Origin of the sequence: Pseudoalteromonas sp. NSLLW24 (genome assembly GCF_015864725.1) — a bacterium.
GTDB lineage: Bacteria > Pseudomonadota > Gammaproteobacteria > Enterobacterales > Alteromonadaceae > Pseudoalteromonas > Pseudoalteromonas arctica.
This window is the reverse complement of record NZ_JADYWQ010000008.1, coordinates 57,672-115,342: the sequence shown is the minus strand read 5'-3', so window position 1 is coordinate 115,342 and position 57,671 is coordinate 57,672. Positions and strand designations below refer to the sequence as shown.

Here is a 57,671-nt window from a genome sequence, read left to right as displayed (position 1 = left end):
ATAGTGGGTTGTTATTTGCCTTACCTTTGGCTTAAGCAAGATAAAAGTATTTTACTTTTAATTCCTGCGGCTTTAAGTTTGGCACTATTTGCATGGTTGCTATCTTTACATCCTACAGCAGCAGGGCGCGTGTATGCAGCTTATGGCGGCGTATATATTTGTGTTGCGCTATTATGGTTATGGGTTGTTGATGGCGTAAAGCTTACTATGTGGGATATTATTGGTGGTTTAGTTGCACTGCTAGGTATGGCTATAATTATGTTCGCACCAAAAAGTGCATAGCTGGCTCATACTCAATAAATAAAAAGCGCCTATTTATAGGGGAAAACACATATAGGCCCTGTCTTGGCTAAAAACCAAATGCACAGCTGCAATTTCTACCTCCAAAGATAAACACGCCCTAGTGCTATTTAAAGTCCTATCTCGATTATTTTCAAACTGCCAATAAAATATAACAACTTCAATACGACAGGCAATACCTAACGCTACATATGCGCTAAGCAACTATTGAAGCTGGTGGATGTTATGCTGAGCGTTTTAGAAGTGCAGATTATATTCAATTTTAAAAATGCATAGGTATTACTTAAACACAACACGTTGGCTAAACTATGAGTAATATGAAGCGTGTAGAACACTCGGTTCTAATTCTTCAAAAGCAGATTCTATTATCAAAGTAACTCCAGATTAGTTTTATTGAATAGGGTGATTCATTTTTGCTAATAAAATTTATAATGAGTCATTTAAAAACAGCCATTTTTTACAACTTTTCTTATCTTTAACAATCATCAAAGTCCTATTTTATATACGCTGGAGGGCAATGCGTGATTGGTTGTTTTTTTAACATTAAAAATCACTCGTTACGAGTAAAAATACTTGTTGGACTTAGATCTCTATTTTTCTTTTAATGCGCGGCACTAGCCGAGTCGGCATTAATTAAATAAAAGAGAAAGATAAATGAAAGAAACAACATCACTAGAACAAGCTCGTACGAGCTACAATGTTCGTCATTGGAGCCAAGGTTTTTTTGGTATTAATGATCAAGGTGATGTGTATGTTGCGCCCAAGGCTCATGCACCAGAGCAAACTATTGCATTAACAGATATCGCAAAGCAACTACAAGATAAAGGTTTAAGCTTACCTGCTTTAGTTCGTTTTCCGCAAATTTTACACCATCGTGTACACAGCTTATGCGGCGCATTTAATACTGCGATTGAAAACTATGGTTACCCTAAAGACTACTTATTAGTTTACCCAATAAAAGTAAACCAACAACGTGAAGTGGTTGAAGAAATAGTAGCAAGCCAAGCACAAGTAGAAAAAAAGCAACTTGGTTTAGAAGCAGGCAGCAAGCCTGAACTACTTACGGTATTAGCACTGGCTGAAAAAACCAGCGCTGTTATTGTATGTAATGGCTACAAAGATAAAGAATACGTACGTTTAGCACTTATTGGCGAAAAGCTAGGTCATAAAGTGTATATCGTACTTGAAAAGCTTTCTGAGCTAGACATGGTACTTAGCCAAGCAAAAGAGCTTAACGTAAAACCACGCATTGGTATTCGTGTACGTTTAGCGTCGCAAGGTAAAGGTAAATGGCAAGCGAGTGGCGGCGAAAAATCAAAATTTGGTTTATCTGCATCGCAAGTTTTGCATGTAGTTAATCGTTTAAAAGACGCAGACCAACTTGATTTACTTCAGCTAGTACATTTTCACTTAGGCTCACAAATGGCGAACATTCGTGACGTACGTTTAGGTGTAAGCGAAGCGGCGCGTTTTTACTGTGAGCTACGTAAGTTAGGCGCAGAAATTGATTGCCTTGATGTAGGTGGCGGTTTGGCTGTTGATTACGACGGCACACGTAGCCAGTCGCATAACTCTATGAATTACAGCTTAGCTGAGTACGCAAATAACATTGTGTACACCATTGGTGATACATGTAAGCAATATGAGCAACCAATGCCGACTATTATTTCTGAGTCGGGTCGTGCGCTTACGGCGCATCATGCTGTGCTTATTTCTAATGTTATTGGTACTGAAAGTTACACGCCAGAAGAGTTAGTAGCGCCAGCGGCAGATGCACCCCTGTTATTAAAAAACATGTGGGCATCGTTTGTGCAGTTAACTGATTTAACGGATGACCGTGCATTAATTGAAATCTATCACGACAGTCAAGGCGACTTAGCTGAAGCACATAACCAGTTTGCACTCGGTTTATTAGACTTATCGCAACGTGCATGGGCTGAGCAAATTAATATCCGTATTTGTTATGAACTTAACAAGCACATGGATAATAAAAACCGTTTTCATCGTCCTATTATTGACGAGTTAAACGTACGTCTAGCCGATAAGTTTTTTGTAAACTTTTCGTTATTTCAATCGCTTCCAGACGCATGGGGCATTGATCAAGTGTTTCCGGTATTGCCATTAAGTGGCTTAACTGAAGCACCAAAAAAACGTGCTGTATTACTTGATATAACCTGTGATTCAGACGGTGCACTTGAGCATTACGTAGATGGACAAGGTATTGAAAGCACATTACCAGTGCCAGAATTTAGTGCCGATAAACCTTATTTAATGGGCTTTTTCTTGGTGGGTGCTTATCAAGAAATTTTAGGTGACATGCATAACTTGTTTGGCGATACGCACAGCGCAATTGTTAATATGGATGAGCAAGGCGTTGCAAGTATTACCGAGATAAACCAAGGTGACACTGTTGCCGATATGATGCGCTATGTACATTTAGATGTTGAAAGTTTTCAGCAATCATACGAGCAGTTAGTAAGCACTAAAATTGAAAAACACGAACAGCAAAGCGTTTTAGACGAGTTGCAAAGCGGCCTTGATGGCTACACTTATTTAGAAGAGTTATAAGCAATGTCGACTTTGTTTGGTCACGCAGATCACTCATTGTACTCAAATGGGATGACGTTTTTGCGTCGTCCTATGGTGCAAAATATTAATGCAATTGATGCAGACGTAGTCGTTTTAGGCTTACCGTTTGATTTAGCGACATCGGGTCGCCCTGGTGCACGTTTAGGTCCTGATGCGATTCGTCGTGCGTCGGTTCATTTAGCATGGGAAGACACTAAGTACCCGTGGACGTTCCCGTTGTTTGAGCGTTTAAAAGTGGCAGACGCAGGGGACTTTACTTACCCTGTTGGCGATCCTGAGTATTTTACTGCGCAACTAGAAATGGCTGCTGAGCAAATACTTCGCCAAGGTAAAACGCTATTAGGTTTAGGGGGCGATCACTTTGTGACGCTTCCGCTATTACGTGCTCACGCAAAAATACATGGCAAAATGGCATTAGTACATTTTGATGCGCACACCGATACCTATAGCAACGGCTCGCGATTTGATCACGGCACTATGTTTTATCATGCACCAATGGAAGGGCTGATTGATGTTGAGCACAGTATACAAATAGGTATTCGTACCGACTTTGATCAAAGTAAACATGAGTTTGCTGTGATTGATGCAATGCAAGCCAACGATTTACATGCAAATGATATTGCAGCGCAAATACTTGAACGAGTAGGTGACCTACCTGTTTACTTAACGTTTGATATAGATTGTTTAGACCCTGCGTTTGCGCCTGGTACAGGCACTCCTGTGTGCGGTGGTTTAACGTCAGATAAAGTACTTAAAGTACTGCGTGCGCTAAAAGGCATAAACATGGTAGGTATGGATGTGGTAGAAGTATCACCTTCGTACGACCAAAGTGAGCTTACCGCAATTGCCGCAGCAACCATTGCGAGCGAATTACTGCATTTGTGGACGCATAAAAACAAGTACTAATTATATAAGTTAAGTACTACAAAAAAGGGTATGCGCAGGCATACCCTTTTTTAGTTAGAGGTATCGATTATTCAGCAGCTTAATTTCCTTTAACCAAATAACGCTTAGCCCAATAAGAGGCAGGTTAGTAGTAACAGGGTTAAATGCTTCAATAAGTAATTGTGGCTGCATTGCAACTACAGCGAGTAAAAGGCCAATTAATGCTAAAATATTTAAAATTACTAGGTGTTTATTTTTATAAAACACAAATAAACACAATCCAAATATAATTTCGCCAACACCCGCCGAACGTGTAATTAAGTCAGACACTTCTGCTGAAAAACCAGCACTGCCAGTCATTAATTTTTCAAGTGGTGCAATATGATAAAGCTTTGGAAAAAAGCCATGATATATCCAACTTAAACTCACTATGTAGCGAGCAAGTTGAATATAACCGCGATTATTTCCTAGCATTGTCAATACGCTCTTGTGCACTTGGGTGGCTAGATAAGTACTCTAAAAAGTCATTTACTTTTTCGAGGTGCTCGTTTTCGCTGGTATGGCTTTCTTGTAGGGCCTCTATTGCATCAGCAAAGTCATTACTCGAATACCCAAGCGACTCTAATTGAGTGAGTGCAAAGGTATCTGCCTCGCGTTCCATATCTCGTGAAAACCCTTGCTGAGCAAATGATGCACCTGTACCTAATGCAACCTCTGCAACCCCTTCTAAATCACCAAATACAACCGCTAGCACAATCGTACTTGCGGCAGATTGTGCTGTAATACGTACGCTATGCTGGTGGACTACATGGCCCATTTCGTGTAGCAATACCGCTTTTAGTGCATTGGGTTTATCGGCAAGTAAATCTGCTAAATCATCTGTGACCACGATACGGCCATGGGGTAGTGCAAACGCGTTAGCACCAAAGCTGTCTGATTTATAAAACGATAATCTATAAACCGATTGATCAAGCGATAACGCATTAAGCATACTTGTAAAATGTGCTTGTACTTTAGTTTGCTGCTCTGCGGGGAGCTCACTTGGGTCAAGCGCAATCTTTTTAATAAGTGTAAAGCTTTGCTCCCCCATTTGTTCCACAACATTACGTGGCAGGGTATCAACACTGTAAACAGCAATGGCCGGTACCGCTTTATAAAGTACTAACCACATAAAAAGTGGTGTAAATATGACTGCGGCTAAAATTGCCCATTTACTTTTTTCAAGGCGCTCCATTATGTGATGGTTATTTTCTTTAAATGGCCATCTGTAACTTACATCTTGAGGAATAAAACGACTGCCATCTTCAAAGTTTAGTTCGTCGGCAAGTCCTGCCATCCCCGAACTTAATTTTAAACTTGAGATTGCGTGGCGAGCTATAACGTGTTCATCGTTAATAACTTCAATGTGTGTGTCGCTAATAGTTGCAACACACACTTGATAGTTACTCGATGCGATGGGGAAAAAATGTCCCTTTACATGCATAGTGAGCTCTTAAGTTAGAGAAAGGTCAATATCAAATACGTTTGCAGCTTCCTCAGCAAATGATGATTGCTGCTCTTGCGCGGTATCGATTAGGTTTAATGCACCAGGATAAATAGTGACGTTAGTTACATCAGCGAGCATTTTTGATGTACGTACTTTTGTCCATGGGTATGCAAGACCTAGAGAAAATACAATAGCCAACATATTAGTGAGTAGTAAAACAGCGAAAGGAATTGGTTTTAGCTCAGATTTAAATGTAGCAACGCCTTCAAAATAGCTGTTATCAAAAATGTGATTTCTAATAGCGGCGTGCCATACAGCAGAAACAATGGCAATCATTAGCACATAGGCAATCATCATAAAGATAGGAAGCATAACCATAGCTGCAGAGTTTTCTAAATTTTGTTGGTTTTCAATATCTACTAAGTTGAGGCCAAATAATCCTAAAATCCCCATAAATACCACCATGGTGATAGAGCTCACTACAAAGCAAATAAGCGCTGTTAAGTAATAGGTTTCGCCTTTTAGATTTACAGTAAGCGGTTTGTCACCGTAACTAATATTGCTATGGATATAGCTATCAATACGTTTTATAACGTAAGGCATTAATAAATAAAGCGTAAATATGCTTGCAATAGGTAAAAGTATAAAGTTAACAAAGGCTTCGCCATAACTGCCTTTAAAAGCAAAGCGAACATTACGATGGCGGGTCATACGCAGATTAAAACGTAAACCTTGGTTAATAATCCATGGCATTAAAAAGATAAAACCAAGAGCAATAAACAGGCCTAAAATAGGCATAAAGCTAATAGAAAATGTATAAATAAAAAATACAATAACCGCTAAAATCCGACCTTTTAAAATTTGTATTGGCGTTGCTAGGTAGTCAAAGCTATGACCATCTATACGGGTGTGGCCGTAAAAATAGCGATGCGTACGTACTTTAGCCCACGCTGAGTATATGCCAAGCGTAATAACGCTAAGTAATATATTTACAATCCAAATTCCAAAAAACTCACCGCCTTTACCACTAAACTGCACTTTTCCGCTAAAAATTGGTTCAGCAGGCTCATTTATTGGTGGGGTTGTTTCAGATGGGGTAGGGTGTATTGATTCCATTAAAATTATATCCATGTTGTTTTTTTGTTAATTTACCCATTTTTAGTGCAAAATTCAATGTTTATAATTATCTCACCCTTCTGTAAACAGCTATAAATAGGCGTTTTAAGTGTTGAGTTAAATACTCTAATACTTTTTTATAAATAAACCTCGCTGGTTTTATTTATTTGGCTGGTAACTGGGATCTTTAGCTTTTTAATATGCGATTTAGCTACTATACATAGTTAATGCTGCTTAAATGTAATGGCATTAATTATGTATTAAGCACACCTACGTACAATTAAGCTAATTGATTTATATGCCAAAATAATAGATTGTAAGAGTAGTGGCGATGTAAATTTATTTAGGTTTTACAGCTTTTATCACCGCTTTAAATAACATTAGGATATTTATTATGTTTCAAGCAGTCGTGTTAGGGGGATTAGAATTTAGCCCGCTGATTGTTTATTTCCCAATTGCGTTTATTTTAACAGCGCTGACTCGTTTTGCTTTGCATCGACTAGATTGGCATGACCGTATTTGGAAAGTGGCTTGGTTTGAAGTGTCACTATTTGTTTGTTACTTGGCACTGGCCGTCTATTTACTAAGTGGAAGATAAATTGAATGATTAAATATCTGCGTATTACTTTTACTATCTTGGTTGTTATAGCTGCGGTTTTTGCTGGGCGTTGGGTATGGACTGACTACATGCATACTCCTTGGACGCGCGACGGTCGCATTCGAGCAGACATAGTTACAGTTGCTCCAGACGTGTCGGGTTGGGTGACTGCTTTAAACATTAAAGATGGTCAAAACGTACAAAAAGGCGAAGTACTTTTTAATGTTGATCAAAAGCGTTATCAAGCAGCGCTTGATAAAAGTAAAGCCAATACAGAAAATACGCTATATACATGGGAGCTTGCTAAACATAAATACGAAAGACGTGTTGAGCTAAACACTCAACAGGCAATAAGTGAAGAAACGCTAGAATCAACACGTATCAATACTAAAATTGCTGAGGCAAATTATAACCTAGCTAAAACAGAGCAAACAATTGCGCAATTAAATGTTGATAGAACTAAAATTGTTGCGCCTGCATCGGGGCAAATAATTAATCTGAATTTACGCCAAGGTAACTATGTAGCTCAAGGCACACCTGTGTTTGCTATCGTGCAGTCAGATTCATTTTACGTAACGGGTTACTTTGAAGAGAGTAAAATACCGCTTATTTATCCTGATCAAAAAGCTAAAATAGCGCTTCTAAGCGGTGGTAAGCAATTAACGGGGCATGTAGTGAGTGTAGGTAAAGCAATTGCAAATACGAATACACAAAGTAACGGGCAGCTTTTACCACAAGTACAACAAACATTTAATTGGGTACGTTTATCGCAACGTATTCCTGTTGATATTAAGTTAGATTCATTGCCCGAAGATACACAGTTAAGCGCAGGAATGACCGCCACAATACATCTCGCTACACGTTAAGGGGAAGACAGTGGGCGTTGTATTACAAAATTTGTTTTTTCCTAAAAAACAGGCAATTATTTTTGCGACTAAGGGCGTTATAGCCATGGTAATGGCGCTTACTATTGCTATGTGGCTTAATCTTGAAAGACCTTATTGGGCGTTAGTCTCGGCTATATTTTTGCAATTACGCCCGCAAAGCGGATTAGTTATTGAAAAAGCAATTTGCCAAATAATAGGCACCATAGTGGGTGGTTTATTTGGCATATTGCTTTTAACTCAGTTAATTCTCTACCCTTATTTAGCGCTCGGTGCATTGGCATTATGGTTGGGGGTAAACTCTGCGTTATCGGCAATGGTACGCCAAGCAAACTTTGTTTATGCGTTTGCTATGGCAGGTGTAACAGCCGCTATTATTGTACTTTTAGTCATGGTTACTCCGGCAATGGTGAGCAGCCAAAGCATATTTGATATTGCACAAGCGCGCGTGAGTGAAATAGTAATAGGCTCGATATGTGCAGGCCTTGTGAGCCATTTATTTTGGCCTGTAAAAGTTAAACACTTACTGCAAGTACAAGCGCGGTCGGTTATAAACCAAACGTTAGATTATTTAGTAACTGAGCTTGATTCTAAAGGCTCGCACGAAAACCGCCATCAGCAAATTGATGGCATTATGGCAACATTAGGATCTATAAACGAAGACTCCAGCGCAGTAAGGTACGAAGGACCAAAAGGTCCAGGGCGCTCACGTGCTGCAAATCAATTGTCGCAAAAAGTACTTTCTTTACTGGCTTCAATTCAAATAATTGGTCGTCTGCAACGAAACCACGCAGACCTTATTACTCCCACATTAGACAAATTAATAAGTAAACTTAAACACGTATTCGCGCAAATTAAAGAATCTGACGATTTTGATTACTGCGCCGAACAAGTTAAAACGCTGCGTAAAGAGCTAACCGACTATAGATCAAATACGGTGTGTGATTCGCCATTTGAATCTCACATGCTCAATGTGAGTTTAGAAGTGGCAGCCGACTTAACAATTTTACTACGCGCATACAGAGCTTTAGAACAACGCGATAAAACATTATTAAATGCACCCAGTATGCTTACATATCGTGACCCATTAGCTGGCATTATTGTTGGATTTAGAACTGCTTTGGTGTTTTCTATCGGCGCATTTATTTGGATTAATACAGGTTCTTCAGCTGCATTATTAATTATGATTTTACCGGTCATATTTTCGATAATGCTGGCGCGAATACCCTTGGCTATTTTACAGGTTGTAATTAAACGTTTATTGGCAGGTATAATTGTTGCCACTTTTGTAACTATTTTTTATGCGTTAAATTTACTGTCGCAAAGTGGAGGGCAATTAGAAATATTATTACTTGTATTAGCTGGTCCGTATTTTTTGGGTTTGCTGTTACTCGCTGATCAACAAACGCTGCCATACGGCTTAGGGTTTTGTATTCCATTTACTATTTTGGTTAGACCCAGCATGGATATGAGCCTAGCATTTTCAATTGATTATACACTCAGCTCTGCAATCGCTATTTTTGCTGGCGTGAGTATTTTATTTTGGATTTTTCAGTTATTTACAGGACCAAGTGTTCAGTTACTTGTTCATCGTGTTTTTAAGGCTACCTATAAAGATTTACTCGAAATAAATACCCATCAAACTCCGAGTATTTGGTACAACCGCCGCATGGCAGATAGGTTAATCCGCTTAACTAATTACGATCAGGGCTCACACTCACGCGCTATTACCGATATGGCTCTTACCGGTCTAAACTTAGGGCATGCCTCAGTGCGATTAAACTCAATTTGCGAAAACCTTGCTGGTGACACAAAGCTAAAATACTTAAATGAGTGGCAACGCATGTTGGCTGATGCATTTATGCTGGCTACCAAAGGTAAGTTTGATGAAAACTTTAAGCAAGCGTCTGATAATCTTTATAACGAATTAGCCGTATCTGTTGGTGATTCAAACCAATTAGAGGCAATAAAAGGGATGTTTATTCGCATTAATCTGACCTTTGAAAGAAGTGCTAGCAAGATAAATTAACCCTATTCGCTGCTTTTCGAGTTCAGATGTTATAACGAAATCTGTTATACTTGATGGACAATTTTATGGGGCTGTTATGATTTCAAAAAACCAACTCAAACTTATTCGCCAACTTGGCCAAAAAAAGTACCGAAAGCAATATAATCAATACCTTGTACAGGGTGAAAAAAACGTACTTGAGTTATTAAACAGCCCATTAAATGCGGTTAATATTTTTGCTACTGATGAATTTATAAATGCGTACCAAGGTGAGTATCAGCACGCTAATTTTATTGAAGCGGATGAAGAGACCCTCACTAAAGCAAGTACATTAGTTAGCAATAATGCAGCCATTGCTATTGTTGATATGCCAAAGGCAGCTTTACCACAAGCAAGTGGCTTAATACTCGCGCTTGATGGCGTATCAGACCCTGGTAACTTAGGCACAATAATTAGAGTAGCTGATTGGTACGGTATTAAACATATAGTAACTAGCACCGACAGCGCAGACGCTTACAACCCTAAAACAATTAGCGCCACAATGGGCTCATTTGTAAGGGTATCGGTAAGCCAAGTAGATTTACCTGATTACCTACAGTCTTTAAATTTACCTGTTTACGGTGCTTTTTTAGATGGGCAAAGCGTGCATAAAACCCAATTTACGGGCTCAGGCGTTTTACTAATGGGCAGTGAGTCGCATGGTATACGCGAGACATGTGCAAATTTAGTGACCAATAAAATCACCATTCCCGCTTTTGGTGGAGCAGAGTCGCTTAATGTTGCAATGGCAACCGGTATTATTTTAGATAACTTTAAACGACAAGCTTAATCTATTAGTAAATTATGGGTTAAATTGTTTATGACAAATAACAATAATAAATTGGTAATAACAATAAGATGCGCTTAAGCACTATTAAATTAGCGGGCTTTAAATCGTTTGTAGAGCCCACTAAAATTCCATTTCCTGATCAAATGACGTGTGTTGTAGGCCCTAATGGCTGTGGCAAATCTAACGTTATTGATGCAGTACGATGGGTGCTAGGTGAAAGCTCTGCTAAAAACCTGCGTGGCGATGCCATGACCGACGTTATTTTTAATGGCTCAACTAATCGTAAAGCCATATCACAAGCTTCTGTAGAGCTTGTTTTTGATAACGATAAAGGTAGTCCTTCAAACACATTTGCCGATCGAAACCAAATTGCAATTAAACGCTTAGTAACGCGCGACGGGCTATCGCTGTACTTTTTAAATGGCAGTAAATGCCGTAAGCGTGATATTACCGATATATTTTTAGGTACAGGTCTTGGTCCGCGTAGTTACGCAATTATTGAGCAAGGGATGATATCGCGCTTAATAGAAAGTAAACCACAAGAATTACGCGTATTTTTAGAAGAAGCTGCTGGTGTTTCTAAATACAAAGAGCGCCGCCGCGAAACACAAACTCGCATTAAAAGCACCCGCGAAAACCTTGAGCGTTTGTTAGATGTGCGTAAAGAGCTGCAAAGCCAGTTAGATAAATTGGCTGTGCAGTCGGTTGATGCAAAAAAATACCGAGAGTTAAAAGCGCAAGAGCGCACGTTAAAAGGGCGAATTGCGGTTTTAAAATGGCAAAAGTTACATCAGCAGCAACTTGAAAAAAGTACTCTAATTAAAAAACTGAACGATCAAATTTCTTTTTTTAAAACCGCTAACTCAGGGCATGACGATGTACTTGCAAGCTTAGAAGGGCAAGTACAAGCTCAGCAAGATAAACTAAGCGATGCACAGCATCAGCAACATGTAATACACACCGAGCTTACCCGCGCTGAGCAACAGCAAATAAATGTAAAGCAACAAACTCAAACGCTTAAACAAAATTTAATTAAATTACAGCAACGCCAAACCCATAGCACTGAAGTTAAAACGCAGCAGCAAATTGTGTGTGATCAACTAAATGAAGCCCTGCAAGAGGCAAGTGAAAACGCGTTAATGTGCGAAGAGCAAGTTAGGAAGTTAACGCATGAGCTTGAGGAATTATTAGCACTGAAGCAGCGCCACAATACACACTGGCAAACTTTGTGTGAGCAACAGCAACAACTTAATAATAATGCGCAACTGCATAGCAGTCACATTAAACAAACTCAGCAGCAAATAAGCCACGTTAACGAGCAAATTGATCAGTTAAATGCGCAGCTTACTGACTTACAAAGTAGCGATGTAGAACAACAATTAATAGAGCAAACACAGCAAACACAAACATTAACCCAAGAACTTGCCGCTAAACAAACAGCGCACACGCAGTGCAGTGCTCAGCTTGAAGTGCAAAATGAGCGTGTTAATAACTCACAAAAGCAATATTCGACGCTTACTCAAACAATAAATGAGTTAAAAGCCAGTATAACGGGGCTTAAAAGTACATTAGGGTTTGATGAAGAAAGTGAAAGTACTAATGGTTTGTTTAATCAGCTAAGTGTTAAAGAAGGCTTTGAGCCCTTAATAGAGCAAGCACTTAAATCGCTAGAGCACTTAAATGTAAGTGAGCAGCAAGCTGATAATAGTGTGTGGCCAATTAGTGGTAAGCACATTGCTGAAAATAGCTTAGCGGCATTCATAACAAGCGGCGTGTACCCAGATCATTTAACGCGCATTGCTTATAGCGAGAGCGGTGATCTAACGCTGTTAAAAGATGCTTATTATACAGCCGTTATGGATAAAAACGGTGCTTTATATGGTCGTAACTGGCATGTAAGTGCCGATAGAAATGCCGAAAACTCATTACTTTTAAAACATAAGCAATTGCAGGATAAAGCTCAGCAGTTAACCAATGCCGAGGATGAGCTAAAACAAGTAACACACACTCGTGATGAACATACAGCTGATCAAATAAAGTTAATTAACGAGCAAAGCGAGCTAAAAGAAGCCATACATGAGCTTGCGCAAAATATAGCAGTAGCCGGTACACGCAGCGATATGCTCAAACAGCAAGTAGCGCACTTTAAGCTTCAACTAGAAAAGCTACAGCAACAAAAACAGCAATTAACCACTGCGCTTTTGCAATTAAATAACGTGCTTGATGAGCAAACAGAGCAATTTGAAGTGTTAAATGAGCAGCAACTTAACTCAGCGGATGAGGTAGACGCTGCAAATAGCCTGCGCTCACAAAGTGATAAAAGTTATAGCGAAGCATTAAGCATGCTTGAGCAATATAAAACGCAAGCGCATAAGGCAACGCTCTCAGAGCAAAAGGCACGCAGTGAATGGCAGTTAAGCCAAACCAAATTGAGCCATGCAGAGCAAGAGCACGTTAGTGCATCTGAAGGTGCGCAAGAATTACTCAATGAAATAGAAGAACTGCTTATACCAGAGCAAGAACTTGGCGATAAAATAACGCAGTTTTTAGCGCAGCATCAAAAAGGCGAGCAGGCACTAGTAGTGCTACAAAAAGAATTATCTCACGCTAAAGAAAGTTTAAACACCAAGCAAGCAAGTCTTAAAAACTCACAAGGTGAGCTGGTGGGCTTGCAAGAGCAGCATCAAAAGCTAACAATTGAAGAGCAAAGCTTACTAATAAAAGCGCAAGTTGCGCTCGAACCATTAGAAGAGCTAAAGCAAAGCTTAAAAGCAATACTTGATGAATTACCTGATTCATTGAATTTAAGTGCAGCGCAAAATCAGTTAACCGGATTTACTAATCAGTTAGATAAATTAGGTGCAGTAAACTTAGCGGCAATAGAAGAGTTTGATTTAGCTAAAGCTCGTAGTGATTATCTTGATAATCAATTAGATGATTTAACAAAAGCGTTAAGCACCCTTGAAGGTGCAATTCGTAAAATAGATAGTGAGACCAAAACACGCTTTAAAGCGACGTTCGATCAAGTTAACGAAGACTTTGCAGAGCTATTTCCTAAAGTTTTTGGTGGTGGTAGTGCGTATTTAGAATTAACCAGTGACGATTTACTCGAAAGTGGTGTTAGTATAATGGCACGACCACCGGGTAAGAAAAATTCAACAATTCATTTGTTAAGTGGTGGAGAAAAAGCGCTGACCGCATTATCATTAGTGTTTTCTATATTCAGGCTCAATCCAGCTCCTTTCTGTATGCTGGACGAAGTAGATGCACCATTAGATGATGCCAACGTTGTGCGTTTTTGCCGTTTGGTTGAAGAAATGTCACAATCAGTGCAGTTTATTTATATTAGTCATAATAAAATTGCGATGGAAATGGCTGGTAGATTAACAGGTGTTACTATGGCAGAACCTGGCGTATCGCGTATGGTTGCTGTAGATATAGAGCAGGCTGTGCAACTTGCACATGCATAAATTTTTATAACAAGTGTATTATTTTTTAATTAATATACAGGTTTTAGGCATATCAAATAATAAAAGGTGAGGGGATGGCCGAACAATTAAGATGGGTTTTAATCATTATCAGTGTAGTTGTCATTGGTGGTTTATTAATACATGGATTGTGGTCTGTGAGAAAAAAAGACCGCCCAGAAGTATCTGATAACGAGCGGGTTGAACCATTACAAGAAAGCGCATCAGCTTCATCTAAACCGTTTCGAACTGAGGCTGAACCAAAAGAGCCAATGCAAAACGAACGTGATGAGCCACAGTTTGGTGAGCTTAACTTTGATGCAAATGAGCCGCAAATAGATACAAGCGTGCCAGAAGTGCCGATTGAAGATGACCTAGAAATAGTTGATGACCTAGAAGCAAAAGAGCAAAGCGCTGAAGAAGCACCTGCCCAAATGTCTGACTTTGTTATTGTACATATTCAAATGCCGGAAGAGCTTAGTATGCAGGGCAGTAAATTATTGCCAGCAGTTAACACTTTAGGTTTTAAATATTCTGAGGAAGGCTTTTTTAATCGCCATTTAGATCCGGCTGGTCAAGGCCCTGTTTTATTTAGATTAGTAAATATGTACAACCCAGGTACGTTTGATATTGATAATATGGAACAGTTTAGTACCGCAGGGGTAAGCTTATTTATGACGTTACCGTGCGACGGCGATGGTCTAGCTGCATTTAATATGTTGCACAGCGCAGCTAAAAAGTTAGCGGATGAATTTGGTGCGCAAATTTTAGATGCTGAGCGAAATGAAATGACAGTAGATCGCGTAAGACAATATGTTGAGCAGGTTCGTTCTTTTTCAGCGTAAATAACGCATACATTATATTTTTATAAGCCACTGGACGGTGAATCGTCAAAGTGGCTTTTTTTATGTTTATTGAGGTTTAAATGTCTAGCAGCATTAGTGAGCAAGTTAATCATCTTCGTACTACATTAGAGCAACACAACTATAATTATTATGTGCTCGACACCCCCAGTATTCCTGATTCTGAATACGATAGGTTATTACGCGAACTAAGCGCACTTGAAACCGAGCATCCTGAATTTTTAACCGCCGACTCACCTACACAAAAAGTAGGCGGTGCAGCACTTAGTAAATTTGAACAAGTAGCGCACCAAGTACCCATGTTATCGCTTGATAACGCCTTTAGTGAAGAAGAATTCACTGCGTTTAATCGCCGTATAAAAGAGCGTTTAATGAGTACTGATGAGCTTACTTTTTGTTGTGAACCAAAACTTGATGGTTTAGCTGTATCAATTATTTATCGCGATGGTGTGCTTGTACAAGCGGCTACTCGAGGTGATGGTTTTACCGGTGAAAACATTACTCAAAATGTTAAAACCATTCGTAATGTACCGCTCAAGCTACGTGGTGATTACCCAAAAGAGCTTGAAGTTCGCGGCGAAGTATTTATGGACAGCGCTGGCTTTGATAAATTGAATACTGAAGCGCAAAAACGCGGTGAAAAAGTATTTGTTAACCCGCGTAATGCAGCGGCGGGGAGTTTGCGTCAACTCGACTCTAAAATTACCGCTAAACGCCCACTCATGTTTTATGCGTACAGCACCGGGCTTGTTGCTGATGGCAGCATTCCTGAGGATCACTATCAGCAATTAGAAAAGCTGACTGATTGGGGGCTACCTTTGTGCCCAGAAACAAAATTAGTTGAAGGTCCAAAAGCCGCGCTCGAGTACTACAGCGATATTTTAACGCGCCGTGGTGAGCTTAAATATGAAATTGATGGCGTAGTAATAAAAATAAATAAAAAGACCTTACAAGAGCGTTTAGGCTTTGTGGCACGTGCTCCTCGTTGGGCTATTGCGTATAAGTTTCCGGCGCAAGAGGAAATAACCCAACTACTTGATGTTGATTTTCAAGTCGGTCGTACTGGCGCCATTACACCTGTTGCACGTTTGAAGCCTGTTTTTGTGGGTGGCGTTACCGTATCAAATGCAACGCTTCATAACAGTGATGAAGTTGCACGTTTAGGCGTAAAAGTAGGCGATACAGTTATTATTCGCCGTGCTGGAGACGTAATCCCACAAATAACTCAAGTTGTACTTGAACGCAGACCTGATGATGCCAGAGATATTGAATTCCCGACGACTTGCCCAATCTGTGATTCTCATGTTGAAAAGGTTGAAGGCGAAGCTGTAGCCCGTTGTACGGGTGGACTTGTATGTCCTGCACAGCGTAAGCAAGCTATTAAGCACTTTGCTTCGCGCAAAGCGCTGGATATAGATGGTCTTGGGGATAAGATTGTTGATCAGTTAGTCGATAGAGAACTTATAAAAACGCCTGCTGATTTGTTTATTTTAAAACAGGGGCATTTTGAGTCACTTGAACGTATGGGACCTAAGTCAGCTAAAAACTTAGTAACAGCACTTGAAGAGGCTAAAGGCACTACGCTTGCTAAGTTTTTATATTCATTAGGTATTCGAGAAGCCGGGGAGGCGACAGCACAAAATTTAGCTAATCACTTTCTAACCCTTGAAAATGTAATAAATGCCAGCATTGATAGTTTAACGCAAGTAAGTGATGTAGGCGAAATAGTAGCTGCTCATGTTCGTGGCTTTTTTGATGAAGAGCATAATTTAGCAGTTGTTAATGCGCTGATAGATCAAGGTGTAAACTGGCCAGCGTTGAGCGCACCTTCTGAGGAAGAACAGCCGCTCGCTGGGCTTACATATGTACTTACAGGTACGCTTAATACACTTAATCGCAATGATGCAAAAGCACGATTACAACAACTTGGTGCCAAGGTGTCTGGTAGCGTATCGGCTAAAACAGATGCGTTAGTGGCGGGTGAAAAAGCAGGTTCAAAACTAACAAAAGCACAAGACCTAGGCATAGACATACTAACTGAAGATGAATTAATTGAGTTGCTTATAAAGCATAACGGTTAGGAAAATGACAATGAGCCGATATGGGCCAGAATACTGGGATAAGTACGGAAGTTACCGTACGCCTATTGCATTTCATTTAAGTGTGCTTGTGCTATTACGCAGTTATTTTATTTGGGTTATTGCGGCTTTAAGCCGCAGGCCTGAACTAGATTTAATGTCGTTATTTTTTAAAAATAAAAATGATTTTTTTATCGCAATAACGATTGGAAGTATTGCAATAATACCGACTATTTTATTTTGTTTACGCAGACCACGAGATTCACACAGTGCAAGCAACAGGTTAGCAAGAATATGGCGACATATGCGCTGGCCTCTTATTTTATGTGCAGTTGTTGATTTAACATGGTTAAGTGTTCAAGCAGCGCATAGCCATTATCGATTTTCATCATTTTTAGCAGTACAAATGATGATTGTTTTATGGGTATTATGGTATTTGGTGAAAAGCCGCTATTTAACTGTTTTCTTTAATGATTGGCCTGAGCCGACAGAAAAGGCATCAGAAGAAAAAAAGCGACTTAAAAGGGATTAGTTGTGGACGCCGTAAATAAAAAAATAGCGATAGCTATATCGATAATAGGCTTTGTGCTTATTATTTTAATGATTAGCACTGAGCTTTTAGAGTTTATGTGGTTTAAAGCGTTATTTGGGTTATGGGTATTTGTTTTTTGCTCAAGCGTTTATAGGTTAACGCCTTTATTTAAATCAAGAAACAGGCTAGAGGATTTTATTCAGCGAGACGCCCAACACTTATTACTTTTTAGTTTGATGGGATTTTTTGATAAAAAGCACGGTCCAGATTGGTTAGTTATTGAGAGTATTGAACGTATAACGACAAAGGATGATGAGCTAATAATTTACAGTAATAACGAGCGCCAAATGAGTGTTAGTTTACCTGTAAAAAAAGCAGAGCTAGATAGTTTTATTAAACGAATACTTAGCGATTCAGAAAAGCAAACCATTACCTTTAGCTAAGAAAATTACCTTTAAGATTGAACGAGTTTTAGTCTTAAACGGTCAACACTCCTTAGCTGATCTTTAGTGTATTAAATAACGTAACAATTAGCCGTACTTTTTATGACTTTATAAAGTATAGCTAATCAACTATTCAATGAGGCTATTATGTTGAAGTGGAATGATGTTATTAACTTTGCCACCAATGGCAATCCTACCCCAAGTAAAAAAGTAGTCAAAACTGACGAGCAGTGGCGGATGCAACTATCAGAAGATGAATATTACGTAACACGTAAAAAGGGAACAGAGCGCCCAGGTAGCTCGGGTAGTTGTACATTACTCGAACCTGGAAAGTATGTGTGTATTTGCTGTGATAATCTATTGTTTGATGCTGATGAGAAGTTTGATAGTGGTACTGGTTGGCCGTCATTTACGCAACCTGCGACAATTGAAGCGATTGGCTATGTAAGCGATACAAGTCATGGTATGGAGCGCATAGAGGTGGTTTGTAACGTGTGCGATTCGCACTTAGGTCATATTTTTCCAGATGGTCCATTACCAACGGGTTTACGTTATTGCGTTAATGCCGCATCAATGAAAAAGCTCTAATATTTTATTTACTAGCGCTTTGAATATCTAAATTCATTTCTTTTGCTATGTGCAAAATCTTATCTAAACGCTGCGTCTGATCTGCTTGTAATTTAGTTTTATCAAGAAGGGCGTAGCACCTTCTAGCAAGATCCATATTAAATGTGCTGCCAGATTGCTTAGTTGAATCAAATAGGCACTGTAATAAATTAAGTGCGATACTTTGATTACGAGGCATGACTCTAAACGCTTGTGTAAAAGCTTCCAACGCAGTATTTAATTGGCCTTTATTAAATTGACTAACGGCATGGTTGTTAAGCTCTTTTGGACCCATTTTAATATCGCGTCGCTCACTTTGTTGCTGCTGAATATAACGTAAGTAAGTTGTGTCGCTAACTGCGGGATGTCTTTCACAGTGGCTAATTATTTGTGTGAATAAGGTTTGCGCCTTTTGATGAAACCCCAGTTCATGAAATGCTTTTGCTTTATCAAGTGCGCCATCAACCGATCGGATATGAGTATCGTCATCATCAAGTTGTTCAATTAGCTTTTTAGCTTTTTGATGCTCGTCTTTTAAGTAATGGAGTCGTGCATTAAGTACATCAATTTGAGCTTGATTAGTATTATTAGGAAACTGTTTTTTTAAATCATTAATGTACTGATTGGTTTGCCTAGAAATTCGTTGAATTTGATCGGTTTGATCAGTCGTTAGCGCAAAGTCGATACCTGCACGTGCTGCATTCAAATATACATCGGGGTGGTCGTGTATTGAGTGTTTTGCAAAGGTGGCTATATCTTTTTGAGTTAAATAGCTTTTTTCGTAGTCGTGATTAATTAGCGACACATTACTTAGCGATTTTTGGCGTGTGATATTTCGCGGTGCAATTTCTGCAGCTTGGCTTAAAAAGCTTTGTGCTAGCTCAAATTGATTTAGCTTTATTTCTAATCTGCCCAACAAATCAAGGGCTACTAAACGAGTTTCTTGGCGCTCTAACATTGTTTTGAGCATTCGCTGCGCCAAAATATGTTCGTTATTCGCTATAAGTGCTTCTACTAAGCCTACTTTTGCCCAAGCAAATTTTTGAATGTCGAGAACAGATTTAAAAAAGTCTTTTGCATCTTGAGCGCGCTTTAAGCGAAGTAAGGCATCACCTTTTAAGCGAAGTAGGATAGGGCTGTAATTATTATTTTTTTTATCCAGAGCGGTATCAATAAACTTAATAGCTTTTGAATCGTTACCATCATCAATTAATGAATACACTGTTTGTAAGTCGTGTTTACGCTTTAAGATTCGTTCAATGCGTATTTTAAGCTCTTGTACTGTAAAAGGTTTAACTAAAAAGTCATCAGGTTGCAGCTCAAGAACACTATGAACGAGTGAGCCACTTGTTTCTGCTGAGATAAAAATAAAGCCAGTCGAGCTTTTTATGAGTTGCTTTACACGTAGCTCTTCATAAAGCTGGTAGCCATCTTGGTGTTTATTTAAGTTGAATGAGCAAACGATTAGATCAAATTCTTCACTTAAACACTGCTCTTTTGCAGAATTTGCATGATCAGCAAAGCGCAACTGCCGAAAGCCAAGCCTTTCTAACGATTGTTTCATATAGCTTTGAGCAAGTGGTTGCTCTTCTACTATAAGTATTTTGGCTTTTGAATAGATCTTAGTTGGCATTGGCTTAAGCGTAATTGTATTTAACACAGACTATAATCAACAGTTTAACTCCTTACAAGGGAATTTAAATGATAGCTGTATTTATTAGGTACTTAACTTTGCCTAATACGTTTATCTAACTACGAAGGTACTGAGCCGAATAACATAATTAAAAACTAAATAAGTAAAATTGATAACGCTATATTTGATGAGTGCTTTGATATGGAAATTTAGATTTTAATAAAAATATGAAATGTATTTAAGGTAAAAAGAGGAGTTAAACGTATTTAATATGGGAAAAGAGTTATTACTAGAGAAGTTGTCATTTAAAGAGTTGTCTGATGGTATTTATATGTGGTGGGTGATTACTTGGCTTGATACTAGTGACCCTCGCCATTATTTGTAAAGGGTGGCGATGCTCTTTTTCTTACGGCTAAGTTAATTACATACGATTTATATATTGAGTTTTTATAAAGTTCTTAAATGTATTTAATATGCGAAGAAAGAGTTATTACTAGAGAGGTTGTCTGATGGTATTTATATGTGGTGGGTGATACTGGACTTGAACCAGTGACCCTCGCCTTGTAAGGGCGATGCTCTCCCAACTGAGCTAATCACCCACATATAATAGGTATGCCTGTTATTTAATTCTTTATTATCAAATTAACCGCTTGATGTAATTTGGTGGGTGATACTGGACTTGAACCAGTGACCCTCGCCTTGTAAGGGCGATGCTCTCCCAACTGAGCTAATCACCCAAATTACATTTTAACATGCACCATTCTAGGAATGGTGGGTCGTACTGGACTTGAACCAGTGACCCTCGCCTTGTAAGGGCGATGCTCTCCCAACTGAGCTAACGACCCATATTACATGCTACTACCTATATAAATAGTACTGGACTTTAACCAGTGAACTTCGCCATCTTTTATAAAAGGCGGTGATGCTCTTTTTTCTTGTAACTGAGCTAACGACCCATATTACAATTTTAAAACACGACTATTATATAATAATAGGTTTTATATGTGGTGGGTGATACTGGACTTGAACCAGTGACCCTCGCCTTGTAAGGGCGATGCTCTCCCAACTGAGCTAATCACCCACATATAAATTAAAACACTACTATTAAAATAAATAGTACTGGACTTTAACCAGTGAACTTCGCCGTTACTTGTAAGTAGCGGTAATGCTCTCTATTTTCTAATTGAGCTTAGGACCCATATAGAATTTAGATGTGAACACTTTAATTAAAAAGTGGTGGGTGATACTGGACTTGAACCAGTGACCCTCGCCTTGTAAGGGCGATGCTCTCCCAACTGAGCTAATCACCCACATCTAAACAACATTGCATTGCTGCGTTGTTGTGGGGCGCTATTATAGATAGAGTTGAAAATGTGTCAACACTTGAATGATAAAAATGTGCTGAATGAAGGTTTTATAAACAATAGGATATGGTTGAAGTCTATTTTATCATCAAATTTGATATTGCAGTTCAATTAAGCACCTAATAAGCTCCTAAAAGTGAGTAGGGAATTGTATTTTATTAATCTTAAATTTAGCTTCACGATACTTATTGTTTTTTTTACTGGAGTCGTTTTTATGATTATGAGCAAGATGGATTAATATTAGGGCGAGTTATTTAGTGAATAGAGCGGTCCTTTAAAAATGAATTTAATCTAAACTCCCCAAAACAAATGCTATTTTCAGCATTCTAAACTCTATTTTTGTACTTACTTTATTTTTATAAGCCAACCTAGCCAAATCGTAAATACTCATACTTCACTAATAGCCTTCGGATTAAGACTAAATAGATCACATATAACTAGTGCGTGTTGACCTTTGTGGATTGAACCCAAAGGGCAGCGCATGTTTGGACTTTATGCGGCGTTATCGCCTATTCATGGGTAATAACCAAACTACATAGGCTCTGCCTTGCCTAAAAACCAAACATACTGCTGCAAATTCACCCACCAAAGATCAACACGCCCTGAAGTTTTGTACATAGCATTACGAAGCTACAATGCTCTTTAAAAAATGTTCTTCAAACAATAATCGAGTTTTTGAGTACGAGTTACGCTGGTTATTAAGCAAGTAAAGGCAGTGGGCACTCTCAAATCCACATTTAAGTTTTGGTTATTATAAGCAATTGTAACTTTTAAACTATTAAGGCGATTGGCGGGGCCTTAATTGGTAGTTTTTAGATAAGTTCAATTTGCATATAAATGTATACCTTTGCTTTGATGCAATTTTGTTGCATTAAATAGGGGTGTAGGGTGTTGTTAAGTATTCGCTGCGATATAGTGATGTTATTATAAGCAGTAGGGCTAGAATCTTATTCAAATTGTATTTTTTAGCACGCTTGATAGCCAGTTTGTTGAAAATTAAACCATTTAAATAAAGCTAGGTAAAAAACTGTTGACTTTATTTTGGGTGGTGCATAGAATGCGCCCCGCACTAAGCGATACACGATGTGTTTATCACGGCGGGTATTGATTAAGTTGGGGCCATAGCTCAGCTGGGAGAGCGCTTCGCTGGCAGTGAAGAGGTCTGCGGTTCGATCCCGCATGGCTCCACCAAAAATTAGTGTTTTGTCCTAGGGTAGCAGTTTTCTGTGTCCCCATCGTCTAGAGGCCTAGGACACCGCCCTTTCACGGCGGTAACAGGGGTTCGAATCCCCTTGGGGACGCCACTTACTTATTTTAAGTATTGTGTAAAGCAGTGTGACACCGCACTCTCTATGCACGACGTTATCAAGAGTACTAATCTCTTGGGGACGCCACTTACTTATTTTTAATAGGGAAGTGAAGTGTTATTAAGAAAGCTCGTCTGAAACGAGTCTAAAAATTCAGTTGTCCTAGTGACACATTTATGTGTCCCCATCGTCTAGAGGCCTAGGACACCGCCCTTTCACGGCGGTAACAGGGGTTCGAATCCCCTTGGGGACGCCACTTACTATTTTAAGTATTGTATAAAGCAGTGTTACATAACACTCTATATGCACGATGTTATTAAGAGTATCAATTTCTTAGCTATGTCATTTACTACTTAGATAGGGAAGTGCAGTGTTATTAGAATAAAACCACAAATTAATACCCTCATTTTACACTTCATTTTTATATCAATCTATTTACACTTTGTTACAAAACCAAACCCATAATCGCTCCATATTCCTTGTTGTACTTTTAATTAGTCTTTAAACTCATTGAGTTAATTTAAATATGGACTAAAAAATGAAACTCACAAAAATTGCACTTGCTGTTTTACTTGCATCAGGGTTGGCTGCATGTAATAGCTCAACTCAAGCTGTTGATAAAAATATTGTTACAGAAACATCAATTCCTGGCGTTACACTTATTGAATCAGTGAAATCTAATGCAGGTGAAATCAATATACCGTATAAAAAATATAAACTAGATAACGGTTTAACTGTAATTGTGCATGAGGATCATTCAGATCCCTTAGTACACGTTGATGTAACATACCACGTTGGTTCTGCTCGCGAAGAGTTGGGTAAGTCAGGCTTTGCTCACTTTTTTGAGCATATGATGTTTCAAGGTTCAGAGAATGTTGCTGATGAGGAACATTTTAAAATAATATCTGAAGCAGGCGGTACTTTAAATGGTACAACTAACTCAGATAGAACAAATTATTTTGAAACAGTACCTGTAAATCAATTAGAAAAAATGTTGTGGCTAGAAGCTGATCGAATGGGCTTTTTACTCGATGCTGTAACCCAAGAAAAATTTGAAGTACAACGCGAAACAGTAAAAAATGAGCGCGGCCAACGTGTTGATAATCGCCCTTATGGTCGTTTAGGTGAACGTGTTGCTCAAGCGATGTATCCAGATGGTCATCCATATTCATGGCCAGTAATTGGTTTTATGGACGATCTTAATCGCGTAAATGTAAATGATTTAAAAGCATTCTTTTTAAAGTGGTATGGTCCTAATAATGCAACGCTTACTATTGGTGGCAATATCAACGCTAATGAAATACTGCCATTAGTTACTAAATACTTTGCACCAATTCCAAAAGGCCCTGAAATCCCTACAGTAGAAAAAACAGCGGTAACACTCAATGCTGATAGATATATTTCAATGGAAGATAAGGTACATTTACCTTTATTAAGTATGAGTTTCCCAACGACTTACGCTCGCTCTGAAGATGAAGCACCTCTTGATATACTTGCTGAAATATTAGGTGGTGGTAATAATTCACTACTATACAAAAATTTAGTTAAAACTCAACTTGCTGTTCAAGCAAGTGCAAATCATCCATGCCAAGAGTTAGCGTGTTCAATTAGTCTTTATGCTTTACCAAATCCTACAGCAGGGAAAACGTTAGCTGATATGGAAAAAATCATTCGTGATTCATTTGTTGAATTTGAAGAGCGTGGCGTTACACAAGATGATTTAGATAAAGTAAAAGCTAAAATAGAATCGGGTGCAATTTTTGGTCTGCAAAGCGTATCAGGAAAAGTCTCTCAACTAGCCGCGTCAGAAACGTTTACAGGTAACCCAAATTCAGCTAAAGATGAGATTGCACGTTATAACAAAGTTACAAAAGCTGATGTTATGCGTGTTTTTAATCAATATATCAAAGGTAAATCTGCCGTTATTATGAGTGTTGTTCCAGAAGGGCAAACTCAACTTATAGCTGCTCCAGACAACTTTACGCCTAAATCGCATGATTTTGGAGGTCCATCTACAACTTCAGCTGATGATTTAGTGGCACGAAGAGCTGTTGATACATTTGATCGAAGTGCTCATCCAGAGGCCGGCGCAAATCCTGCTGTTGATGTTCCTACTCTTTGGCAAACTAAGACCGAAAACGGTATTAAAATATTAGGTACTCAAAGTACAGAAACGCCAACTACCGCTATTTTCATTAAAGTTCCGGGTGGCCTGTACAGTGAGCAAGCTAGTAAAGTGGGTTTATCATCAATAACTGCATCGTTAATGAGCGAGTCAACGCAAAACTACACTACAGAGCAGATGAGTAACGCGCTTGAAAAACTAGGTAGCCAGGTAAGTATCTACTCAGATAAAACACATACAAATGTGTATGTTTCTAGCTTAACCAAAAATGTAGATGCAACGCTAAAGCTTGTCGAAGAAAAGTTATTTAAACCAGCATTTAATGCAGATGACTTTGAGCGTAATAAAAAGCAAATCATTCAAAATATTCAACATTCAATGAAGGATGCTGGGTATTTAGCATCTAATACATATAGTAAATTACTATATGGCAACAATATAGCTGCACTTCCAAGTACTGGAACGCTTAATAGTATAGAGGCTATTACACTTGCTGACGTTAAAGCTTTTTATAACGCAAACTTTAAACCGCAGGGCGCTCAAGTCATTATTGTTTCTGATTTAAAAGAGTCAACAATTGAACCAAAAGTTAAAGCTACACTTACAAATTGGAAAGGTAAATCGAGCTTAGTAGCGGTTGATTTCAGTGAACCTAAAGTAGAAACTAATGTAATTTATTTGGTTGATAAACCAGACGCTCCTCAATCAGAAATTCGTATAGGTAAACGCGATATGGTTGAAGATATTACAGGTGAGTTCTTTAAAGCTAACTTGATGAACTTTGCACTGGGTGGCACGTTTAACAGCCGTATCAATCTAAATTTACGAGAAGATAAAGGCTATACTTACGGTGCTCGCTCTCGTTTCTGGGGTGATAAAACATCAGGTGGCTTTACCGCTTCTGCAGCGGTGAGAGCCGACTCTACTGCAGCATCTATTACAGAGTTTACTAATGAGCTTAATAACTATGCTCAAAACGGTGTCACTGACGAAGAGCTTATGTTTATGCGTAAGGCTATCAATCAAAAAGATGCGCTTAAATACGAAACGCCTAATGCAAAACTTGGCTTTTTAGCACAAATATTAGAGTTCGATTTAAAACCTAGCTTTGTAAAAGAAAGAAATGAGATTGTTAGCAATATCAGCAAAGAAGAAGTTAACGCCTTAGCTAAAAAACACTTAAATACTAAAGACATGATTTATTTAGTAGTGGGTGATGCTAAAACACTTCGTCCAGAGCTCGAAAAATTAGGTATGAAGGTTGTTGACTACAGTCTTTAATTTTTAAATAAATCATTGAAATTATAAAGCAGCTTTTTTAGCTGCTTTTTTTTTGCCTAATTGTAGAGTGTTGAATTTTTTGTGAAAAATAGATTACAAGGAGCAACTACAGCATCTTTCTTTAGATATAAAATATAATTTTGTAGTTTAAACCTTCAAATAACACCCCATTCCTAGCTCTTTTATTCAGTACTTATAAAGATTCGATTTGGTAGCATAAATTTAAACATCCAACTTTATTAGGAGGATTTATGGCAAGTGGATGGGCACGAGACGGTGCAATTCAAGATCAAATTGATGCGAGTGTTAATGACGCCGTACAGTATGCAAGAAGCAATTTAATATCTGGCGCAAGTGCAGAGTTATGTGATGAGTGCGATGAGAGAATCCCACAAGCACGAAGGCTCGCGTTACCAGGAGTGCGCTACTGTGTTGCATGCCAAGCTGCAATAGAAGGTAATGATGCTAGCGCTAAATCGTTTAATAGACGTGGCAGTAAAGATAGTCAGTTGCGTTAAAAAGGTGCTGAAAAGCACCTTTTTATTTAATACCAATCTAAATAAGTATTTGAAAATTTATAAAATTAAATCCCTCCATAGTTATACCAACCAGCATAATTCTTTGATCAATTTAACGAATTAAATTGCACTATAACGTCGTTAAAAAATTTTTATTTAGAACAACTAGATACAAAAATTTTTGCCTAGTCCTAGCGTAATTTTCTTAACGTTAAATAGACCCCATATATAAGCAGATTGGCATTAAGCAAATTGTTATAACTTGAACTAGTTGTTAAGTAATTTAAAATTTACTCATGTCATCTTTTTTCTGAATAAGTTCTATTGAATAACCATCAGGGTCTTTTACAAAAGCAATTTCAGTAGTACCGCCTTTTACTGGTCCAGGTTCACGACTAACATTACCACCGGCTGCCTTAATATCAGCACAGGCTTTGTAAATATTCTCAAATTCGATGGCTATATGGCCATAAGCATTACCCAGGTCGTAGCTATCCTCATCCCAGTTATATGTCAATTCTAGGACTGTCGTGTCCTTCTCATCTCCATACCCAATAAAAGCCAATGTATATCGATACTCGTCATTGTCTGCGCGTCGTAACTCTTTCATACCTAATACTTCAGTATAAAAAGCAATTGATTTGTCTAAATCCGCAACACGCAGCATAGTATGTAATAAACGCATTATTCAGTTCCTTTAGTGATTTTTTCAAAATTCAGTATATTTTTAACTAAGCGCTATTATTAAGCGCATTTTGTAGTTTTTATATGTATTAGCCATATATGTAGGCGTTACGTACAAATCACAACCTCAAAACCATTTAGAGTTGGAAGCTGTTCACGTATGGCCTTTATAATTTTACCAATAACATCAACTGTAAATTACCAATTAATGAACCATTTTATTGAATTTTGCATATTTAAATAAAGAACACTCAATTATTGGTCAACCTATTAGTATAAAAAAAGTTACTGATTGTTCAACAAAAGTTAACCTGTTCTTGATTGGATTTGTTATATCTAACTATTTGTTTTTAATTAACATTAAATTTGTTTGTATGTAATTTGTAAAAATATGGGATTTACTTGGTTAACTTATTGGTTGACAAAAAAGGCGTATGGTAATACAGTTTTTGCATACCAATTGGTAAGTTGCTTGGTTTGAGTGAATACAATGTATTGGTAATTAATCAGAGTTACGTTTTGCACAGGTTAATTTATAAATAACTCAAGCTTAAAGTTACTCTACAAATTGAAACAAAGACACAGCGTATTTTAAAGTAGATTTTACTTGTTCTTATAAAAGTATGCGCCACATATTTAGGAGTTATTCATGTCAAAACCAGTCATCGGTTTCATCGGCTTAGGCTTAATGGGCGGCAACATGGCCGAAAATTTACAAAACAAAGGCTATGAGCTAATTGTTATGGACCTTAGCAAAGATGCGGTTGCAGCATGTGTCGCTAGAGGCGCAAAAACAGCAAGCACTGCTAAAGAGCTAGCTGAAGGTTCAGATATTGTTATGTTTTGTCTTACAACTTCTGCCGTTGTAGAAAAAATCATTTATGCAGAAGACGGTATCCTAGCGGGTATTAAAGAAGGTTCAGTACTAGTTGATTTTGGTACTTCTATTCCATCATCTACTAAAAAAATTGGTGCTGATTTAGCAGCTAAAGGCGCAGGCATGATTGATGCTCCTCTTGGTCGTACACCAGCACATGCTAAAGACGGCCTTTTAAACATCATGGCTGCAGGCGATATTGATACATTCAATAAAGTTAAACCAGTACTAGAAGATCAAGGTGAAAACGTTTTCCATCTTGGCGAGCTAGGTGCAGGTCATACAACTAAGCTTATCAACAACTTCATGGGCATGACTACAGTGTGTGCTATGTCACAAGCATTTGCAGTTGCAGAGCTTGCTGGTGTTGACCGTCAACAACTTTTTGACATCATGTCGACTGGTCCATCTAATTCACCGTTTATGCAATTTTGTAAAAACTATGCAGTTGATAATGTTAGCGACCTTGGTTTCTCGATTGCTAATGCAAACAAAGATTTAGGCTACTTCCTACAAATGGTAGAAGACCTAGGTACTGAATCAAAAATCGCTGAAGGTTCATCAGCTAACCTACAAGCAGCGTTTGACGCTGGTATGGGTCAAGGTAACGTTCCTGAAATTTTTGATTACTTCAAAAAGCTAGAAAAGTAATACTTCTCGACCTTATTGAGCGCTTTAAGCTTTTGGCTTAAGGCGCTTTAACACACATGACACCAATTGACTAAAGTCTTTGTGCAATGTCAGCTTTTTTAAATTCTGATGAAGCACTACTTTCAGTCACAACGAAAAAGAGTTAACTATGCGTTTGATTAACACAATAAAGCTTAGTCTAGTTCTCATCGGTTGCATATCCACACAAATAGCGGCCAAAGATTATTTTGTAGAAAGTAAACAAGCTTTTAATGATATCGCAGCTAATCTAGTTGCTGGCGACAAAGTAGTACTTAAAAATGGTACTTGGTCTGACTTCGAAATCCTACTTGAAGGCCAAGGTACAAAAAACTCTCCTATTTTATTGACCGCTGAAACTAACGGTAAAGTAATTTTATCGGGTCAATCGAACCTAAGACTTGCAGGTAAATACCTTGAAGCTTCAGGTTTAGTATTTAAAGACGGCTACACACCGAGCTCAGCTGTAATAGAGTTTCGTAAAAATAAAAATGAATTAGCCTACAATTCACGAGTTACTCAAACAGTAATCGATAATTACAGTAATCCAGACAAACGAGAGTCTGATTATTGGGTTGCATTATATGGACAACATAACCGCTTTGATCATAGTCATTTAGTTGGCAAACGAAATAAAGGTGTGACAGTTGCTGTTCGTTTAAACACTCAAGCAAGTCAGGAAAACTATCACCGCATAGACAACAACTATTTTGGCTACCGTCCAACTTTTGGTTCGAACGGTGGTGAAACCCTACGTATTGGCACCAGCCATTACTCATTAACTGATTCGCATACATTGGTAGAAAATAACTATTTTGAACGCACCAATGGTGAAGTAGAAATTGTGTCGGTTAAGTCAGGTAAAAACATCCTTCGTAATAACGTATTTTATGAAGCGCGCGGTACATTAACGCTGCGCCATGGTAACGGTAACCTTATAGAAGAAAATATTTTTATTGGTAATGGTGTTGACCACACAGGTGGTATTCGCGTTATCAATAAAGACCAAATTGTAAGAAATAACTACCTACAAGGTCTAACAGGGTATCGTTTTGGCAGTGGTTTTACTGTGATGAACGGCGTACCAAATTCATCTATAAATCGTTATCACCAAGTTGAAAATGCGACAATTGAAAACAACACATTTATAAATGTGCGTCATATTCAACTTGCCGCTGGTAGCGATGCTGAGCGTAGCGCTGCACCTAAAGATAGCGTAATGAAAAACAACTTAATCATAAATCAAGATGGTGAACAGCCATTTACAACATTTGATGATGTAAGCGGGCTGGTACTAAGTAACAACATTGCTGATACAAAAGTACTTTCTGAGCTAACGTACGGTGTAAAAAAAGAAAAAATCACGCTTAAAAAAGCAAGTAATGGTCTACTTTACCCAACATCTAAAAGTTTAAATGTAGGTGCAAAGCGCGATTTAAAAGTACTTAAAAAAGAAGATACCGGTGTTAGCTGGTATGCAAAAGTACCTGCTTTAGTTGATTTTGATTCTGGTAAGACACATTCTGTTAAAGCTGATGTAAGTGCATTACTAGACGCTATTGATAATGCAGAGTCGGGTGATGTTCTAGAACTAGCGCCTGGCCAGTATGATGTTTCTAAACTGGTTAAAATTGATAAAACGTTGACAATTAAAGCGAAGCAGAGCACAAAGTCTAAACTTACTTTTCAACGCTCTACCTTGTTTGAAATACATGATGGCGGCAGCTTAAAACTAGATGGTTTATCAATTTCAGGTGAAAACGCGCCAGATGCAATAGGTAACAGCATTGTTCGTACGCAAAAATGGGGTATGGTTGATAATTACCGCTTTGTAATGACCAACTCAGAGTTAAATGCTTTAGATATTAATCATTCATTCCATTTCTTTATCACTGGTAAAGGTGCAATGGCTGACGAAATTATTATTACAGGTAATACCTTTAATACAGTAACAGGTGACATTTTACGTCTAAATACTGAAATTGAAGACTTAGGTGTTTATAACGCGGAATACGTTATTGTAAATAATAATACATTTAATGATGTGCAAGGTGGTGTACTTAAGCTTTACCGTGGTGGTACTGATGAAAGTACATTTGGCCCTCATTTTGAAATGACAAATAACACGCTTAATAACGTCGGCCTTGGTAAGCGTAACAAAGAGCAAGCGAGCATTTATGTTCACGGTGTTCAGGTTACTAATATCAAAGATAATAAATTTGTTAAATCTGCTCCTATTGTTGTAGAGCACACAGTAGGCGAGCCTAAAACTGAAATCTCAGGTAATACATTTGATGTAACTAAAGCACCAAGTGTTAAAGAACTAAGAGTTAAAGGCCCACATACAGCAGTATTAAAAAATAACAACATTTTAAATAAGGCAGGGTAAATACTATGTACTTATTAAAATGCCAAACAGGTTTTAAAATAGCGGCTGTAGCAGCACTTACATTACTTACATCATTGGGTGCGCATGCAGCGCACCCAAACTTAGTAATTACTACTGATGACGTAAGTCATATGCGTCAAGCAATAGGCAGCGAAGGTAAATTTTCTACTGCGTTTGAGCTATTAAAAGCGCAAGTAGACGAACAAATAGCTCAACCAATTGCGGTACCTGTACCAAAAGATGGTGGTGGTGGTTATACACATGAACGCCACAAAAAAAATTATCAGCTTATGTATAACGCAGGCATCATTTATCAACTAAGCCAAGATGAGAAATATGCAAATTACGTGCGTGATATGTTGCTTGAGTATGCAAAATTATACCCAACGCTTGGTCTGCATCCAAAACGTAAAATGGACTCGCAAAATCCAGGTAAGTTTTTTTGGCAAAGCCTAAATGAAGCAATGTGGCTTGTGTACACAATACAAGCTTATGATCTAATTCATGACTCGTTAAATGCCGATAACATTAAAACAATCGAGGATGACTTACTACGTCCTGTTTCGTTGTTCACATCAGTAGGCCAACCCTCTACATTTAATAAAGTACATAACCATGGAACATGGGCAACAGCGGGTGTTGGCATGGCAGGGTATGTATTAGGTGAACCTGAGTGGGTAGAAAAATCATTATACGATTTAGAAAAGTCGGGTAAAGGTGGCTTTATTAAGCAGCTAGAAATGCTGTTTTCACCACAAGGTTACTATAACGAAGGTCCTTACTATCAACGCTTTGCACTATTACCCTTTGTAACGTTTGCTAAAGCGATTGAAAACAACGAACCACAACGAAAAATCTTTGAATATCGTGATGGCATATTATTAAAAGCGATTGATACGACGATTCAACTTAGCTACAACGGTTTGTTTTTTCCAATTAACGATGCAATAAAAAGTAAAGGTATCGATACTATTGAGTTAGTTAATGGTGTAACTGCAGCGTATGGATTAACCAACGATACGGGTTATTTAGATATTGCTAAGCAACAAGACCAAATAATTCTCTCTGGTGATGGACTAAAAGTAGCTCAAGCACTTGATAACAACATGGCAAAACCTTATTCGTTTAAATCTGTTGCCTTCGGCGATGGTAATGACGGTAAACAAGGTGCTTTAGTTGTAATGAGAACGCAGGTAGGTGGCGATCAAGCTCTACTATTTAAACCTGCTGCACAAGGCTTAGGTCACGGTCATTTTGATAAACTAACATGGCAATTTTACGACCACGGTAATGAAATTGTATCTGATTATGGCGCAGCACGTTTTTTAAATGTAGAAGCTAAATACGGCGGTCGTTATTTACCTGAAAACGAAACTTACGCTAAACACACTGTTGCGCACAATACGGTAGTGGTTGACGAAACAACGCATTTTAATGCAAATGTTGAAGTAGGAAATAGTAATTACCCTACACTTAACTTTTTCGAAACGAATGAATACGGCACGGTTTCAAGCGGCGAAATAAGCACAGCTTATAAAGGCGTTGATCTTGAACGTACGCTTGCACTTATTAACTTACCTGAACTACAAAGCACAGTTGCACTTGATATATTTGATGTTGCTGCAAATAAAGCGCATCAGCTTGATTTGCCTTTGCATTATAAAGGTCAGCTTATAGATACCAGCTTTGAGCTAAAAGCGAATGCAACACAACTGTCTGCATTAGGTACTAAAAATGGCTACCAGCATCTATGGCTTAAAGCTCAAGCGCAACCTCAAAGTGGTTTAGCTAAAGTAACGTGGTTAAACGAAAATGGTCGCTTTTATACTCAAACGAGTTTGGTTAAAGGTGATGAGTCTTTTTTGTTTACTCAAATAGGCGCAAACGACCCTGATTTTAACTTACGCAACGAAAACGGTTTTATTCGTCGTGTTGAGGGTCAAAAGCATCATAAATTTATATCTGTATTAGAGCCTCACGGTGAATACAATCCAAGTAAAGAATATACGTTAGAAGCTGTTAGTAGAGTTACAAAGCTTGAATATAGTCAGCAGGGCGATTTAACACTTGTTGAACTTGATATTAAAGGCAAGTCATATTTAGTGGCTATTAATAAAGCACCAACTTCAGCTAAAAATACATTCAATTATCAAAATAAAGAGTTCACTTTAAATGGCCGATTAGGCGTTTATATGATGAACAATAATCAGGAGTAAATAGGATGCAAAAGCAAAGCGCAAACTTTTCATTTGGCAACGAGACCGAAATTGAAGATTTAGGAAATGGTCTAAAACGTCAAATGCTAGGTTATAACGAAGAGCTAATGGCTGTTAAAATTTGGTTTGAGAAAGGGGCTATTGGTTATAACCATGCTCACAGACATTCTCAAGTAACGTATGTTGTTGAAGGTGAGTTCCACTTTAACATTGATGGCGTAACTAAAATCTTAAAACCGGGTGATAGCTGCTTAATCCCACCATTTGCTGATCATGGAGCTACCTGCCCAACAGGCGGAATCCTGATTGATACTTTTAGCCCAGCGCGTGAAGACTTTCTTGAGGATTAATTATGCAACTTAAAGGCTTACGTTGGTGGGTTATAGCGCTAATTGCGCTAGCTACCATTATTAACTATATCGACCGTCAAGCACTTAGTGTGCTTTGGCCGGACATTGTTGAAGATTTATTTCCTGATGAATCAGCGCTAGAACGCAAACAAATATACGCTAATATTTCAATTGTGTTTGTATTTGCTTATGCATTTGGTCAAGCCATATTTGGTAAAATATTTGACTGGGTAGGCACACGCTTCGGTTTTGTTTTATCGATAGGTGTTTGGTCTATTGCAACCGTTGCACATGCATTTGCACAAGGTGTACTTAGCCTTAGTATTTTTCGCGCAATCTTAGGTGTAGCAGAAGCCGGTAACTGGCCGGGCGCAGCTAAAGGTAATGCTGAATGGTTTCCTACTAAAGAGCGCGCCTTAGCACAGGGTATTTTTAACTCTGGCGCTGCTATTGGCGGTATTATTGCTATTCCTTTAATTGCTTATTTAACTATCTACTTTAGCTGGCAAATGGTGTTTGTTTTTGTGGGCGTATTAGGTTTTCTTTGGTTAGTGCCTTGGTTAATTTTGGTTAAAGCGCCGCCTAGCTCTCATCCTTGGCTTACTGCCGAAGAGCGTGAATATATCTTAACAGGTCAAAGACGTGTTGATGATAATGGCGATGTAACAGGTGAAGACGAAGAAGAATATAACCCTTCAACTGCTGAGTTACTTTCTCGTAAGCAAAGCTGGGGTGTAATTATTGCCTCTGCTGCGATTGACCCTATTTGGTGGTTATTTGTTTTTTGGATACCTATTTACCTAAACGAAGTATACGGCATGGATGTTAAGTCTATTGGTATATATGGTTGGGTACCTTATGTTGGCGCTATGTTTGGTGCTTGGTTTGGTGGCTTATTAGCTCAAAACCGACTCAAAGCCGGTTGGAATACAGATAAAACACGTAAGCTAACTATAACGCTGGGCTGTTTAATTATGTTACCTGCGTTACTTGCAATGGCAAATCCAGGCGGACCAACGACAGCGGTACTAATTATGGCTGTTATATTATTTGGTTTTCAAACTGCAATTGGTAACGTGCAAACACTACCAAGTGATTTGTTAGGCAAAAAAGCTGTAGGTACATTATCAGGTTTCTCTGGTATGGCGGCAAAACTTGGTGCTGTAGGCCTTACATCGCTTGTGCCTATTCTTACTGCTGATGGTAATTATACGCCAGCATTTGTTATTGGTGCTTCTTTAGCCATTATAGCAATGGCAGCTGTTTGGATTTTAATTCCAAAAATAGAACCTCTTAAAAAGCCTCAATAATCTAGATAATAACTGCTATGCCAACATGTTTTGTATAAACGCATAGCAGTTAACTACATAGGGTAACTTCCAAGATGAAAAATATTTACTTTATCGGTGAATGCATGGTCGAGCTTAGAGCTATGAGCGCAGCCACACTACACCAATCATTTGCAGGCGATGTTTATAATTCTGCAGTGTATTTAAAACGTTGCTTCCCGCAGGTTACTACTTCGGTTGTTACGGCTTTAGGTCAAGATAATTTAAGTAAAAAAATGCTAGAACGCTTTGAAAGTGAACAAATAAATACACAACTCGTATTTGCTCACGATACCAAAGTACCTGGCATGTATTACATAGAAACCGATGAGCATGGTGAGCGTAGCTTTATTTATTGGCGTAATGATTCTGCAGCTAAAAAGGTTGTTGATTTTTTAGATGCTGATGCACTCGAGCAGCTTAGCCAAGGTGATATGTTTTTCTTTTCAGGAATTTCATTAGCAATAATTGAAGAAAGTGCACGTGAGCATTTTTGGAAAGTTGTAAAGCAGCTCAAAGATGCTGGGGTTAAAATAGTTTTTGATCCTAACTACAGAGCGCGTTTGTGGAATAGTGTAGAGGAAACTAAAGAGCAATATCATTTAGCCTTTACGCTTGCAGATATTACCCTACCTGGCGTTGAAGATTTAACAACACTTTATGACGTTCATAGCGTAGAAGCGGTTGTTGAATATTTAAAACCTTACCAAATTGAAGAAATTGTTGTTAAAAATGGCCCTGAATCGGTAGTGACAAAAGAGGGCAATACTCTTCAAAGCCACACGATAATACCGGTAACAAATGTTGTAGATACGACATCAGCAGGCGATGCTTTTAACGGTGTTTATTTAGGTGCTCGTTTATCTGATAAACCAATTTCGAGTGCTGTACAACTTGCTGCAAAAGCAGCAGGTGCGGTTATACAACAGCCAGGCGCTATTGCTCCAAAAGATATATTTCAGCTAGCAATGGTTGAAGCTGGCATCTGATACCAATTTTATTAAAAAAATGATCACCTTAGCGTATTAAATAACTCACTAACTACGTTAAAAATTATTTATATAGAACAACTATGTATCATGATTTTAGCCTTGTTATTGAGCTATTTTCTTGTCGCTATAATAGCTCATTAATTTAATGCAATTGGTATAACAAAATAATTAACCTGAACTCTGGTTAAGAGATTTACTAACATATTGAATCATGGTGATATTTAAAATTATTTTCTCTAGCTAGAGATTTTCAGTGAAAACAAGGCGAATTTACGCGTCAATAGCGGGCCTATTGCAAGTAAATTCAACGCAGTTAGCGCTGAAAATAGCTGCTTGAGATAGATTTATTATCTAGAGTTTAGGTTAATCAAACATTAAAGGCCGCCATACCTCGGCCGCATTACTTTTTATAAAGGAACAACGTTATGACTCGCTTTTCTGAACTTATGTCAGGACAAACACTGCTACCTATAATTCAAGCTGATACGCCAGAGCAAGGTGTTCAAATAGCGAAAGCTATGGCTAATGCTGGCCTTACTCTAGTTGAAGTAGTGCTAAGAACAGAGGCTTCTTTAGAAGCATTAAAAGCTATTAAGGCACAAGTGCCAGAGCTAAAAGTCGGTGCGGGTACAGTTATAAATACTGACATTTTAGAGCAAGCACTTGAAGCGGGTTCTGACTTTATTGTAACGCCAGCGGTTTCTCCTGCGCTACTTACTGCTCTTGCTAAATGTAATGTGCCGGTACTTCCTGGTGTATCAAACACAGGTGATATTTTAATGGCACTTGAATATGGCTTTGAAGAGCAAAAATTATTCCCGGCTTCGCTTGCCGGAGGAGCACCTTTTGTATCAGCTGTGTCGTCAGTATTTAGAGCAGTCAGCTTTTGCCCTACAGGCGGCGTTAGCGAAAGTAACAAAATGGACTATCTTTCTTTAAATAATGTATTCGCCGTTGGCGGTACTTGGGTAGCGAAAAAAGAGTGGGTTGAACAAGAAAATTGGCAAGCAATTACTGATTCTTGTATCCAGGCTTTAAAATAGAAAGGATTTCATAAATGAATTATTTAGCCCCAACAATACTGCCAGGCGTAATCGTTGGCGATGAAGTAAGTGCTGTGTATGAACATGCGCGTACTAATCAATATGCGTTGCCAGCGGTAAATGTTGTTAGTACAACATCTATAAATGCAACGCTAGAAGCTGCTAAAAAGAAAAACTCGCCCGTTATTATTCAGCTTTCTAATGGTGGAGCTCAATTTTTTTGTGGTAAAAGCTTATCTTTACCAGAGCAACAATCAGCAGTGCTTGGGGCGGTAAGTGCTGCAAGATATGTACATTCAGTGGCAGCACATTATGAAGTAGCAGTGATGCTTCATACTGATCACGCAGCTAAAAAGCTACTACCTTGGATTGATGGTTTGCTTGATGAAGGTGAAAGACACTTTGAACTGACTGGCAAACCACTGTTTAGCTCGCATATGATTGATTTGTCAGAAGAGCCTTTAGAAGAAAATATCGAAATTTGTGAACGTTACTTAACGCGTATGGCAAAAATAGGTATGACGCTTGAAATTGAGCTTGGCTGCACGGGCGGCGAAGAAGACGGTGTTGATAACTCACACCTAGACAGCTCTTCTTTATACACTCAGCCTGAAGATGTTGCATTTGCTTACGAACGTTTAAGTCGTATTAGCCCTAATTTTATAATTGCAGCGTCTTTTGGCAATGTTCACGGTGTATATAAGCCGGGTAACGTTGTTCTTACACCAACTATTTTAAAAGATTCACAAGCTTACGTATCAGAAAAATTTAATCTACCAAGCAACTCAATTAACTTTGTATTTCATGGTGGTAGTGGTTCTGAGTACGATAAAATTGCAGAGTCTTTAACCTATGGTGTAGTTAAAATGAATATTGATACCGATACGCAGTGGGCGTGTTGGACAGGTATTTTAGACTACTACAAAGGTAACCAAGCATACCTACAAGAGCAAATTGGTAACCCTGATGGGGATGATAAGCCAAACAAAAAATATTATGACCCTCGCGTATGGTTGCGTCATTCAGAGCAAAGTATGGTTGCAAGACTAGAGCAATGCTTTGACGATCTAAATTGTGTAAATAGGTATAGCGCATGAAAAGACTAAATACAGTATTAAAAGAAGACGGTGTAGATACCGATCTTATTTTACTTATTCGCACAATTTTAGCGACCAGTAAAGAAATTGCTTTTCGAGTAAGCCAAGGTGAATTAGCCGGTGTTTTAGGTTCAACATTGAATGAAAATATCCAAGGTGAAGTTCAAAAAAAGCTAGATGTAATCGCAAACCAACTACTTAAAGACATCCTACTTGACGACAGCAGCGTTCGATCAGTTGCATCAGAGGAAGAAGATCATGCGGTAGGTGGCCATCCTGAAGGTAAGTTTATTGTTGCTTTTGACCCACTAGATGGCTCTTCTAATATTGATGTTAATGGGCAAATAGGCACTATATTTACTATTTACTTAGCCCGTGATGATGTTGCCTTCGACAGCGACGAGCAATTTAGTCAGCCTGGTGTAAATCAAGTATGTGCAGGCTATGTGTTATACGGCCCTTCATCATTACTTGTAATGAGTACTGGCGGTCCAACGCGTTGTTATACATTAGACTCAACGCATGGCGGTTATCTACTGACAAATAAGCAGTTAAGTGTGCCAGAGCAGAGTCGTGAATTTGCCGTTAATATGGCTAACTACCGTTATTGGGACGAACCGACACAAGTGTATTTTGATAAATTGCTTTACACCTGTGAAAGCTTTGAAAAAAGCTCAATGCGTTGGAATGCAGCGATGGTAGGCGACGTTCATCGTATATTATGCCGAGGCGGGTTATTTTTGTATCCGCAAGATAAACGCAGTGGTAACGATAACGGAAAAATAAGACTGCTTTATGAAGCAAACCCGTTAGCGCTTTTAGTTGAAAACGCAGGTGGTAAAGCAACCTCTAGAGGAACGCGTATTTTAGATATTGCGCCAACTAGCTTGCATCAACGTGTGCCTGTTGCTTTGGGCTCAAATGAGCCTGTAGAGTTTTATAATAACGCTATTTTATAAACCAGTACTTAATAAAAAAGGGGCAAGAAAATAGCCCCTTTTTTACCCTTATTTTTCATTCTCTCTGTAAATAATCCTTTTTATACAAACTCACTTCATTTCTTAATTTTCTTATAGTCTTCAAATAAGAATACTTCATATATATTAAATAAATCTGATTTACTTAACCCCATGTAAAACCAATTTTTTACTCTAAGGTTATGTATTTTCGCAGTAATTGTGCATGATTGAATTCAATTTTTGACCTGCGATAACAGTGCAGGGTTAACTTTATGTTTATTTGTTGTTATTTAATTGGGTGGATGTAGTGGAAAAAGTTATTTTATTATGGTTATATTACCAAGTTGGTTAACAATTTATTTGCAATTTAAATGAATTTGGTAATAAACGCATGATTTATTTGGTAACACACACAATAGATAACCAAATATTAAAACCATAAATTTGGAGAATAGAGCCACCATGAAATTAAAACATTTTGCGCTATGCGCTATTGCAGCTGCAATAGTTGGTTGTGACACAAACTCAAACAACAATGACAACAACTTGGGCTCTATTGCTCTTAGTGGAACTGTTACAAGCGGACAAACATTAACAGCTGAAGTTAGTGACCCTGATGGTATCTCAGGTGACGTGACTTACTATTGGTATGCAGATGGTGAGGCAATTACAGGTGCAAATAGCGCTTCGTTTACACTGACTGACGATCAGATAGGGTTACCAATTACAGTTCAAGGGCTTTATACCGATGATGGCGGTATCAATGAATCGCATATTACAGATCCAACCGCAGATGTTGCCGCAATCGCATTCCCTGCAAGTTTAACTATTACGGGCGACGCTCTAGTTGGTTCGCAACTAACAGCCAATGTAGCTGACGAAAATGGCTTTGATCGCGATACAGTAACTTATAAATGGTTTGCTGATGACGTAGAGATTGCAGATGAAGCACTTTCAACGCTTACGTTAACAGACGCACAGTTTGGTACAGTTATAACAGTTAGTGCATCTTTTGAAGATAGCCGTGGGTTTAACGAGTCTGTGACTTCAACGGGTACAGAGGTTGTAGCACGAACAAACTCAGAAGGCGAAGTTACAATTAGTGGCACGCCAACCGTTGGTAATATATTAACAGCAGAAGTTGCTGATACCGACGGGGCAACAGGAGATATTACTTACCAATGGCTTGCTGACGCACAAGAGATAGATGGCTCAATACAAAGCACCTTTACAGTTGATGCATCACTTTTAGGTCAAAAGATAAGTGTTCAAGTTGCTTACACAGATGATAATGGATTTATCGAGGATAATACATCAGAGGAAACAATTGCTGTTTCTGCTGTTGCGGTTGACGAAGCCGGTAGCGTCGCCATTATGGGCGTAGCGCCTTATTTGACAAGTGGCGAGTTAACAGCAGAGATAACTGATAACAACGGTGTTGAAGAGGCAAACGTTACTTATACTTGGTCTGCTGATGGCGTTGAAGTAGCCGACAGTAATAGTAAAACATTTACACCTTCTGCTTACGCTGGCTCAATAATGTCGGTAAAAGCTACGTATACAGATAACGATGGTTTTGCGAGTGAGGTTACAAACTCACTTGATACATTAGTTTACACACAATTAGTTAGTAACCCTGAAGCACTCCTTGGTGCTTTAAGCGGCGGTTTAGCTGATGGTGATGTTATTGGCTTAAACACCGGTGTTTATGCTGATATGGACGCAGTTTTATTAACCAGTGCAGTAACGCTTCGCGCTGTAGAAGGTCAAACTCCTGTACTTAGCGGTGAAGTATGTGTGCATGTAGCTGCTGGAGTAGATGGCGCTGGATTAACAGGGCTTACCTTTAAGAATATAGATACTAAAGCGGGTGCATTTTGTGAAACCGAAGAAGGTGCTGTTATTTACTCAGAAGGGGATAACTTTACTTTTTCGCAAAACACGATGGATGGAGAAGAAGCTACACTCAATAACTCTGAATACCATTGGCTGATGATAAAAGGTCAAAGCGCGTTGGTTGAGCGAAATACATTCTCTAATCGAAATGTAGCAGAAAAAGGGTCTGTGATAAAAATATCATCATCAAGCTCTGATCACGTTATTCAATATAATTTATTTAGCGACAGTGATAATCCAAACTTTGGTCAATCAAGTTTATATTTAATCAATGCAGGTAGCACAACGGGTAGCGGTGCAGCTGATAATGCAAACTTTACTATTCAGTATAACCGCGTAGAAAACTTTGTAACGGGTCGTCGTTTAATGCGTGTACAAACTTCTGGTGCAACCATCAAAGGCAATACAATCGTAAATCCTAATGGTGGTATTTCACTAGAAGATGGTGGCTTCAACAGTGTTACAGATAACGTTATTATTCGAACTACCGATATTGCAAGCTCTGATGATCGCCCAGCGGGTATATTAATTACACCACTTGGTCACACCGTAAGTAACAACTACATTGCAGGTATTCGTTCTGGTAATAAAGAAGCGGGCGGTATTGTATTTACAGCTAACCCATTTTCGCAAGATGATGGTGGTGTACCAAAGTCAGGTAATCAGGCAGTGCTTGATAGTGCCGGCGACTTTACACTAAATGTAACAAACAATACGGTTTTGAACTCGCAGCAACCTATTGTATTTAGTACAGAAATAGGCTCTAAAGCACCAACAAGTGATTGTGATGAGTTAACCGCAGCGAATGCGCCGGTGCTATACGGCCTAACCAAAAATGCGTTTGTTATCAACTTTAATGGAAATTTAATTGCAAACGGTTTAGGCGATCAAACAGACGAAGATACAATAAACAGCAGTGCTACAACTCAAGGCCTATTTTATCCAAATACACTTGATAGTGACCATGCTTTTGAATATGACTGTGACTTAATTAATCATGATAGCTCGCTGCTAAGTAACAACTTTGGTTATATGGATAGTCGAGTATCAGGCGATGCAAGCGGTGACTGGGTTGAAATTAGAAAACTAAATGGTAATGGCGCATTCGATACTGATGGTGCAATTGACCAAGACCCAGCAACTAACGGTAAAGAAGTGCTTGAGTACGTTACAGCAGCAAGTACGTTATTAGAAACTGACCCTGCAGGCCTTCAGGCAGAGGCAGGTGCTAAAGGTCTTCATTATATTCAATCATCTGAAGTAGGTGTTGGATCTACATGGAAAATACAAAACGATTAAGTAACCAATTAATCAGTTAACTTTTAAAAGCCCCAAATTTGGGGCTTTTTTATTATTTATTAATAATCACCACACTTTTCTCAACCTACATTACCCATTTATAAACTAGTTTAGAGCGGTTTATATTCTAGTAAAAAACCTGCCTGACCTACTGGTAATGCCACTAAGTTAAAATTGGTATACCTTATGGTAATATTAAAATGTCAAATTGGTTGATCATCGTGCTGCGTTTAAGTATATTAACGTCAAAGGTCACATAAAATATACATAAGCATAACAAGCTAACACACTAAAATCACACAACAACAACCAGCGGAGAATTCAAATGTCGTTGAAGTCACGAGATAACAATAATTCTACAACAGGGCAGTTTGCAATGCGCCCAGTTGCAAAATGGGTAAGAACAGCGGTCATCGCAGGTATGGCAAGTTCTTGCGTATTTACAGCAAGCGCACAGGAAGATCAGGGAAAAGCGACAGAAGTTGAAGAAGACGTTGAAATAATTAGTGTTACAGGTACACGTAGAACGATTCAAGACCAAATAGCAATTAAACGTGAAGCAACAACGGTAGTTGATGGCCTGTCATCTGAAGATATTGGTGATTTACCAGCACTGTCTATCGGTGAAGCACTGGAATCAATAACCGGTGCTGCATCTCACCGTGAAAACGGTGGTGCAACAGAAATCACTATTCGTGGTCTTGGTCCATTTTTAAGTGCAACGCATATCAATGGTCGTGAAGCGACTAATGGTAGTGGTGACCGCTCAGTTAACTTTTCGCAGTTTCCGTCTGAACTTGTAAAAAAAGTAGCAATTTATAAAACGCAAGATGCGTCAATGATTGAAGGTGGTGTTGCAGGTGTTATTGCACTTGAAACTATAACTCCACTTGATTTTGGCAAGCAACGTGTATCAGCTGAAGTTAAACTAAATTACAACCCAGACGAAGTTAATGTAGATAACTCACTTCAAAGTGACGCGGGTTACCGTGGCACGTTTAGTTATGTTGACCAGTTTGAATTTGATAACGGCCAAGCCGTTGGTGTGTCTTTTGGTGTACAGCGCCAAGATATCAGCCAACCAGAAGCTGAATACAGAAGCTCTAGCCCATCAGGTTCTTCATTATGGGCGTGTTTAAACGATCCTAATAATACCAATGAAGGTTTTTATCGTAGCAGCGCAGGCGACTGTGAAGACCAAGTTAGTGGCAGTAGCAACCAAGGTTACGATACAGAAATTGATCCTGAAACAGGTAAAGCAGTAAGTGATGGTACTCCTTACGCTTGGACTGGCAGTAGCCGAAGCTACCGTCAAAACGAGACATCAGATGAACGTGATGCAATGTTTTTTGCACTGCAATATCAACCTTCAGCTGATTGGGATGTTAACTTTGATGCACAAATTTCAGATAGAACACAACAAGAAGCACGCCACGATTTAATCTTTTTACAAAAACGTGCAACACCAGGCGTAACCGGTCCAACACTTGTTACTAATGATGTTGGCGGTATCCTTCATTGGGAAGGCGAAGAGCGAATTGAATCTGCAGGTGAGCAATTTGAACGTGAAGAAAACTACCAAGGTTACGGCATAAATATAGAACATACAGTTACCGATAGATTAACTGTTGACTTAGATTTAGCGTATTCAAAAACAGAACGCGAAGAACTTCAAATATCTAACCGTGGTAGAACATCAGGTCGTAATTTCTTTTCTTGGGATATGGGCGATGAGATCCCTCATTTCACACTGACAGATTTTGACGTAACAGATATTTCAAACTTTACAGATAGCCTAAGAACACGACTTGACCGTGAAAATGTTCGTGAAAACGAAGTTATCTCAGCGCGACTAGATTTTGACTATACCTTAGATGGCAATGTTTTCACCAGTATTCAAGGTGGTATTAGAACATCTGAAATGACCTTCCTACAGTATGGTGGTAGCCAAGGTAACGGTTCAAGAAACGAATTTACACTAGACTCTGGTACTGAAGCGCTTGACGTATTACAAGGTTGTCAAATCGATTTCCCTGAATCAGGCTTTTTATCAAGTGTATCTGATGGCGATATCGTAACAAATGTTGATAGTGACGGTAACGTTGTAGATAGCGGTACAGGTTCATCATGGGCTACATACGACAACGTATGTTTCTCACAAGCTGTAGCTGGTTCTAACGCTGATGGTGTGTTTGCTTACCCAGAAGTTGAATATGAAAATGCAGGTACAATTGATGTAACAGAAAAAACAACATCAGTGTACTTAATGGCTAACTACGATACTGAAATGTTTGGTAAATTCATTCGCGGTAACTTTGGTCTTCGTATTGTAGACACAGAAGTAACTTCGATTGGCTTTAGAAATAGCTTTGACGTAGTAACAAGCGACACCGGTGTACTTTCTCTGGTTGAATCTGATAATGGTTCATTGGATAAAATAAAAAGCGGTGGTGACTACACTAAGTATTTACCAAGTTTTAACCTAGTTATTGACTACAGTGAAGATATTTTATTCCGTGCAGGTATATACCGTGGTATGTCACGCGCAGATCCATCTGATTTAGGTTACAGCCGTACATTCCAAGAAGATACAGAAGGTACAGCAACATCAATTAGCGATTTATTAGTGGGTGTAAATGGTTCTGGTAACCCGGACACTCAACCGCTTATGTCGTGGAACTACGATGCTGCGTTTGAATGGTACCCTAACGAAGATTCAATCTTAGCGTTAAGCTTATACTACAAACAGTTCAACGGTGGTTTTCAACAACAAACAGTAATTGAAGATTTTACTGTTGCCGGTGAAACTGTTTCATTACCAATTACTAACTCTGTTACATCAGACGATGACAGTGAAATACTAGGTCTTGAAGCTTCATTTTCTTACCGCTGGGATAATGGCATCGGTATGAAATTTGGTTACAACTATGCAGACACTGATTTTGAGTTCCAAGATAGCTTATACGGCGATACGTTTGAGACTGACGTAGATGGTAATACTACACAGTTAACTGACGGTATTATTGAGTCGGCTTCAGTACCTGGTTTCTCAAAGCATGTATTTAGCAGTCAGCTGTACTACCAAATTGGTGGATTTGATACTGCTGTTATTTACAAATATCGTAGTGAGTATTTCCAACCATATACTACAAATGGTACTCGACTTCGTTATGTTGATGGCGTAGGCGTATGGGAAATGCGCGCATCATACAAAATTGATGAGCACTTTAGAGTTAAAGCAGAAGCAATTAACTTGTTCAGTGCACCTAAATCACAAGACTTCTTTGTTGAAGGTAACTTAGGTGAAGTGAATGACTACGGCCCACGTTTATTCTTAGGTTTAAGCTACAAACTGTAATAATAGTTAAACATTAGATCACATTAAAAAGGCGGTTTTACCGCCTTTTTTGATCCTCAAATTCTTCAATTTTATATTTTCGATAACATCAACAAACAGTACTTAAAAAAACTCACTCCTAAATTACGCTACTTGACTAAAAAACAATTAAATTGGTTAACCAATAATGCTATTTATTAAGCACGCCCAACATCATCGGTTTCTCCTGCCTAAATTATTTCATTTTTAAAACGATAACTATTCTAACCTTTGTTATTGACAGCCCTATTTCTAATAGAATTTAAAAACCATAAATAACATCAACTTAAAATGTAAGTTTTGCTTTTAACTTGAAATTTAGTTAGGTTTTTCTATTTTGGTAATAACATATTGCATAATATTTGATCTAAATTCATTACCAAAAGGTTGACCTTTGTAGGTGTGGGTGTAAATATAAAGTTAAGACTTTGTAATAAAAAAGGGCTTTTAATAAAAACAATAAAGTAGCTGGTTAAACATAGCATTTCACACACACAGGAAAAAAACTATGAGTCACAAGTTATCTAAAATTACACTGGCAGTTATATCGGCAACCGCACTTGGTATGTCTTTGTCTACACAGGCGCAAGAAGCTCCAAAAAAAGCTGCAGACGATCTTGAGGTTATCGAGGTTTCAGGTATTCGACAATCACTTACAAATGCACTTGCACAAAAGCGTTCAGCAGATAGCCTTGTTGAAATTATCGAGGCTGTAGATATTGGTAAGCTACCAGATCAAAACCTCGCAGAAGTACTTGAAAACGTAACAGGGATTCAAATTACTCGTGAAGCAGGGGTAGGTACGGGTGTTCAAATTCGTGGTACCAATGCTAATCGTACAGAAGTGAACGGCGTATCAACAGTTGGCTCAGGGTCTGGACGAAGTGGCATTAGTTTTGAGGATGTATCAGCTGCAATCATCTCTGGTGTAGAAGTAATTAAGTCACCAGAAGCAAAAACAATCGAAGGCTCTGTGGGCGCAACAATAAACTTGAAAACAATTCGCCCGTTACAGTTAAATGAAACTCTAGGCTCAATTAGAGTCCAAGGTGAAGATAGTAGCTTATCAACAGATGGCGTGACTCCTAGGGTATCGGGTGCTTGGGGTGATAACTGGGAGCTTGATTCGGGCGGTAAGTTTGGTGTTGTATTTAGTGGTAGTTACAGTGAGCAAGACGTAACCGCATTTCGTCCTCGCGCAGATAGAGATAATTCGGTAGCCGCTGATAGTGGTGCTGCAAGTGCACAATCGTTTGATTTTCTACCAGTACAATTTTTAATTCAAGATTACGATAATTACGAATACGAGACAAAAAACTTCGCAGGTACATTTGAATATGCACCAAACGATAATATGAAATTCTTTTTTGATGCAGTTGTTAATGATCAAGAGCGCCGCCAAGAAAGCTCAAGAGTACAAGCATCTGGCCTAAGTGATCTTAGAAATGTATCAATACCGAGTGAATTTGAAACAGTTAATTTTGGTTCACTGGACGGACAAAACCTAGGCAGCATACAAGCGGCCGTAAGAGGCGTAATTCCGGTTGAAGACGGTGGTGGCGATCCTAACTTGCGTTTTTCTAGCGATACTAATTCACGCATCACAAAGAGCAAAATATTTAGAATAGGGGGTGAATGGCAAGGTGATAGATTATTTGCAAGTGTTGAAGCCTCAACCTCTCGTTCTGATTCAACTACACCAAGCTTTAATACAACGCTTAATTTTATAAATCCAAATGTTGCTACTAATTCGTCAAATGAAAACGGGACTCCTTTTGAGTATGATCTTACAGGTGATGCACTTTCGTTTGGGATTGCAACGGGGGAGGCAAACGCGCCAACAATGGCTCAATTACTCGACCCTGCAAATGTTGTTCTACGTGACGTAAACCAAGGGCAAGATGAGTCAGAAAATACAGAAGATGCGTTTCGTACAGATTTTACATATTACTTAGATGATGTAATAACGTCAGTCGATTTTGGTTACCGCTACAGTAAAACGAGTAGTGTGTCGGATCAAGTTCGCTCTAACGTTGGTTTAAGAAATATGGCTGATAGCCCAACGGGTGATTTATTTGCACAATTATTAACAGCGGGCCCAGATAACTTTAACGATGGTGATGGGCGAGCACTCTATATTCGTGATTTCTTACTTATAAACCCAGAGCTTGCATCCTCTGATCCACAAGCCGTATTAGCAGCGCTTAACCAAGCGATTGAAGCTAATAATGCAATAACGGGTTCTGATCGCGGTCCAATAAGTTCACCAACGTCTCAAGTAAATGCATTTTTTGATATTGAAGAAGAAACGCATGCCTTATACGCACAAGCTAATTTTGAGTATGGCATGTTTCGCGGTAACTTTGGCCTACGTTATTTAGAGACTGAAGTTACATCGCTAGGTAACTCTGTTACTCAAGATGGAAGTGGCAACGAACTGGTTACTCAGCTAACGTCAAAAGGTGATTACGATTTCTTTTTACCACGATTCAATTTAGCCGCGAATGTAAGTGAAGATGTGATTGTTCGTTTAGGTTGGTCAAAAGATATTAGGCGCCCAGATTTTGATGACCTATCTACATCTGTTACGTTTGGCACCAGCCCTAATAGTGCCGTTTCAATTGGTAATTCAGGCTTAGCGCCAGAAGAAGTAACCTCTTTCGATATATCTACAGATTGGTATTTTGCACCCGCTGCTTTGTTAAGTGTGGGGTACTTTCATAAAACACGTAGCGATTTGCACGTTACACAACAAGTTGACCCATTTGAAGACCCAAGCACAGGCTTTCGCGATACAAATGGTCCAGAGTGTGAAGGCGGCGGCATATTTAATCCAATTGCAGACATAAACGTATTTGGCCCAGATGCTGGCGTAGGGTTATGTGTACCAACACAAACTACTATTAATGACTCTGGTGAAACAACACAGCAAGGTATTGAGCTTGCAGCTCAATACGACTTATCAAGTTTTGAAAAAGAGCTAGGTTGGGCATCAGGTTTTGGTGTGGTTGCTAACTATACCTATCAAGAATTTTCTGGTGGTGAATCATTTGACACTGCAACGAGTCGTGCAAATGCTGTTTTTGCATTAACAACCGGTAACCCGGATGCAGACATAAGTGCTAAGCAATCACTCATTGATCTGTCAGAAAACGCATATAATATTACATTTTACTATGAGAAATACGGTCTATCTGCTCGAGCGCGTTACACGTGGCGCGAAGGGTACCGTTCAACTGACTTTGGTAGCACCTCGAGCTTTCCATGGGGTTTCCCTGTTGTACAAGAAGACAGAGGGCAGCTTAATGCCAGCATAAGTTATGATGTGAACGATCAGCTAAATATCGGTATTGAAGCCGTTAACTTAACTGAATCAGAAGTTAGCCAGTCTTGTGTTAACGAAGGTGCTTTACTTTGTTTCCAAGGTATTACAGACCGCCGTATTACATTTGGCGCTAGCTATAGATTTTAAAAGTTATAGTTAAATCGAGTCTATAAGTGTGTGTATTTAAAGACGCTAAAAGCAAGCCATCTGGCTTGCTTTTTTTTAACTAAAACTAGTTAACATTTATAAAAATGATTTATCCCACTTTGTATTTTACTTCTCAATACTGTTACTGCGGCAATGTCTTGCGGCACTGCCACCAGTAATTATACCAACCTGCATAAATCTTTGATCAATTTAACGAATTAAATTGCACTATAACGTCGTTAAAAATTTTTTATTTAGAACAACTAGATACAAAAATTTTTGCCTAGTTCTAGCGTAATTTTCTTAACGTTAAATAGACCCCGTATATAAGCAGATTGGTATTATTATCGAGATAGTATTTAACCAATACCTTTATTTTTTAACCTTACCCTTAAGAACATAAATTTCACCATCGAAACTGCCTTGTATCGTCAGTCCTTGGCTTGCCAACTCTTGTAAATATTCGATATGGTCATTAGTGATATGCTGGCCTGGGACTAAAAGCGGAATCCCCGGTGGATATGGAGTAACTAAACCTGCACAAATACGATTGTTACTTTTGCTGATAGGCACAGATTCGCGGTCGCCATAAAAAGCATCGCTTGGAATACACGCCAAGTCTATAGCTGGTAAGTTTTCGGGTAAGCGAGCTCTACGCGTCGATTTCGATAGCTTTACCTTACCGCTGTCTAGTTTTTTCAACGCATTGTACAAACGAATTATTTTTGAGCGCGTGCCGCCAAGCGTAAGTAAAACCAAAATGGTGCTGTGTGTGTATTTTTCTATCTCTAGCCCAATTTCATCCAGTAGATATTTATGAATATCTTTTAATGAGTAAGGTAGCTCACTAATATCAATAAGGATTTTTAATGGGTCGTGACCCATATTATCACCACTAAAATGCGGGAAAATTTCCATAAAGTCTTGCTTAGCTAATACTTTAATTTGCTTAAGCGAGGCCATCTGTTGTTTAAACTCTTCAACATGATTTAGCAGCGCGTTGAGCAGCTTATAGCCTTCCATCTCTAATTGCTTTTGGCACACGTCAAGCGATGCAATAAGCTGATATTTAGGCGATGTGCTGGCGTAGATACTATAAATCTCTCGAAAGAAATCGGCATCAAAATCGGGGTCGTTAATATGAATATAAGACGCTTGAGAAAACGCGGATACTACTTTATGCGCCGAATGCGTAATGTAGTCAGCCCCAGCATGTATTGCAGAATAATGACGAAAACTAGGATGAAACAAAGAGTATGCAAACCAGGCTTCATCTATAAATACCTTGATACCATATTGATGAGCATAATCTACGACTTGTTTTAGGTCGCTAAGTAGGCCATCGTAAGTACAGCCGGTAAGCACTAGTAATTTAGCATCAGTATTGTTTTCAATTGCTAACTTGATGTCGGCCAACGACGGTGGCGCAAAAATCCCATATTTTGGATTTAAGATACTCGCCAAATAAATGGGGTAACTAGCTGATTGCAAGATGCCATAGTGTACGGACTTATGGCAATTACGGTCGACAATTACTTTATCTCCCTTGCGCAGCAGTGTCTGCAAGATGATTTTATTTGAGGTAGATGAACCATTTGTAACAAAGTAGGTGTGCTTAACCTCAAACGTAGCCGCGGCTGATTCTTGAGCGCGACCAATGGTATTGGTGCTGTCTGATAATGAACCTAGCGAGTCTACCGAAACCGACAGGTCGCCAACAAATACATTACGGCCGTAAAACTGATAAAAATCTTTGATGTAAGGGGAGTTTCTAAAGCTAGAACCCCCACTATGACCCGGTGTGTGCCAAGAGTCGTTTGCTTCACCGACGTAACGACGATACGCCGTCCAAAATGGCGTTTCAGAGCGGTCGTCAAAATCGTTGATCATATAACCTAAAATCGCTTCTGGGTCAGAAATCACTTCATCTTTAAAAAAGAAAGATTCAATTTCTTCTGATTCGTTTACGATCTCCAGCCCTTTAGTGTCGTCGCCAATAACATAAACCGGTAACTCAAGACGAATTGCCTTTAAATCCTCGATAAAGCGACTATACATCCGTTCACCCACTTTATTGTGCATATCCCAGCTTAGAACTACGGCTTGAATATCACCATCTTCCTCTACATGTTCCAACGCGCGTTTAAGCTCGAGGCATTCAATAATATCGATATGAATATCGTCTCGCTCAAAGTTAGGAATGGTCTTTGACAGATTCGTTGAAAGCCCTTGTAAAGTGGCTGGGTCTTGCTCAATTATCAAGATACGAAGTAGAGGTAGCATAGAGGGTTTCACAATAAAATTTTATAATGCTCACTAGCATAACCAAAGGAGTGAGACTTGTGAAATTAATACTTTGATAATGTTCTATTAATAGTCACATTCTGCGGGTTATCTAAATTAAATTACAAAAATATTGCTAGGCCTTGGGTTAAAAATACGACTCAATTTATTGTTAGTGAGCGTTTAGTTAATGCGGCGCAATTTATTAATAATATAGAATCGACTGGCAGCTAAACGATTAGCTATCTTATCACTAGAGTTCGAATAGAAGTGTGCTAGCCAAGGTTTAACCTGTTAGTTATCAAATACGATAACTTGATTTTTACCAGCACTTTTAGCTTGATATAACAGTTTATCTGCGTTTTCATATAATTTTTCAAACTTACAGTGTTTTGTATCGCCTTTATCTACACCAGCACTAATTGTAACTCTTTGTAATTCAGGTGATATATCAGTTAAATTAAGACTCGCAATTGCCTCTACAAGCCGTTGTGAAATCATTTTTACAATTTCAACATCATGGCTAGGAAAGAAAACTACAAACTCTTCTCCGCCATATCGCCCTACAATATCTTTCTCTCTAGTTTGAAATTTTAGAGCATGGGCTACTCTTTGAAGGACTTTGTCACCAGCATTATGTCCAAATTGATCATTGATGAGTTTAAAGTTATCTATATCTGCAATTAGTAAAAAGCCGCTTTGTTTATCTAAGCGTGAAACTTGTTCATGGAAGCCTCTCCTATTTAATACTTTTGTCAAAGGGTCGATTAACGATTCATTAGTGATGGTTATATTTAGTCGTTTTAATCTTTTAATATGTCGAAATGAGAAAAGTAAAATTAGAATGAAAAGGCTAAGATTAATGAACAGAATTATATTTAACCTAATATGATCAGCCGCTTTGTTTTGCCAATCTATTTCGCTTGGAAATGCAAAGCTACTGAATAAAGAAAGGCTAATTAGTGCTAAATTTAAAATATACATTTTTTGATAAAGTAGAAACACAAATTAGGCAACTTATAAATGAATGTAATAATAGACCTTGAATACCAATACTTAAATAGGGCCCAATCATCTTTGCATCAGATACATCTAGCAAAACACCCCATGAAACAACCAGGTATAAAAATCCAATTAAGAGTAGAGATAAAGATATCGTTTCAGGCTTCAACTTAGTTACATACGTTGAAAATAAAATTATAAGAAGTAATGAGCTTATAGAAGATAAAACAGTCATCGGCTCAAACCAAAAACTTGGGGCCTCAATAAAAGAATGATTTTCATTAGCTTCCCAAAACTCAGGAAAGGTCAAAACCTGTAAAAGATCGACATTTGAAAATATGATCAAAAGTTCTTCAAATGTTACTCCCGCAACAGACTCGTTAAAAGCAATAAAGGTGATAAAGCCATTTGAAAGCCAGATACAGAAGGCTGAAGTAATTGCTAAAAGCAAATTGTATAATTGAGTTTTACCACTATAGCTTTTCAACTCGTTATTCCGTTTTTTCTTTAAACTCACACAAGTCTTCAATAATACAGCTGCCACACTTTGGTTTACGTGCTACGCAGGTGTAACGTCCGTGCAGTATCAGCCAATGATGCACGTCTACTTTAAATTCTTTTGGTACAACCTTTTCAAGCTTTTGTTCTACAGCTACAACATCTTTACCCATGGCAAGCTTTGTACGGTTAGATACACGAAATATGTGTGTATCTACGGCTATTACAGGCCAGCCAAAGGCGGTATTAAGTACAACATTAGCGGTTTTACGGCCAACGCCTGGTAGGGCTTCTAGGGCTTCACGATTTTCTGGCACGATGCTGTTATGTTCATCCACCAAAATTTGGCACATTTTGTAAACGTTGGCAGCTTTAGAATTAAATAAGCCGATGGTTTTTATATAATCACGCAGTGTATCGTGACCTAAGTCTAAAATGGCTTGTGGCGTATTGGCAACAGGGAACAACTTTCGAGTGGCTTTATTAACGCCTACATCGGTTGCTTGCGCTGAGAGGGTTACCGCTACTAGTAACTCAAATGGGCTTGAATATTCAAGCTCTGTAACTGGATGTGGGTTATCGTCGCGTAGGCGCGACAGTATTTGGTGACGTTTTTCTTTATTCATGCAACTTAAAACGTATTAGTGCTAATTGTTGCTCTAATACGTTTTCCCCTTAAGTTAAGCTGGTAACACGTGCTCGAGGGCCTTTTTCAGCCTCTGGCGGTGCAATTTGCTTTGATTTTATTTGTGCGTCAATTACGTTTTTAGCAGCAATAAGTAGTCCAAGACCTAAAAAGGCACCCGGTGGTAAAATTGCGAGTAAAAATTGGTTATCAAAGTTAAATACTTCTATGCGCAAGCTCTGTGCCCATGGGCCAAGTAATAAGTCGGCACCGTCAAACAGCGTACCTTGGCCGATTAGTTCGCGCATAGTACCTAATACTAACAGTACAGCCATAAAGCCTAAGCCCATCATTAAGCCGTCAAATGCTGATAAATGAACAGGGTTTTTAGAGGCGTATGCTTCGGCGCGGCCAATAATGGCGCAGTTAGTTACAATCAACGGGATAAAAATCCCTAATGATTGATATAAACCAAAGGTATAAGCGTTCATGAGTAATTGAACTATTGTTACAAAGCCCGCGATGATCATTACAAATACAGGTATACGAATATCTTTTGGCACCCAGTTACGCACAATTGATACGGTAACATTTGAGCCTATTAGTACGAGTAAAGTTGCTAAGCCTAAACCTAAGGCATTTGTTACAGTTGAGGTAACGGCAAGCAGTGGACATAAACCTAAAAGCTGCACAAGGGCAGGGTTATTTACCCATACACCTTCTTTGTATAATGTTTTTAACTCACTCATTTAGCTACCTCCATACATTCGGCATTAGGTGCTGCAAAAATATCATCAAAATTAGTTTGTGCGAACAATACGGCATTTTTAACAGAGCCCACAACAGCACGTGGCGTTATGGTCGCGCCTGTAAATTGATCAAACTGGCCGCCATCTTTTTTTACAGCCCAGCGAGCGTCTTCTTCGCCTTCAACCGTTAAGCTTTTAAATGTTGTGATCCAAAGTGATTTTTTAACTTCTACTTTGTCGCCTAAACCAGGGGTTTCTTCGTGTTTAGTCGTACGCACGCCAGCAATAGTGCCATCGCTCAATACAGCTGTTAATAAGTTAATATCGCCACTGTAGCCGTTTGGCGTAACATGCCTAATAACAACAGCGACTGGTTTATTGTTTTTACGAGCACGGTAAATTACTTGGTTTGCGTGTGGGCCTAGTTTTTCGTCAGTAATAATTACGCAATCTTGTGATAATTGATTGTCGTACGATTTTGGGTCGAGCACTTCTTGTAGCTGCGCAGTAAGTTGCAGTTGTTCTTGCTCTGCAATTTTATCGGCAGTAAGCGCGTTGATAGAGGCAACTAAGCCCGTTGTTGCTAAAGCAAACGCAGTTAAAATAGCACCATTTTTAGCCATTGACGAAATGATCATTTTACTGCTCCATGGCCATAAGTACGTGGCTGTGTGTAGTAGTCGATTAGCGGCACTGCAATATTAATCAATAATACGCTAAATGCGATGGCATCAGGAAAACCACCAAAGGTACGAATTAAATAAATTAGTAAGCCAATTAGCGCGCCATAAATTAAGCGTCCTTTGTTAGTTGTTGCTGCAGATACCGGATCGGTTGCTATAAAAAAGGCCCCCATCATAGTGGCACCACTTAATAAGTGAAATAGGGTGCCCGGCTCTGTACCAGGTGATGCGATATAACCAATAGCACTACATACAGCTAAACTTGCGATAAAACTTACAGGAATATGCCAGTTAATTATTTTTGCTTTTAATAAGTATAAACCACCCACTAAAAAGCCTAAGTTAACCCACACCCAACCAAGGCCAGCCCATTCGTTAAATAATGGCTTTTGCATGCTCTCGGTAACGGTTAAACCGTGTGTTATGTCTGTTTTAACAGTATCCAGCGGTGTTGCCATTGTTAGGCCATCAACCCCTGCGCGTACTTGATCAAGGCTAAACCCAGAGGCCGTAAAATCGGTAAATATTAGCCTTAGCTGATCAGCAAAGCCTATTGGCGTATTTATTAAATCGGTAACAGGCAACCATGCGGTCATTTGTACCGGAAACGAAACTAATAGCAGTACATAAGCCGCCATTGCTGGATTGAATAAATTAAACCCAAGGCCGCCATAAAGCTGTTTAACTATAACGATAGAAAATAAACAGCCAATAACGATTATCCACCAAGGCGCAAGTGGTGGAATACTCAGTGCCAATAACACGGCAGTAAGCCACGCACTGCCATCACTTAATGCAGGCCAAACAGGGCGCTTTCGTATTAGCATTATTGCAGCTTCAAATACGCTTACAGCAACAAGCGCTAGTACCAGTTGAATAAGCACACCTGTACCAAAAAAGAAAACTTGAGCAATTAGCCCAGGAATACACGCAGCAATAACGCTAAGCATTAATCGCGTTAACGATTTATGGCTGTGATTATGCGGCGAACTGGCCATGGTTAATTTCATGACTGATTATTTCCTTCTTTTTGTAACTTTTTAGCTTTTGCTCTCGCAATTGCAGCAGCCACGGCGGCTTTTTTCTTATCGTCGGCTGATTTAGGTTTATCTGCGTTAATAAGAACTGATGAGTCATCGGTGTTACTTTCTGCACTCTTAGGTGCTGCGCTATCAACTTGTAGCTCTTGGGGCTGAGTTTGTTCGGTATCTTCTAGTGCTTTAGCCGCTTTTTTAGCTTTAGCACGAGCTATGGCCGCAGCTACCGCTGCTTTTTTATCATCAACGGATGCCGCGCTTTGTGGCTCTTCACTCACGGTTTGCTCGGTTTCTTCTAATGCTTTAGCTGCTTTTTTGGCTTTTGCACGAGCAATGGCCGCCGCTACTGCTGCTTTTTTGTCATCAACAGGGGCATCAGTTTGTGGCTCTTCACTCACGGACTGCTCAGCGTCTTCTAATGCTTTAGCCGCTTTTTTGGCTTTTGCGCGAGCAATGGCCGCCGCTACGGCTGCTTTTTTATCATCAGCAGGCGTATCGCTTTGTGGCTCTTCACTCAGGGTTTGCTCAGCGCCATCTAATGCTTTAGCCGCTTTTTTAGCTTTTGCACGAGCAATGGCCGCCGCTACCGCTGCTTTTTTGTCATCAACAGGGGCATCGCTTTGTGGCTCTTCACTCACGGTTTGCTCAGCGTTATCTAATGCTTGTGCTGCCTTTTTGGCTTTAGCACGAGCAATGGCCGCAGCTACCGCTGATTTTTTATCATCAACAGGGGCATCGTTTTGTGGCTCTTCACTTGTTGTTTGTTCAGCGTTATCTAATGCTTGTGCTGCTTTTTTAGCTTTAGCGCGGGCAATGGCTGCAGCGACTGCTGATTTTTTATCATCAACGGGTGCAGTCTCGGCGGATTCATCTGTTTGAGATTTTTGCTCTTTATATTTACGCGCTTGTTCTTTACGTAGTGCGCGCTCTTTTGCTACTTCGCTGTTGTCAGGTTCTAATTCAGCAGATTGGTCGCCTAGCTTTTTAGCTTTAGCGCGTGCAATAGCGGCTGCAACAGCTGATTTTTCATCGCCGTTATCTGATTTATTTTTAACGCGGGCTAGTGCCTCTGCTACTTTTTGCTTTTCGTCAGCAGATTTAGCGGCAGGTTTACGTTTGTGGCGGTTTTGACGTTCTTCTTGCTCGCGATCTAAACGCTCTTTTCGTGCATCAAAACGCTCTTTTGCTCTGTCGGCTTTAATTTTGTCAGCTTGTTGTTCTTTAATTTCAACTTT

At 38.9% G+C, this 57,671-nt stretch carries 40 protein-coding genes and 8 tRNA genes (2 of these 48 cut by a window edge); 30 read left to right on the top strand and 18 right to left on the bottom strand.

Going from position 1 to position 57,671, the window contains the following annotated elements; translation table 11 throughout:
• The 3 genes from I6E72_RS10345 to speB all read left to right on the top strand — a co-directional run.
• On the top strand, positions 1–282 hold the 3' portion of the coding sequence (locus I6E72_RS10345) for a YnfA family protein (RefSeq protein ID WP_007378102.1). It extends 51 nt beyond the left edge of the window; 282 of the gene's 333 nt are visible here — the last part of the coding sequence; the start codon falls outside the window, past its left edge; the stop codon is at positions 280–282.
• A 672-nt stretch (positions 283–954) separates the two neighbouring features.
• Positions 955–2,868 carry a biosynthetic arginine decarboxylase gene (speA, locus tag I6E72_RS10340; protein ID WP_197101623.1) on the top strand — a complete coding sequence of 638 codons (1,914 nt, stop codon included), beginning with the start codon at positions 955–957 and terminating at the stop codon, positions 2,866–2,868.
• A 3-nt stretch (positions 2,869–2,871) separates the two neighbouring features.
• Entirely contained in the window at positions 2,872–3,795 is a 924-nt protein-coding gene (speB, locus tag I6E72_RS10335) for an agmatinase (protein WP_007583987.1), read from the top strand.
• A 54-nt stretch (positions 3,796–3,849) separates the two neighbouring features.
• On the opposite strand, the gene I6E72_RS10330 is transcribed toward speB, so the two are convergent.
• Genes I6E72_RS10330 through I6E72_RS10320 form a run of 3 tightly spaced genes read right to left on the bottom strand, consistent with a single transcriptional unit; the run spans position 3,850 to position 6,376 of the window.
• Positions 3,850–4,248 (bottom strand): DoxX-like family protein, encoded by a 399-nt coding sequence (locus tag I6E72_RS10330; protein WP_101164108.1) that lies wholly within the window; start codon positions 4,246–4,248, stop codon positions 3,850–3,852.
• Positions 4,235–5,257 carry a M48 family metallopeptidase gene (locus I6E72_RS10325; protein ID WP_197112241.1) on the bottom strand — a complete coding sequence of 341 codons (1,023 nt, stop codon included), beginning with the start codon at positions 5,255–5,257 and terminating at the stop codon, positions 4,235–4,237. Before I6E72_RS10325 ends, I6E72_RS10330 begins: the two co-directional genes overlap by 14 nt.
• 9 nt (positions 5,258–5,266) lie before the next feature.
• Entirely contained in the window at positions 5,267–6,376 is a 1,110-nt protein-coding gene (locus tag I6E72_RS10320) for a YjgN family protein (RefSeq protein WP_007584000.1), read from the bottom strand.
• Positions 6,377–6,770: 394 nt separating this feature from the next.
• Between I6E72_RS10320 and I6E72_RS10315 the strand changes: the two genes are divergently transcribed.
• The 10 genes from I6E72_RS10315 (at position 6,771) to msrB (ending at position 18,666) form a co-directional block, all read left to right on the top strand.
• Entirely contained in the window at positions 6,771–6,974 is a 204-nt protein-coding gene (locus I6E72_RS10315) for a DUF1656 domain-containing protein (RefSeq protein WP_008171772.1), read from the top strand.
• Positions 6,975–6,979: 5 nt separating this feature from the next.
• Positions 6,980–7,840 carry an efflux RND transporter periplasmic adaptor subunit gene (locus I6E72_RS10310; protein WP_007584004.1) on the top strand — a complete coding sequence of 287 codons (861 nt, stop codon included), beginning with the start codon at positions 6,980–6,982 and terminating at the stop codon, positions 7,838–7,840.
• A gap of 10 nt (positions 7,841–7,850) precedes the next feature.
• Positions 7,851–9,887 (top strand): FUSC family protein, encoded by a 2,037-nt coding sequence (locus I6E72_RS10305; RefSeq protein WP_197112239.1) that lies wholly within the window; start codon positions 7,851–7,853, stop codon positions 9,885–9,887.
• 76 nt (positions 9,888–9,963) lie between these two features.
• Positions 9,964–10,695, top strand: a complete 732-nt coding sequence (locus tag I6E72_RS10300; protein ID WP_197112237.1) for an RNA methyltransferase — start codon at positions 9,964–9,966, stop codon at positions 10,693–10,695.
• Between the two features lie 68 nt (positions 10,696–10,763).
• Positions 10,764–14,165, top strand: a complete 3,402-nt coding sequence (locus tag I6E72_RS10295; protein WP_197112235.1) for a chromosome segregation SMC family protein — start codon at positions 10,764–10,766, stop codon at positions 14,163–14,165.
• A gap of 74 nt (positions 14,166–14,239) precedes the next feature.
• Positions 14,240–15,007: a cell division protein ZipA gene (zipA, locus tag I6E72_RS10290; protein ID WP_007584012.1), complete on the top strand. Its 768-nt coding sequence runs from the start codon at positions 14,240–14,242 to the stop codon at positions 15,005–15,007.
• Between the two features lie 80 nt (positions 15,008–15,087).
• Positions 15,088–17,106 carry an NAD-dependent DNA ligase LigA gene (ligA, locus tag I6E72_RS10285; RefSeq protein WP_165734827.1) on the top strand — a complete coding sequence of 673 codons (2,019 nt, stop codon included), beginning with the start codon at positions 15,088–15,090 and terminating at the stop codon, positions 17,104–17,106.
• A gap of 10 nt (positions 17,107–17,116) precedes the next feature.
• The gene (locus I6E72_RS10280) at positions 17,117–17,635 is read left to right on the top strand and encodes a DUF2919 domain-containing protein (protein ID WP_007584017.1); all 519 of its coding nucleotides are present in this window, start codon (positions 17,117–17,119) and stop codon (positions 17,633–17,635) included.
• Positions 17,636–17,637: 2 nt separating this feature from the next.
• On the top strand, positions 17,638–18,078 hold the full coding sequence (locus I6E72_RS10275) for a hypothetical protein (RefSeq protein WP_165728880.1): 441 nt from the start codon (positions 17,638–17,640) through the stop codon (positions 18,076–18,078).
• A 147-nt stretch (positions 18,079–18,225) separates the two neighbouring features.
• Positions 18,226–18,666 (top strand): peptide-methionine (R)-S-oxide reductase MsrB, encoded by a 441-nt coding sequence (gene msrB / locus I6E72_RS10270; RefSeq protein ID WP_007584021.1) that lies wholly within the window; start codon positions 18,226–18,228, stop codon positions 18,664–18,666.
• A gap of 4 nt (positions 18,667–18,670) precedes the next feature.
• On the opposite strand, the gene I6E72_RS10265 is transcribed toward msrB, so the two are convergent.
• The 6 genes from I6E72_RS10265 to I6E72_RS10240 all read right to left on the bottom strand — a co-directional run bounded on the left by I6E72_RS10265 (position 18,671) and on the right by I6E72_RS10240 (position 21,627).
• Entirely contained in the window at positions 18,671–20,317 is a 1,647-nt protein-coding gene (locus I6E72_RS10265; protein ID WP_197112233.1) for a tetratricopeptide repeat-containing response regulator, read from the bottom strand.
• 523 nt (positions 20,318–20,840) lie between these two features.
• A tRNA-Val gene (locus I6E72_RS10260) sits at positions 20,841–20,916 on the bottom strand.
• A gap of 62 nt (positions 20,917–20,978) precedes the next feature.
• Positions 20,979–21,054, bottom strand: a tRNA-Val gene (locus tag I6E72_RS10255).
• 32 nt (positions 21,055–21,086) lie between these two features.
• A tRNA-Val gene (locus tag I6E72_RS10250) sits at positions 21,087–21,162 on the bottom strand.
• Positions 21,163–21,322: 160 nt separating this feature from the next.
• Positions 21,323–21,398: transfer RNA gene (locus tag I6E72_RS10245), tRNA-Val, on the bottom strand.
• 153 nt (positions 21,399–21,551) lie between these two features.
• Positions 21,552–21,627: transfer RNA gene (locus tag I6E72_RS10240), tRNA-Val, on the bottom strand.
• Between the two features lie 1,169 nt (positions 21,628–22,796).
• Here I6E72_RS10240 and I6E72_RS10235 point away from each other — a divergent pair.
• The 5 genes from I6E72_RS10235 (at position 22,797) to I6E72_RS10215 (ending at position 26,912) form a co-directional block, all read left to right on the top strand.
• Positions 22,797–22,872, top strand: a tRNA-Ala gene (locus I6E72_RS10235).
• A 37-nt stretch (positions 22,873–22,909) separates the two neighbouring features.
• Positions 22,910–22,985 (top strand) — tRNA-Glu (locus I6E72_RS10230).
• A 183-nt stretch (positions 22,986–23,168) separates the two neighbouring features.
• Positions 23,169–23,244: transfer RNA gene (locus tag I6E72_RS10225), tRNA-Glu, on the top strand.
• Positions 23,245–23,526: 282 nt separating this feature from the next.
• Positions 23,527–26,394, top strand: coding sequence for a M16 family metallopeptidase (locus I6E72_RS10220; protein WP_197112231.1), 2,868 nt, complete (start codon positions 23,527–23,529; stop codon positions 26,392–26,394).
• A gap of 251 nt (positions 26,395–26,645) precedes the next feature.
• Positions 26,646–26,912 carry a DksA/TraR family C4-type zinc finger protein gene (locus I6E72_RS10215; protein ID WP_197112229.1) on the top strand — a complete coding sequence of 89 codons (267 nt, stop codon included), beginning with the start codon at positions 26,646–26,648 and terminating at the stop codon, positions 26,910–26,912.
• Positions 26,913–27,195: 283 nt separating this feature from the next.
• Here I6E72_RS10215 and gloA read toward each other — a convergent pair whose 3' ends face one another.
• On the bottom strand, positions 27,196–27,597 hold the full coding sequence (gene gloA, locus I6E72_RS10210) for a lactoylglutathione lyase (protein ID WP_197112227.1): 402 nt from the start codon (positions 27,595–27,597) through the stop codon (positions 27,196–27,198).
• 648 nt (positions 27,598–28,245) lie between these two features.
• On the opposite strand from gloA, the gene I6E72_RS10205 reads away from it, so the two are divergent.
• The 12 genes from I6E72_RS10205 (at position 28,246) to I6E72_RS10150 (ending at position 49,559) form a co-directional block, all read left to right on the top strand.
• The gene (locus I6E72_RS10205; RefSeq protein WP_197112225.1) at positions 28,246–29,124 is read left to right on the top strand and encodes an NAD(P)-dependent oxidoreductase; all 879 of its coding nucleotides are present in this window, start codon (positions 28,246–28,248) and stop codon (positions 29,122–29,124) included.
• A 148-nt stretch (positions 29,125–29,272) separates the two neighbouring features.
• Complete coding sequence (locus I6E72_RS10200) at positions 29,273–31,531, top strand: polysaccharide lyase 6 family protein (RefSeq protein WP_165721419.1); 2,259 nt, start codon at positions 29,273–29,275, stop codon at positions 31,529–31,531.
• Positions 31,532–31,536: 5 nt separating this feature from the next.
• On the top strand, positions 31,537–33,747 hold the full coding sequence (locus I6E72_RS10195) for a heparinase II/III domain-containing protein (protein ID WP_197112223.1): 2,211 nt from the start codon (positions 31,537–31,539) through the stop codon (positions 33,745–33,747).
• Positions 33,748–33,752: 5 nt separating this feature from the next.
• The gene (locus I6E72_RS10190; RefSeq protein WP_002962963.1) at positions 33,753–34,097 is read left to right on the top strand and encodes a cupin domain-containing protein; all 345 of its coding nucleotides are present in this window, start codon (positions 33,753–33,755) and stop codon (positions 34,095–34,097) included.
• A 2-nt stretch (positions 34,098–34,099) separates the two neighbouring features.
• A complete protein-coding gene (locus tag I6E72_RS10185; protein WP_007585328.1) occupies positions 34,100–35,407 on the top strand; it encodes an MFS transporter in 1,308 nt (435 codons plus the stop codon).
• Positions 35,408–35,481: 74 nt separating this feature from the next.
• Positions 35,482–36,414 carry a sugar kinase gene (locus tag I6E72_RS10180; protein WP_169044996.1) on the top strand — a complete coding sequence of 311 codons (933 nt, stop codon included), beginning with the start codon at positions 35,482–35,484 and terminating at the stop codon, positions 36,412–36,414.
• 428 nt (positions 36,415–36,842) lie between these two features.
• On the top strand, positions 36,843–37,460 hold the full coding sequence (gene eda / locus I6E72_RS10175) for a bifunctional 4-hydroxy-2-oxoglutarate aldolase/2-dehydro-3-deoxy-phosphogluconate aldolase (protein WP_197112221.1): 618 nt from the start codon (positions 36,843–36,845) through the stop codon (positions 37,458–37,460).
• A 14-nt stretch (positions 37,461–37,474) separates the two neighbouring features.
• Positions 37,475–38,557, top strand: a complete 1,083-nt coding sequence (gene fbaA, locus I6E72_RS10170; RefSeq protein WP_024591529.1) for a class II fructose-bisphosphate aldolase — start codon at positions 37,475–37,477, stop codon at positions 38,555–38,557.
• Positions 38,554–39,516 (top strand): class 1 fructose-bisphosphatase, encoded by a 963-nt coding sequence (locus I6E72_RS10165; protein WP_010555334.1) that lies wholly within the window; start codon positions 38,554–38,556, stop codon positions 39,514–39,516. The genes fbaA and I6E72_RS10165 overlap by 4 nt, the downstream gene beginning before the upstream one ends.
• Before the next feature lie 462 nt (positions 39,517–39,978).
• Complete coding sequence (locus I6E72_RS10160; protein ID WP_197112219.1) at positions 39,979–42,711, top strand: poly(beta-D-mannuronate) lyase; 2,733 nt, start codon at positions 39,979–39,981, stop codon at positions 42,709–42,711.
• A 325-nt stretch (positions 42,712–43,036) separates the two neighbouring features.
• Entirely contained in the window at positions 43,037–46,069 is a 3,033-nt protein-coding gene (locus tag I6E72_RS10155; RefSeq protein ID WP_197112217.1) for a TonB-dependent receptor, read from the top strand.
• A 526-nt stretch (positions 46,070–46,595) separates the two neighbouring features.
• Positions 46,596–49,559: a TonB-dependent receptor gene (locus tag I6E72_RS10150; protein WP_197112215.1), complete on the top strand. Its 2,964-nt coding sequence runs from the start codon at positions 46,596–46,598 to the stop codon at positions 49,557–49,559.
• Between the two features lie 372 nt (positions 49,560–49,931).
• Here the strand turns inward: I6E72_RS10150 and I6E72_RS10145 are convergent, their stop codons facing one another.
• The 8 genes from I6E72_RS10145 to rsxC all read right to left on the bottom strand — a co-directional run.
• Entirely contained in the window at positions 49,932–51,842 is a 1,911-nt protein-coding gene (locus I6E72_RS10145; RefSeq protein ID WP_033027026.1) for an aminotransferase class I/II-fold pyridoxal phosphate-dependent enzyme, read from the bottom strand.
• 294 nt (positions 51,843–52,136) lie between these two features.
• The gene (locus I6E72_RS10140) at positions 52,137–52,826 is read right to left on the bottom strand and encodes a GGDEF domain-containing protein (RefSeq protein WP_024591501.1); all 690 of its coding nucleotides are present in this window, start codon (positions 52,824–52,826) and stop codon (positions 52,137–52,139) included.
• The gene (locus I6E72_RS10135) at positions 52,798–53,331 is read right to left on the bottom strand and encodes a hypothetical protein (RefSeq protein ID WP_024591502.1); all 534 of its coding nucleotides are present in this window, start codon (positions 53,329–53,331) and stop codon (positions 52,798–52,800) included. Before I6E72_RS10135 ends, I6E72_RS10140 begins: the two co-directional genes overlap by 29 nt.
• A gap of 4 nt (positions 53,332–53,335) precedes the next feature.
• On the bottom strand, positions 53,336–53,968 hold the full coding sequence (gene nth / locus I6E72_RS10130; RefSeq protein WP_165721424.1) for an endonuclease III: 633 nt from the start codon (positions 53,966–53,968) through the stop codon (positions 53,336–53,338).
• A 49-nt stretch (positions 53,969–54,017) separates the two neighbouring features.
• Complete coding sequence (locus I6E72_RS10125) at positions 54,018–54,716, bottom strand: electron transport complex subunit E (RefSeq protein WP_010553676.1); 699 nt, start codon at positions 54,714–54,716, stop codon at positions 54,018–54,020.
• Positions 54,713–55,354 (bottom strand): electron transport complex subunit RsxG, encoded by a 642-nt coding sequence (gene rsxG, locus I6E72_RS10120; RefSeq protein WP_002962266.1) that lies wholly within the window; start codon positions 55,352–55,354, stop codon positions 54,713–54,715. The genes I6E72_RS10125 and rsxG overlap by 4 nt, the downstream gene beginning before the upstream one ends.
• A complete protein-coding gene (gene rsxD, locus I6E72_RS10115; protein WP_197112213.1) occupies positions 55,351–56,409 on the bottom strand; it encodes an electron transport complex subunit RsxD in 1,059 nt (352 codons plus the stop codon). The genes rsxG and rsxD overlap by 4 nt, the downstream gene beginning before the upstream one ends.
• Positions 56,406–57,671, bottom strand: partial view of an electron transport complex subunit RsxC gene (gene rsxC / locus I6E72_RS10110; RefSeq protein ID WP_197112205.1) — the end only. 1,317 nt of this gene lie beyond the right edge of the window; 1,266 of the gene's 2,583 nt are visible here — the last part of the coding sequence; the start codon falls outside the window, past its right edge; the stop codon is at positions 56,406–56,408. The genes rsxD and rsxC overlap by 4 nt, the downstream gene beginning before the upstream one ends.

What these genes read in the sequence shown, in the direction of transcription:
- speA (WP_197101623.1), top strand. Translation starts at nt 955, where the DNA reads ATGAAAGAAACAACATCACTAGAACAAGCTCGTACGAGCTACAATGTT.
- speB (WP_007583987.1), top strand. Translation starts at nt 2,872, where the DNA reads ATGTCGACTTTGTTTGGTCACGCAGATCACTCATTGTACTCAAATGGG.
- I6E72_RS10330 (WP_101164108.1), bottom strand. Translation starts at nt 4,248, where the DNA reads ATGCTAGGAAATAATCGCGGTTATATTCAACTTGCTCGCTACATAGTG.
- I6E72_RS10325 (WP_197112241.1), bottom strand. Translation starts at nt 5,257, where the DNA reads ATGCATGTAAAGGGACATTTTTTCCCCATCGCATCGAGTAACTATCAA.
- I6E72_RS10320 (WP_007584000.1), bottom strand. Translation starts at nt 6,376, where the DNA reads ATGGAATCAATACACCCTACCCCATCTGAAACAACCCCACCAATAAAT.
- I6E72_RS10315 (WP_008171772.1), top strand. Translation starts at nt 6,771, where the DNA reads ATGTTTCAAGCAGTCGTGTTAGGGGGATTAGAATTTAGCCCGCTGATT.
- I6E72_RS10310 (WP_007584004.1), top strand. Translation starts at nt 6,980, where the DNA reads ATGATTAAATATCTGCGTATTACTTTTACTATCTTGGTTGTTATAGCT.
- I6E72_RS10300 (WP_197112237.1), top strand. Translation starts at nt 9,964, where the DNA reads ATGATTTCAAAAAACCAACTCAAACTTATTCGCCAACTTGGCCAAAAA.
- I6E72_RS10295 (WP_197112235.1), top strand. Translation starts at nt 10,764, where the DNA reads ATGCGCTTAAGCACTATTAAATTAGCGGGCTTTAAATCGTTTGTAGAG.
- zipA (WP_007584012.1), top strand. Translation starts at nt 14,240, where the DNA reads ATGGCCGAACAATTAAGATGGGTTTTAATCATTATCAGTGTAGTTGTC.
- ligA (WP_165734827.1), top strand. Translation starts at nt 15,088, where the DNA reads ATGTCTAGCAGCATTAGTGAGCAAGTTAATCATCTTCGTACTACATTA.
- I6E72_RS10280 (WP_007584017.1), top strand. Translation starts at nt 17,117, where the DNA reads ATGAGCCGATATGGGCCAGAATACTGGGATAAGTACGGAAGTTACCGT.
- msrB (WP_007584021.1), top strand. Translation starts at nt 18,226, where the DNA reads ATGTTGAAGTGGAATGATGTTATTAACTTTGCCACCAATGGCAATCCT.
- I6E72_RS10265 (WP_197112233.1), bottom strand. Translation starts at nt 20,317, where the DNA reads ATGCCAACTAAGATCTATTCAAAAGCCAAAATACTTATAGTAGAAGAG.
- I6E72_RS10220 (WP_197112231.1), top strand. Translation starts at nt 23,527, where the DNA reads ATGAAACTCACAAAAATTGCACTTGCTGTTTTACTTGCATCAGGGTTG.
- I6E72_RS10215 (WP_197112229.1), top strand. Translation starts at nt 26,646, where the DNA reads ATGGCAAGTGGATGGGCACGAGACGGTGCAATTCAAGATCAAATTGAT.
- gloA (WP_197112227.1), bottom strand. Translation starts at nt 27,597, where the DNA reads ATGCGTTTATTACATACTATGCTGCGTGTTGCGGATTTAGACAAATCA.
- I6E72_RS10205 (WP_197112225.1), top strand. Translation starts at nt 28,246, where the DNA reads ATGTCAAAACCAGTCATCGGTTTCATCGGCTTAGGCTTAATGGGCGGC.
- I6E72_RS10200 (WP_165721419.1), top strand. Translation starts at nt 29,273, where the DNA reads ATGCGTTTGATTAACACAATAAAGCTTAGTCTAGTTCTCATCGGTTGC.
- I6E72_RS10195 (WP_197112223.1), top strand. Translation starts at nt 31,537, where the DNA reads ATGTACTTATTAAAATGCCAAACAGGTTTTAAAATAGCGGCTGTAGCA.
- I6E72_RS10190 (WP_002962963.1), top strand. Translation starts at nt 33,753, where the DNA reads ATGCAAAAGCAAAGCGCAAACTTTTCATTTGGCAACGAGACCGAAATT.
- I6E72_RS10185 (WP_007585328.1), top strand. Translation starts at nt 34,100, where the DNA reads ATGCAACTTAAAGGCTTACGTTGGTGGGTTATAGCGCTAATTGCGCTA.
- I6E72_RS10180 (WP_169044996.1), top strand. Translation starts at nt 35,482, where the DNA reads ATGAAAAATATTTACTTTATCGGTGAATGCATGGTCGAGCTTAGAGCT.
- eda (WP_197112221.1), top strand. Translation starts at nt 36,843, where the DNA reads ATGACTCGCTTTTCTGAACTTATGTCAGGACAAACACTGCTACCTATA.
- fbaA (WP_024591529.1), top strand. Translation starts at nt 37,475, where the DNA reads ATGAATTATTTAGCCCCAACAATACTGCCAGGCGTAATCGTTGGCGAT.
- I6E72_RS10165 (WP_010555334.1), top strand. Translation starts at nt 38,554, where the DNA reads ATGAAAAGACTAAATACAGTATTAAAAGAAGACGGTGTAGATACCGAT.
- I6E72_RS10160 (WP_197112219.1), top strand. Translation starts at nt 39,979, where the DNA reads ATGAAATTAAAACATTTTGCGCTATGCGCTATTGCAGCTGCAATAGTT.
- I6E72_RS10155 (WP_197112217.1), top strand. Translation starts at nt 43,037, where the DNA reads ATGTCGTTGAAGTCACGAGATAACAATAATTCTACAACAGGGCAGTTT.
- I6E72_RS10150 (WP_197112215.1), top strand. Translation starts at nt 46,596, where the DNA reads ATGAGTCACAAGTTATCTAAAATTACACTGGCAGTTATATCGGCAACC.
- I6E72_RS10145 (WP_033027026.1), bottom strand. Translation starts at nt 51,842, where the DNA reads ATGCTACCTCTACTTCGTATCTTGATAATTGAGCAAGACCCAGCCACT.
- I6E72_RS10140 (WP_024591501.1), bottom strand. Translation starts at nt 52,826, where the DNA reads ATGTATATTTTAAATTTAGCACTAATTAGCCTTTCTTTATTCAGTAGC.
- nth (WP_165721424.1), bottom strand. Translation starts at nt 53,968, where the DNA reads ATGAATAAAGAAAAACGTCACCAAATACTGTCGCGCCTACGCGACGAT.
- I6E72_RS10125 (WP_010553676.1), bottom strand. Translation starts at nt 54,716, where the DNA reads ATGAGTGAGTTAAAAACATTATACAAAGAAGGTGTATGGGTAAATAAC.
- rsxG (WP_002962266.1), bottom strand. Translation starts at nt 55,354, where the DNA reads ATGATCATTTCGTCAATGGCTAAAAATGGTGCTATTTTAACTGCGTTT.
- rsxD (WP_197112213.1), bottom strand. Translation starts at nt 56,409, where the DNA reads ATGAAATTAACCATGGCCAGTTCGCCGCATAATCACAGCCATAAATCG.